The 56,248-nt window shown below is 73.1% G+C and carries 57 protein-coding genes and 1 tRNA gene (1 of these 58 cut by a window edge); 34 read left to right on the top strand and 24 right to left on the bottom strand.

What is annotated here, in order from left to right; all coding sequences use genetic code 11:
* The 4 genes from C892_RS0107925 to C892_RS0107910 form a co-directional block, all read right to left on the bottom strand.
* Window positions 1-53: the 5' end (the start) of a M16 family metallopeptidase gene (locus C892_RS0107925; RefSeq protein ID WP_017556770.1), read on the bottom strand. 1,252 nt of this gene lie to the left of the window's left edge; 53 of the gene's 1,305 nt are visible here — the first part of the coding sequence; the start codon lies at window positions 51-53; its stop codon lies off the left edge, out of view.
* 153 nt (window positions 54-206) lie between these two features.
* Window positions 207-848: a class I SAM-dependent methyltransferase gene (locus C892_RS0107920; RefSeq protein ID WP_017539949.1), complete on the bottom strand. Its 642-nt coding sequence runs from the start codon at window positions 846-848 to the stop codon at window positions 207-209.
* A 67-nt stretch (window positions 849-915) separates the two neighbouring features.
* Entirely contained in the window at window positions 916-2,064 is a 1,149-nt protein-coding gene (locus C892_RS0107915) for a pyridoxal phosphate-dependent aminotransferase (protein ID WP_239647310.1), read from the bottom strand.
* A gap of 135 nt (window positions 2,065-2,199) precedes the next feature.
* Window positions 2,200-2,583, bottom strand: a complete 384-nt coding sequence (locus C892_RS0107910; RefSeq protein WP_017556768.1) for a BlaI/MecI/CopY family transcriptional regulator — start codon at window positions 2,581-2,583, stop codon at window positions 2,200-2,202.
* A gap of 271 nt (window positions 2,584-2,854) precedes the next feature.
* Here C892_RS0107910 and C892_RS0107905 point away from each other — a divergent pair, with 271 nt between their 5' ends.
* From C892_RS0107905 to C892_RS30410, 7 genes are all read left to right on the top strand, one after another.
* Window positions 2,855-3,376 carry a TIGR03618 family F420-dependent PPOX class oxidoreductase gene (locus tag C892_RS0107905; RefSeq protein WP_017556767.1) on the top strand — a complete coding sequence of 174 codons (522 nt, stop codon included), beginning with the start codon at window positions 2,855-2,857 and terminating at the stop codon, window positions 3,374-3,376.
* A gap of 593 nt (window positions 3,377-3,969) precedes the next feature.
* Window positions 3,970-7,635 carry a multifunctional oxoglutarate decarboxylase/oxoglutarate dehydrogenase thiamine pyrophosphate-binding subunit/dihydrolipoyllysine-residue succinyltransferase subunit gene (locus tag C892_RS0107900; protein ID WP_040685332.1) on the top strand — a complete coding sequence of 1,222 codons (3,666 nt, stop codon included), beginning with the start codon at window positions 3,970-3,972 and terminating at the stop codon, window positions 7,633-7,635.
* 7 nt (window positions 7,636-7,642) lie between these two features.
* Complete coding sequence (locus C892_RS0107895; protein ID WP_017539944.1) at window positions 7,643-7,822, top strand: DUF6104 family protein; 180 nt, start codon at window positions 7,643-7,645, stop codon at window positions 7,820-7,822.
* Between the two features lie 201 nt (window positions 7,823-8,023).
* A complete protein-coding gene (locus C892_RS0107890; protein WP_017539943.1) occupies window positions 8,024-8,878 on the top strand; it encodes a DUF4097 family beta strand repeat-containing protein in 855 nt (284 codons plus the stop codon).
* Window positions 8,875-10,050, top strand: coding sequence for a PadR family transcriptional regulator (locus C892_RS0107885; protein WP_017556765.1), 1,176 nt, complete (start codon window positions 8,875-8,877; stop codon window positions 10,048-10,050). Before C892_RS0107890 ends, C892_RS0107885 begins: the two co-directional genes overlap by 4 nt.
* A gap of 109 nt (window positions 10,051-10,159) precedes the next feature.
* Window positions 10,160-10,369 (top strand): hypothetical protein, encoded by a 210-nt coding sequence (locus C892_RS0107880; RefSeq protein ID WP_017556764.1) that lies wholly within the window; start codon window positions 10,160-10,162, stop codon window positions 10,367-10,369.
* On the top strand, window positions 10,369-10,584 hold the full coding sequence (locus C892_RS30410; RefSeq protein ID WP_083934338.1) for a type II toxin-antitoxin system HicA family toxin: 216 nt from the start codon (window positions 10,369-10,371) through the stop codon (window positions 10,582-10,584). The genes C892_RS0107880 and C892_RS30410 overlap by 1 nt, the downstream gene beginning before the upstream one ends.
* 49 nt (window positions 10,585-10,633) lie before the next feature.
* Here the strand turns inward: C892_RS30410 and C892_RS0107875 are convergent, their stop codons facing one another.
* Both C892_RS0107875 and C892_RS0107870 read right to left on the bottom strand, forming a co-directional pair.
* Window positions 10,634-11,599 (bottom strand): zinc-binding dehydrogenase, encoded by a 966-nt coding sequence (locus C892_RS0107875; RefSeq protein WP_017556763.1) that lies wholly within the window; start codon window positions 11,597-11,599, stop codon window positions 10,634-10,636.
* Between the two features lie 9 nt (window positions 11,600-11,608).
* Window positions 11,609-12,121, bottom strand: a complete 513-nt coding sequence (locus C892_RS0107870; RefSeq protein ID WP_239647303.1) for an ATP-binding protein — start codon at window positions 12,119-12,121, stop codon at window positions 11,609-11,611.
* Between the two features lie 191 nt (window positions 12,122-12,312).
* Here C892_RS0107870 and C892_RS0107865 point away from each other — a divergent pair, with 191 nt between their 5' ends.
* Window positions 12,313-13,206: a helix-turn-helix domain-containing protein gene (locus C892_RS0107865; protein WP_083932686.1), complete on the top strand. Its 894-nt coding sequence runs from the start codon at window positions 12,313-12,315 to the stop codon at window positions 13,204-13,206.
* A gap of 23 nt (window positions 13,207-13,229) precedes the next feature.
* Window positions 13,230-13,439 (top strand): DUF397 domain-containing protein, encoded by a 210-nt coding sequence (locus C892_RS0107860; protein ID WP_017539937.1) that lies wholly within the window; start codon window positions 13,230-13,232, stop codon window positions 13,437-13,439.
* A gap of 176 nt (window positions 13,440-13,615) precedes the next feature.
* Here the strand turns inward: C892_RS0107860 and C892_RS0107855 are convergent, their stop codons facing one another.
* Window positions 13,616-14,806, bottom strand: a complete 1,191-nt coding sequence (locus tag C892_RS0107855) for an NAD(P)-dependent malic enzyme (protein WP_017539936.1) — start codon at window positions 14,804-14,806, stop codon at window positions 13,616-13,618.
* A gap of 396 nt (window positions 14,807-15,202) precedes the next feature.
* Here C892_RS0107855 and C892_RS0107850 point away from each other — a divergent pair, with 396 nt between their 5' ends.
* From C892_RS0107850 to C892_RS0107825, 6 genes are all read left to right on the top strand, one after another.
* Window positions 15,203-16,120, top strand: a complete 918-nt coding sequence (locus C892_RS0107850) for an ABC transporter substrate-binding protein (RefSeq protein ID WP_017556761.1) — start codon at window positions 15,203-15,205, stop codon at window positions 16,118-16,120.
* 8 nt (window positions 16,121-16,128) lie between these two features.
* On the top strand, window positions 16,129-17,082 hold the full coding sequence (locus C892_RS0107845; RefSeq protein WP_017556760.1) for an amino acid ABC transporter permease: 954 nt from the start codon (window positions 16,129-16,131) through the stop codon (window positions 17,080-17,082).
* An 83-nt stretch (window positions 17,083-17,165) separates the two neighbouring features.
* The gene (locus tag C892_RS0107840) at window positions 17,166-17,918 is read left to right on the top strand and encodes an amino acid ABC transporter ATP-binding protein (RefSeq protein WP_017539932.1); all 753 of its coding nucleotides are present in this window, start codon (window positions 17,166-17,168) and stop codon (window positions 17,916-17,918) included.
* A gap of 367 nt (window positions 17,919-18,285) precedes the next feature.
* Window positions 18,286-18,759, top strand: a complete 474-nt coding sequence (locus tag C892_RS0107835) for a GNAT family N-acetyltransferase (protein ID WP_017556758.1) — start codon at window positions 18,286-18,288, stop codon at window positions 18,757-18,759.
* 290 nt (window positions 18,760-19,049) lie between these two features.
* Entirely contained in the window at window positions 19,050-19,475 is a 426-nt protein-coding gene (locus C892_RS0107830) for an ATP-binding protein (protein ID WP_017539930.1), read from the top strand.
* Between the two features lie 41 nt (window positions 19,476-19,516).
* Window positions 19,517-20,275, top strand: coding sequence for an RNA polymerase sigma factor SigF (locus tag C892_RS0107825; protein WP_192826431.1), 759 nt, complete (start codon window positions 19,517-19,519; stop codon window positions 20,273-20,275).
* A 155-nt stretch (window positions 20,276-20,430) separates the two neighbouring features.
* Here the strand turns inward: C892_RS0107825 and C892_RS0107820 are convergent, their stop codons facing one another.
* Window positions 20,431-20,859 carry a hypothetical protein gene (locus tag C892_RS0107820; RefSeq protein ID WP_017539928.1) on the bottom strand — a complete coding sequence of 143 codons (429 nt, stop codon included), beginning with the start codon at window positions 20,857-20,859 and terminating at the stop codon, window positions 20,431-20,433.
* A gap of 161 nt (window positions 20,860-21,020) precedes the next feature.
* On the opposite strand from C892_RS0107820, the gene C892_RS0107815 reads away from it, so the two are divergent.
* Complete coding sequence (locus tag C892_RS0107815) at window positions 21,021-21,956, top strand: diacylglycerol/lipid kinase family protein (RefSeq protein ID WP_017556757.1); 936 nt, start codon at window positions 21,021-21,023, stop codon at window positions 21,954-21,956.
* 317 nt (window positions 21,957-22,273) lie between these two features.
* Window positions 22,274-22,528, top strand: a complete 255-nt coding sequence (locus C892_RS0107810) for a WhiB family transcriptional regulator (RefSeq protein ID WP_017539926.1) — start codon at window positions 22,274-22,276, stop codon at window positions 22,526-22,528.
* Window positions 22,529-22,805: 277 nt separating this feature from the next.
* On the opposite strand, the gene C892_RS0107805 is transcribed toward C892_RS0107810, so the two are convergent.
* Window positions 22,806-24,356, bottom strand: a complete 1,551-nt coding sequence (locus C892_RS0107805; protein ID WP_017539925.1) for a sensor histidine kinase — start codon at window positions 24,354-24,356, stop codon at window positions 22,806-22,808.
* A 106-nt stretch (window positions 24,357-24,462) separates the two neighbouring features.
* Between C892_RS0107805 and C892_RS0107800 the strand changes: the two genes are divergently transcribed.
* From C892_RS0107800 to C892_RS0107790, 3 genes are all read left to right on the top strand, one after another.
* The gene (locus tag C892_RS0107800; RefSeq protein WP_017556756.1) at window positions 24,463-25,206 is read left to right on the top strand and encodes a GntR family transcriptional regulator; all 744 of its coding nucleotides are present in this window, start codon (window positions 24,463-24,465) and stop codon (window positions 25,204-25,206) included.
* 110 nt (window positions 25,207-25,316) lie between these two features.
* Entirely contained in the window at window positions 25,317-26,978 is a 1,662-nt protein-coding gene (locus C892_RS0107795; protein WP_017556755.1) for an acetolactate synthase, read from the top strand.
* 301 nt (window positions 26,979-27,279) lie between these two features.
* Entirely contained in the window at window positions 27,280-27,705 is a 426-nt protein-coding gene (locus C892_RS0107790; protein ID WP_026124212.1) for a thioesterase family protein, read from the top strand.
* 906 nt (window positions 27,706-28,611) lie between these two features.
* On the opposite strand, the gene C892_RS0107785 is transcribed toward C892_RS0107790, so the two are convergent.
* From C892_RS0107785 to C892_RS0107765, 4 genes are all read right to left on the bottom strand, one after another.
* A complete protein-coding gene (locus C892_RS0107785; RefSeq protein ID WP_017556753.1) occupies window positions 28,612-29,913 on the bottom strand; it encodes an HD-GYP domain-containing protein in 1,302 nt (433 codons plus the stop codon).
* Window positions 29,910-31,247, bottom strand: coding sequence for an HD-GYP domain-containing protein (locus C892_RS0107780; protein WP_017539919.1), 1,338 nt, complete (start codon window positions 31,245-31,247; stop codon window positions 29,910-29,912). The genes C892_RS0107785 and C892_RS0107780 overlap by 4 nt, the downstream gene beginning before the upstream one ends.
* A gap of 1,520 nt (window positions 31,248-32,767) precedes the next feature.
* Complete coding sequence (gene rsrA, locus C892_RS0107770; protein ID WP_017539918.1) at window positions 32,768-33,055, bottom strand: mycothiol system anti-sigma-R factor; 288 nt, start codon at window positions 33,053-33,055, stop codon at window positions 32,768-32,770.
* Window positions 33,052-33,702, bottom strand: coding sequence for a sigma-70 family RNA polymerase sigma factor (locus tag C892_RS0107765; RefSeq protein WP_017539917.1), 651 nt, complete (start codon window positions 33,700-33,702; stop codon window positions 33,052-33,054). Before C892_RS0107765 ends, rsrA begins: the two co-directional genes overlap by 4 nt.
* A 460-nt stretch (window positions 33,703-34,162) precedes the next feature.
* Between C892_RS0107765 and C892_RS0107760 the strand changes: the two genes are divergently transcribed.
* Entirely contained in the window at window positions 34,163-35,032 is an 870-nt protein-coding gene (locus C892_RS0107760; protein ID WP_017556752.1) for a class I SAM-dependent methyltransferase, read from the top strand.
* A 355-nt stretch (window positions 35,033-35,387) separates the two neighbouring features.
* Here the strand turns inward: C892_RS0107760 and thiC are convergent, their stop codons facing one another.
* The 4 genes from thiC to C892_RS31585 form a co-directional block, all read right to left on the bottom strand.
* Window positions 35,388-37,052 carry a phosphomethylpyrimidine synthase ThiC gene (gene thiC / locus C892_RS0107755; RefSeq protein ID WP_017556751.1) on the bottom strand — a complete coding sequence of 555 codons (1,665 nt, stop codon included), beginning with the start codon at window positions 37,050-37,052 and terminating at the stop codon, window positions 35,388-35,390.
* 264 nt (window positions 37,053-37,316) lie between these two features.
* Window positions 37,317-38,180: an SOS response-associated peptidase gene (locus C892_RS0107750; RefSeq protein ID WP_017556750.1), complete on the bottom strand. Its 864-nt coding sequence runs from the start codon at window positions 38,178-38,180 to the stop codon at window positions 37,317-37,319.
* A gap of 67 nt (window positions 38,181-38,247) precedes the next feature.
* Entirely contained in the window at window positions 38,248-38,433 is a 186-nt protein-coding gene (locus tag C892_RS0107745; protein WP_026124211.1) for a DUF397 domain-containing protein, read from the bottom strand.
* Window positions 38,430-39,131, bottom strand: coding sequence for a DUF5753 domain-containing protein (locus tag C892_RS31585; RefSeq protein ID WP_161631982.1), 702 nt, complete (start codon window positions 39,129-39,131; stop codon window positions 38,430-38,432). Before C892_RS31585 ends, C892_RS0107745 begins: the two co-directional genes overlap by 4 nt.
* A gap of 48 nt (window positions 39,132-39,179) precedes the next feature.
* Between C892_RS31585 and C892_RS0107735 the strand changes: the two genes are divergently transcribed.
* The 4 genes from C892_RS0107735 (at window position 39,180) to C892_RS0107720 (ending at window position 42,110) form a co-directional block, all read left to right on the top strand.
* Complete coding sequence (locus C892_RS0107735) at window positions 39,180-39,512, top strand: hypothetical protein (RefSeq protein ID WP_017556747.1); 333 nt, start codon at window positions 39,180-39,182, stop codon at window positions 39,510-39,512.
* 292 nt (window positions 39,513-39,804) lie between these two features.
* Window positions 39,805-40,779, top strand: a complete 975-nt coding sequence (locus tag C892_RS0107730; RefSeq protein ID WP_017556746.1) for an ATP-binding cassette domain-containing protein — start codon at window positions 39,805-39,807, stop codon at window positions 40,777-40,779.
* A complete protein-coding gene (locus tag C892_RS0107725; RefSeq protein ID WP_017556745.1) occupies window positions 40,779-41,618 on the top strand; it encodes an ABC transporter permease in 840 nt (279 codons plus the stop codon). The genes C892_RS0107730 and C892_RS0107725 overlap by 1 nt, the downstream gene beginning before the upstream one ends.
* 75 nt (window positions 41,619-41,693) lie before the next feature.
* Window positions 41,694-42,110 (top strand): TIGR03668 family PPOX class F420-dependent oxidoreductase, encoded by a 417-nt coding sequence (locus tag C892_RS0107720; protein WP_017556744.1) that lies wholly within the window; start codon window positions 41,694-41,696, stop codon window positions 42,108-42,110.
* Between the two features lie 56 nt (window positions 42,111-42,166).
* Here C892_RS0107720 and C892_RS0107715 read toward each other — a convergent pair whose 3' ends face one another.
* A complete protein-coding gene (locus C892_RS0107715) occupies window positions 42,167-42,436 on the bottom strand; it encodes a GntR family transcriptional regulator (protein WP_026124210.1) in 270 nt (89 codons plus the stop codon).
* A gap of 206 nt (window positions 42,437-42,642) precedes the next feature.
* Here C892_RS0107715 and C892_RS0107710 point away from each other — a divergent pair, with 206 nt between their 5' ends.
* Both C892_RS0107710 and C892_RS0107705 read left to right on the top strand, forming a co-directional pair.
* Window positions 42,643-43,023, top strand: coding sequence for a hypothetical protein (locus tag C892_RS0107710; protein ID WP_017556742.1), 381 nt, complete (start codon window positions 42,643-42,645; stop codon window positions 43,021-43,023).
* A gap of 244 nt (window positions 43,024-43,267) precedes the next feature.
* The gene (locus C892_RS0107705) at window positions 43,268-44,032 is read left to right on the top strand and encodes a VOC family protein (protein ID WP_017556741.1); all 765 of its coding nucleotides are present in this window, start codon (window positions 43,268-43,270) and stop codon (window positions 44,030-44,032) included.
* Window positions 44,033-44,092: 60 nt separating this feature from the next.
* Here the strand turns inward: C892_RS0107705 and C892_RS0107700 are convergent, their stop codons facing one another.
* A complete protein-coding gene (locus tag C892_RS0107700; RefSeq protein ID WP_017556740.1) occupies window positions 44,093-44,449 on the bottom strand; it encodes a DUF1801 domain-containing protein in 357 nt (118 codons plus the stop codon).
* A 700-nt stretch (window positions 44,450-45,149) separates the two neighbouring features.
* The gene (locus C892_RS0107690) at window positions 45,150-45,647 is read right to left on the bottom strand and encodes an OsmC family protein (protein WP_193374752.1); all 498 of its coding nucleotides are present in this window, start codon (window positions 45,645-45,647) and stop codon (window positions 45,150-45,152) included.
* Window positions 45,648-45,753: 106 nt separating this feature from the next.
* On the opposite strand from C892_RS0107690, the gene aroA reads away from it, so the two are divergent.
* Window positions 45,754-47,028: a 3-phosphoshikimate 1-carboxyvinyltransferase gene (gene aroA / locus C892_RS0107685; protein ID WP_040685331.1), complete on the top strand. Its 1,275-nt coding sequence runs from the start codon at window positions 45,754-45,756 to the stop codon at window positions 47,026-47,028.
* Window positions 47,025-48,014, top strand: a complete 990-nt coding sequence (gene rsgA, locus C892_RS0107680; RefSeq protein ID WP_017556737.1) for a ribosome small subunit-dependent GTPase A — start codon at window positions 47,025-47,027, stop codon at window positions 48,012-48,014. Before aroA ends, rsgA begins: the two co-directional genes overlap by 4 nt.
* A gap of 137 nt (window positions 48,015-48,151) precedes the next feature.
* On the opposite strand, the gene C892_RS0107675 is transcribed toward rsgA, so the two are convergent.
* The 3 genes from C892_RS0107675 to C892_RS0107665 all read right to left on the bottom strand — a co-directional run bounded on the left by C892_RS0107675 (window position 48,152) and on the right by C892_RS0107665 (window position 50,282).
* Entirely contained in the window at window positions 48,152-48,700 is a 549-nt protein-coding gene (locus C892_RS0107675; protein WP_394296667.1) for a DUF2087 domain-containing protein, read from the bottom strand.
* Between the two features lie 65 nt (window positions 48,701-48,765).
* A complete protein-coding gene (locus tag C892_RS0107670) occupies window positions 48,766-49,506 on the bottom strand; it encodes an HAD family hydrolase (RefSeq protein WP_026124209.1) in 741 nt (246 codons plus the stop codon).
* 164 nt (window positions 49,507-49,670) lie between these two features.
* Window positions 49,671-50,282 carry a TetR/AcrR family transcriptional regulator gene (locus C892_RS0107665; protein WP_017556734.1) on the bottom strand — a complete coding sequence of 204 codons (612 nt, stop codon included), beginning with the start codon at window positions 50,280-50,282 and terminating at the stop codon, window positions 49,671-49,673.
* Between the two features lie 157 nt (window positions 50,283-50,439).
* Here C892_RS0107665 and hisN point away from each other — a divergent pair, with 157 nt between their 5' ends.
* From hisN to C892_RS0107640, 5 genes are all read left to right on the top strand, one after another.
* On the top strand, window positions 50,440-51,246 hold the full coding sequence (gene hisN, locus C892_RS0107660) for a histidinol-phosphatase (RefSeq protein WP_017539893.1): 807 nt from the start codon (window positions 50,440-50,442) through the stop codon (window positions 51,244-51,246).
* Window positions 51,247-51,494: 248 nt separating this feature from the next.
* On the top strand, window positions 51,495-52,073 hold the full coding sequence (locus C892_RS0107655; protein ID WP_083934337.1) for a hypothetical protein: 579 nt from the start codon (window positions 51,495-51,497) through the stop codon (window positions 52,071-52,073).
* A 643-nt stretch (window positions 52,074-52,716) separates the two neighbouring features.
* Window positions 52,717-53,946 carry an ABC transporter permease gene (locus C892_RS0107650; RefSeq protein ID WP_017556732.1) on the top strand — a complete coding sequence of 410 codons (1,230 nt, stop codon included), beginning with the start codon at window positions 52,717-52,719 and terminating at the stop codon, window positions 53,944-53,946.
* A 94-nt stretch (window positions 53,947-54,040) separates the two neighbouring features.
* Window positions 54,041-55,108 carry an efflux RND transporter periplasmic adaptor subunit gene (locus tag C892_RS0107645; protein WP_017556731.1) on the top strand — a complete coding sequence of 356 codons (1,068 nt, stop codon included), beginning with the start codon at window positions 54,041-54,043 and terminating at the stop codon, window positions 55,106-55,108.
* A complete protein-coding gene (locus tag C892_RS0107640; protein WP_017556730.1) occupies window positions 55,108-55,797 on the top strand; it encodes an ABC transporter ATP-binding protein in 690 nt (229 codons plus the stop codon). The genes C892_RS0107645 and C892_RS0107640 overlap by 1 nt, the downstream gene beginning before the upstream one ends.
* A 76-nt stretch (window positions 55,798-55,873) precedes the next feature.
* Here C892_RS0107640 and C892_RS0107635 read toward each other — a convergent pair.
* A tRNA-Met gene (locus tag C892_RS0107635) sits at window positions 55,874-55,950 on the bottom strand.
* Window positions 55,951-56,248: the final 298 nt, after the last annotated feature.

Below are 56,248 nucleotides of genomic sequence, written 5' to 3'. Positions count from 1 at the left end.
AGCCCGTTGTCGAGTGTGTACTGACCGACCTGTCCCGCAGCGTTGGTGGTCACGTGTGCCTGCACCCCTCGTTCGCGCCTCGTTCGTCGTCGTTTTCCCGCAACGAAGCCTATGCGTTCGGGGCTCTGCGTGCGCACGCCACACCGGTGCGCATCCACCGGCGGCGCCCGGGTGCGCCGGGCGCCGCCGGGGCGGGCGCGGGCGGCTCAGCCCAGGCGCCGCAGCACCCGCAGCGACCCCTGGGCCGCGACCTCGGTGAAGGCCCCGGAGTCCAGGGCGCGGCGGTAGACGTTGTAGGGCGGGCGCCCGCCGTCGGCCGGGTCGGGGAAGACGTCGTGGATGGCCAGCGCCCCGCCGGGGGCCACGTGCGGGCTCCACCCCTCGTAGTCGGCCTGGGCCGCCTCCTCGGTGTGGCCGCCGTCGATGAAGAGCAGGCCGAGGGGGCGCCCCCACAGCCGGGCCACGTCGGCCGAGCGGCCGAGCACCGCGACGACGGTGTCCTCCACCCCGGCCGCGGCCATGGTGCCGCGGAACTCCCCGACGGTGTCGAGGCGCCCGGTGCGCGGGTCGACCAGGGAGGGGTCGTGGTACTCCCAGCCCTGCTGGTGCTCCTCGGACCCGTGGTGGTGGTCGACGGTGACCACGGTCGCCCCGCGGGCCCGGGCCGCGGCGGCCAGGTAGACGGTGGACTTGCCGCAGTAGGTGCCGATCTCCAGGACGGGGCCGAGGGGGGCGTAGGCGTGGGCGGCCTCGTACAGCGCCAGCCCCTCCTCCTCGGGCATGAAGCCCTTGGCGGCCTCGGCGGCGGCGAGCAGGTCGGCGGGCATGGCGGGGGCGGGCGTGGTCATGGTCGCGTCTTTCGGCATCGGTGGACGGCGGGCGGGAGGCGGGGGTACGGCGGACGGGAGGCGCGCCTCAGGGGGCGAAGGCGCGCACGAGCCGGCCGGCGGCCTCGTCGAGCACCTCGTCGCGCTTGCAGAAGGCGAAGCGGACCAGGTGGCGGCCCTCCTCCACGCGGTCGTAGAGGACCTGGGCCGGAACGCAGGCCACCCCGGCGGTGCCGGGCAGGGCCCGGGCCAGCTCCAGGCCGTCCTTGTAGCCGAGCGGGCGCACGTCGGCCATGACGAAGTAGGTGCCCTGCGGCCGCAGGACGCCGAAACCGGCCCGCTCCAGGCCCTCCGACAGGCGGTCCCGCTTGGACTGCAGGGCCTCGCGCTGGGCGCGCACCCACGCGCGCTCGCCGGTCAAGGCGTCGGCGACGGCCAACTGGAGCGCGCCGTTGGCGGTGAAGGTGAGGAACTGGTTGACCGTCTGCACCGCGCGCACGAGCGGGGCCGGGCCCATCACCCAGCCGGTCTTCCAGGCGGTGACCGAGAAGGTCTTGCCCACCGAGGACACCGACAGGGTGCGCTCGCGCATCCCGGGCAGGCAGGCCAGGGGCACGTGCTCGGCGCCGTCGAAGACCAGGTGCTCGTAGACCTCGTCGGTGAGCGCGATCAGGTCGTGCTCCCGGCACACGGCGGCGATCTCCTCCAGCTCGCCGCGGGTGAACACGGTGCCGGTGGGGTTGTGCGGGGTGTTGACGACGACCATCCGGGTGCGCGGGCCCACGGCGGCTCGCAGCTCGGCCGCGTCGAAGGTGAAGCGCCCGTCGGGGCCGGGGCGCAGCGGCACGGGGCGGCGCACCCCGCCGGCCAGCGAGACCACGGCGGCGTAGGAGTCGTACATCGGCTCGAAGAGCACGACCTCGTCCCCGGGCTCGACGGTGCCCAGGACCGAGGCGGCGATGCCGGCGGTGGCGCCGACGGTGATGTAGACCTCCCCGTCGGGGGCGTACTCCAGGCCGAACCGCTCGGCGCGGTCGGCGGCCACGGCCGTGCGCAGCTCGGGGCGCCCGGGGCCGGGCGGGTACTGGTTGACCCCGCCGCGGATGTGGCCGACGGCGGCGTCGAGCAGCGAGCGGGGCCCGTCGGTGTCGGGGAAGCCCTGCCCGAGGTTGATCGCTCCGGTCTCGGCGGCCAGGCGGCTCATCTCCGCGAAGACGGTCTCGCCGTAGGCGCGCATGCGTTCCACAAGGGGTTCTTCCACAGGGGCAGCATAGACGCGCGGCCTCCGCGTGTGGTGGGCCGCCTGCGGGCGCGGCCCCGGACCGGACCGGTACCGGCGTTGTCTCAGCCGCCGTGTCTCAGTGGCCGCGCCTCAGCTCGCGACCCCCCGGTCGGCCGCGCGCGTGCGGCACTCGCTCAGGGCGTCGGCGAGGCGCAGGCGGTCCTCGGCGCTGATCTCCTCCACGAAGTGGAGGATGGTGGCGCGCGGGTCGCCGCACCCGCTGAAGACCTCGCCCATGATGCGGGCCGAGTACTCGGCGCGGCTCTGCGCCGGCCGGTAGAGCCAAGCACGACCGGCCTTCTCTCGGCACAGGAGTCCCTTGTGGAAAAGGATGGTGGTCACGGTCATCACGGTCGTGTACGCGACGTCGCGCCCGTAGTGCATGCGGGCACGGATCTCCCTCACGGGGAGGGGCCCGTCGGCGCTCCAGAGCGCGTCCATGATCGCTGCTTCTAGCTCCCCGAACTCCCTCACTGTTACGGACCTCCCTGGGTTCGTTCCGCCATGCTAAGAGCGGATGTCTCCCGGCGCCGGGGATTCGCCGAGAACGCACCGATCCGCACTTCCCGGCCCCTTGGGCGCGGGGATTCGGCCGCGCGTGCAGGGTTCTCTGCACGGAGCCCGCATGCGGTCCGGGCACCCCCGCCGGGAGGCGGAACAGTGGCCCCCGTCACAATGGGGCCGGCGAGGGGCGACGGATGAGGGGACGAGGGACCGCGGAGGAAGCGGCCGAGGAGGAGGCGACGTGGAGGATTCCGGGCGAACGGGCCCCAGCGGCGGGCAGGCCGGGCAGGCCGGGCAGGGCCGCGACCGCAGGGCGCAGATCACCATGACCCCCGAGGAGCGGGAGGCGTTCCTGACCGCCAACCGGAAGGTGCAGGTGGCGACCGTCGGCCCGGACGGGGCGCCGCACCTGTCCACGCTCTTCTACGCCCTGGTCGGCGGCCGCCTCGCCTTCTGGACCTACGCCGCCTCCCAGAAGGCGGTGAACCTGCGCCGCGATCCGCGCGTGACGTGCCTGGTCGAGGACGGCGAGGACTACGGCGAGCTGCGCGGGCTGATGATCCGGGGCACCGCGGAGACCACGGACGACCCCGAGGAGGTCCGCCGGGTGGGCACCGCCGTGACCGCCGCGATGACCGGCACCGCCGAAGAGGACCTGGAGGCGGCGGGCGCGCGCGGGGAGATCGAACGCGCAGGGCGCAAGAGGGTGGCGGTCTTCATCCGCGAGGAGCGGACTGCCAGCTGGGACCACGCCAAGCTCTGAGCACGGGCGCCGGGCGGGCGCCCGCCCTGAGCGGGGCGGCCGTGGCCGCGCGGCGCCGGGACGGCCGCCGCACGGGACGTCCGGGGAAGACGGGGCCCGCCCGCGGGAAGAGGTCGTGCGCGGCCGGACCCGCCCCCTCGTCCGGCGGAACCCCCGTGTCCCGCCGGCCTTGGGAACGGCCGTCCTGCCCGGCCGCGCACACCAGGTGTGACGCCGGGCATCCGTGTCAGGTTCCGAAGAAATTCTTCCGGGCGCCCCGGGTTGGACCGGGGCGCCGCCGGGCATGGTCTCCTGAGCCGCGGCGGAGCGCTCCAACCCCTGGAAGAGCGGGAGGTCGCGACGCCCGCGCCCCTCGCGCCGCGCTCGCACGGCGACCCGAGTTTGTGAATGATTGTTAGGTATCTCCCAGTCCACTGTCGGCCTGGGGGCGGCATCTTCGTGCCTGTACAGCTAGCCTGTTACCGAGATTGCTGGCCGGGCGAAGCGTCCACGCCGCCTGCGGATGCTGGCGCGCACCGAGCCCGCCCTGCGTAAGCGGCCATCTCCATATCCATACATTCACAAGCGAGCTGCGGAAGAGGGCGATCTCCGCCGTGTCGTCTGAGGCGTCTCAACCCCTGACAGATTTCGGCCCGAACGAGTGGTTGGTCGAGGAGCTCTATCAGAAGTACCTGAACGACCCGAACTCCGTTGACAAGGCGTGGTGGAACTTCTTCGCCGACTACAAGTCCGGCTCCGCCAAGCCCGGGTCCGCCGCGTCCGGCTCCTCGGGTGCACCGTCGGCCACGGGTGCACCCGCCAAGGGCAACGGAAAGGCGCCCGCCGCCCCGGCCTCCGGCGGCGGCAAGAAGCCCGCGGCGGGCTCCGAGTCCTCCTCCGCCCCCGCCGACGAGGCGCTGAAGGTCACCGAGGAGCGACTGCGCGGCGCACCGGCCCGTACCGCCACCAACATGGAGTCCAGCCTCGCGCTGCCGACCGCCACCTCCGTGCGGGCCGTGCCGGTGAAGCTGCTCTTCGACAACCGCATCGTCATCAACAACCACCTGCGCCGCGCGCGCGGGGGCAAGGTGTCGTTCACCCACATCATCGGCTACGCCATGGTCAAGGCCCTGGAGTCGATGCCGGAGATGAACCACTCCTACGTCGAGGTCGACGGCAAGCCCGGGGTGGCCAAGCCCGAGCACGTCAACTTCGGCCTCGCCATCGACCTGCAGAAGCCGGACGGCTCCCGGCAGCTGGTGGTCCCCTCGGTCAAGGCCGCGGACACCCTGGACTTCAAGGGGTTCTGGAGCGCCTACGAGGAGCTGGTCCGCAAGGCCCGCAACAACAAGCTCGGTGTCCCCGACTTCCAGGGCACCACGATCAGCCTGACCAACCCCGGCGGCATCGGCACCGTGCACTCGGTCCCGCGTCTGATGCCCGGCCAGGGCGCGATCATCGGCGTCGGGTCGATGGAGTACCCGGCCGAGTTCCAGGGCACCTCCCCTGAGACCCTGAACCGGCTGGCCATCAGCAAGGTCATGACCCTGACCTCGACCTACGACCACCGGATCATCCAGGGTGCGCAGTCGGGCGAGTTCCTCAAGCGGATCCACCAGCTGCTGCTGGGCGAGGAGGGCTTCTACGACGAGATCTTCGCCTCCCTGCGGATCCCCTACGAGCCGGTCCGCTGGACGCAGGACATCTCGGTCGACACCTCCCAGCAGCTGGACAAGACCAGCCGGGTGCAGGAGCTGATCCACGCCTACCGGGTCCGGGGCCACCTGATGGCCGACACCGACCCGCTGGAGTACAAGCAGCGCCGCCACCCGGACCTGGACGTGCTCCAGCACGGGCTGACGCTGTGGGACCTGGAGCGCGAGTTCCCCACCGGCGGGTTCGGCGGCAAGCCGGTCATGAAGCTCCGCGACGTCCTGGGCGTGCTGCGCGACACCTACTGCCGCACGGTGGGCATCGAGTACATGCACATCCAGTCCCCCGAGGAGCGGGAGTGGATCCAGTCGCACGTCGAGCGCGAGCACGAGAAGCTCGACCGCGATGAGCAGCTGCACATCCTGCGCCGCCTGAACAGCGCCGAGGCCTTCGAGACGTTCCTGCAGACCAAGTACGTCGGGCAGAAGCGCTTCTCCCTGGAGGGCGGCGAGTCCCTCATCCCGCTGCTGGACGGCGTCATCTCCCAGGCCGCCTCGTCCGCGATGGACGAGGTCGTCATCGGCATGGCCCACCGCGGCCGCCTGAACGTGCTGGCCAACATCTGCGGCAAGTCCTACGGCCAGATCTTCGGCGAGTTCGAGGGCAACCTGGACCCGCGCTCGGCGCACGGCTCCGGCGACGTCAAGTACCACCTGGGCACCGAGGGCACCTTCACCACGGCGGACGGCGAGAAGATCGCGATCTCGCTGGCGGCCAACCCCAGCCACCTGGAGACGGTCGACCCGGTCCTGGAGGGCATCGTCCGCGCCAAGCAGGACGTGCTCGACAAGGGCCCGCACGGGTTCACCGTGCTGCCGCTGCTCATCCACGGCGACGCCGCGTTCGCCGGCCAGGGCGTGGTGGCCGAGACGCTCAACCTGTCGCAGCTGCGGGGCTACCGCACCGGCGGCACGGTGCACGTCATCGTCAACAACCAGGTCGGCTTCACCACCTCCCCGGCCGACAGCCGCTCCAGCATCTACGCCACCGACGTGGCGCGGATGGTGCAGGCGCCGATCTTCCACGTCAACGGGGACGACCCGGAGGCCGTGGTGCGGGTGGCCCGGCTGGCCTTCGCCTACCGGCAGGCGTTCAACAAGGACGTCGTGGTCGACCTGGTGTGCTACCGCCGCCGCGGGCACAACGAGTCGGACAACCCGCACTTCACCCAGCCGCTGATGTACGAGCTGATCGACGCCAAGCGGTCCACCCGCAAGCTCTACACCGAGGCGCTGGTCGGGCGCGGCGACATCACCATGGAGGAGGCCGAGCAGGCGCTGCGCGAGTACCAGCAGGAGCTGGAGCGCGCCTTCGCCGAGACCCGCGAGGCCGACAAGAAGCCGATCGAGCCGGGCTCGGTGGTCAAGCCCGAGGTCTTCGACGAGGGCCGGCTCGACCACGCCCAGGTCTCCACGGCCATCTCCGAGCAGGCGGTCAAGGAGATCATCTCCACCCAGACCGACCTGCCCGAGGGGTTCACCGCCCACCCGCGCCTGCTGCCGCAGCTGCAGCGCCGCGCCAAGGTGGTCGAGGAGGACACCATCGACTGGGCCACCGGCGAGCTGCTCGCCTTCGGCTCACTGCTGATGGACGACCACCCGGTCCGCCTGGTGGGCCAGGACAGCCGCCGCGGCACCTTCGGCCAGCGGCACGCCTCGCTGGTGGACAAGGCCACCGGCCAGGTGCACACCCCGCTCAAGCGGTTCGACCGGGGCACCTCCAAGTTCTACGTGCACGACTCGCTGCTCAGCGAGTACGCGGCGCTGGGCTTCGAGTACGGCTACTCGGTGGAGCGCCCGGACGCGCTGGTGTGCTGGGAGGCCCAGTTCGGCGACTTCGTCAACGGCGCCCAGAGCATCATCGACGAGTACATCAGCTCCAGCGAGCAGAAGTGGGGCCAGCGCTCCAGCGTCACCCTGCTGCTGCCGCACGGCTACGAGGGCCAGGGCCCGGACCACTCCTCGGCCCGCGTCGAGCGCTTCCTGCAGCAGTGCGCGCAGGAGAACATGACCGTGGCGATGCCGACCACCCCGGCCAGCTACTTCCACCTGCTGCGGTGGCAGGCCAAGTCGGGCTACCGGCGGCCGATGGTGGTGTTCACGCCCAAGTGGATGCTGCGCGCCAAGCAGGCCACCTCGGCGGCGGCGGACTTCACCACCGGGTCGTTCGAGCCGGTCATCGACGACCCCAAGGTGGACCCGCAGAAGGTGCGCCGGGTGGTGCTGTGCTCCGGCAAGGTCTTCTACGACCTGGACGGTGCGCGCGACCGCACCGGCGACGAGCACACCGCCGTCCTGCGCGTGGAGCGGCTCTACCCGCTGCCGGTGGAGGAGATCCGGCGGCGCCTGGCGGCGTTCCCCAACGCCGGCGAGGTGCTGTGGGTGCAGGAGGAGCCGGCGAACATGGGCCCCTGGCCGTTCGTCGCGCTGGTCTTCTCCGAGCAGCTGGACCGGCCCTTCACCCGGGTGTCGCGCCCGGCCTCCTCCTCGCCGGCGGCCGGCTCGGCCAAGCGGCACGAGGCCGAGCAGCAGGCCGTGGTCAACACGGTCTTCCCGCCGGTGGACTAGGCGCGCCATGTACTACACCGACCGCGGGATCGAGGAGCTGGAGCGGCGCCGGGGCGAGGAGGAGGTCTCCTTCGCCTGGCTCTCCGACCAGCTGCGCACGTTCACCGATCTGAATCCGGAGTTCGAGACGGCCGTCGACCGGCTGGCCACCTGGCTGGCCCGGCTCGACGACGACGAGGACGACTGACCCGGGACGGGTCCGCGCTCTGCCGAGGGGACCCCCGACACCGTCGGGGGTCCCCTTCCGTTTCCGCTCCCCCGGCCGGAGCCCCGGGGGCGGGGTCGGGGTCGCCCCCGGCACTCCCCTGATCCTTCGCGACATATCTTGAATTGCCCTCTGACGCGACATATCGTGTTTGCAGAACTGTTCGAGTCGAAAGGTGTCGCGATGGCGCGTTGGACCATCGACCAGCCGACGACGCGGGTCCTCGACGGGATCGTGGCGCTGCGCGTCCGTGTCATCGGCGGTCACGTCAACATCCTGCCCACCGACGATCCGGCGACCTTCGAGGTCTCCGACATCAAGGGCGAGCCCGTGCTGGCCACGCACGAGGCCGGCATCCTCACCCTGACCTACGAGGACCTGACCGGCGGCGGCCTGCTGGACCGCCTCAAGCCCGTGCAGCTGTCCGGGTACAAGGACGTGGGGCGGCGCACGGCCGCGATCGACCTGCGGGTCCCCCGCGACTGCCCCGTGGAGGTGACCACCCTCTCCGCGCCCATCGTTGCGGCCGGGCTGGCGGGGCGGGTGCAGCTGCGGACCGCCTCGGGCGACGTCACCCTGGACGAGCTGTCCGGGGACGTGGAGGTCTCCACGGTCAGCGGCGACCTGGCCGCCCGCGGGCTGCAGGGCGGCCTGTCCTTCAACAGCGTCGGCGGCCAGGCCGCGGTGGCCGGGGGGCGGCTGTCCTCCTTCGCCGCCAAGACCGCCTCCGGCAAGGTGCTGGCCGACGTCGAGCCGGCCTCCTCGGCGCGGTTCCGGCTGGCCTCGATCTCCGGCGGGGTGGCGCTGCGGGTTCCCGCCGACACCTCCGCCGACGTGGACCTGCGCTCGGCCACCGGCGCCCTGGACGCGGAGTTCGGGCTGGAGCGGCGGACCCTGCGCGGGCGCACCCGCCTGAGCGGGACCATCGGCAGCGGCCCCGACCCGGCCGCGATCAGCACGACCACGGTGTCGGGGGCGGTCTCCCTGCTGCGCCGCGCCCCCGACGCCCCGGCCGCGATTCCGAGGGGGAACGCATGAGCACCATCTTCGGCCACGGTCGGCTCCGGCTCTACCTGCTCAAACTGCTGGACGAGAGCCCGAAGCACGGCTACGAGATCATCAGCCTGCTGCGCGACCGGTTCATGGGGGTGTACTCGCCCTCGCCGGGCACCATCTACCCGCGCCTGGCCCGCCTGGAGGAGGAGGGCCTGGTCACCCACGAGGAGGTCAACGGGCGCAAGGTCTACCGGCTGACCGACAAGGGGCGCGAGGAGCTGCGCAGCCGCAGCTCGGACCTGAACGACCTGGAGCGCGAGCTCACCGAGTCGGTGCGGGACGTGGCCCGCGCGGTCAAGGAGGACGTGCGCGACACCATCAGCTCGCTGCGCGAGGAGCTGAAGTACGCCGCCTCCGGCGGTCGGCGCTCCAAGGACTCCGCCCCCGGCGAGGGGGCGGCCGCCGAGGGCGGGAAGGGCCCGGAGGGCTCCGGCGAGGGCGCGGGCCGGGAGCGCTCCGCCACGGAGGACGCGGACCGCGGCCCGTGGTGGGGCCGCGACTGGGAGCGCCTGGCCAAGGACGTCGGCGGCTCCTGGAAGGGGGCCTGGGGAAGCGCCTGGGGCGGCTGGGGCTCCTGGGGGGAGCGCCGCTCCGAAGGCGGCGAGGGCCGCGAGGGCTCCGAAGGCGCCGGGAGCGCGGCCTCGGACCGGGACGGTGCCGGCGGGCGCGAGTTCGACCAGGCGCTGCACGACTTCGCCGACCGCGTCCGCGACATGGTCCGGGAGGCGGGCACCGTGGGCGAGACGGCGGTGCGCGACTTCCGGCGGATCCTGGACGACACCCTCGACGTGCTCCAGCGCGACATGGCCGGATGGGGTCCGGGGGGCAAGGAACGCACCGCCGAGGAGGAAGAGGAGGAGGGCGGCGGCACGACCGCCCGCGAGGCCTCTGACACAGCCGACACTGCCGGCGCCTCCGGCGGTGAGGGGCCGCGGTCCGGCCAGGAGCCGCCGAAGACCGAGGAGAAGAAGACCGAGGAGAAGGGGCCTTTCGCCCAGCCCCCGGCGGCCGAGGACGCCTCCGACCCGTGGTCCACCGCGATTCGCGAACAGGACCGCCCCGAGCAGAAGGCCCCCGAGGCGGAGGCCGAAGCCGAGGGAAGGGCCGACCCGACGGAGGACGGCAAGGGAGACGCCAGGCCCGGCACGTCCTGACGCCGCAGTCCACAAGTACGCGATCGCCCCGCATCACCAGGGGCGATCGCGTATCGTTATTGGCAATGAGGTCCTTCTTGAACAGCACTGCAGGAGGAAGGCGCCGACGATGAACCAGATCGTCCATGTGTCCTACACAGTCGAACAGGATGAAGACGACATGTGGTGTGCCCACGCCGTACTCCGCTCCGGTGTCGGCGCGGTCGGCGAAGGAACTACTCCTGAAGCTGCGGTCGAGGATCTCAGAGAAGCCGTCACCGGACTCATCGAAGAGTTCGGCCCCCCACAGGAGCTCACCTTGGAACTGAAGGTGGCCTAATGCCGCCTGTTCCGAGCATGCGAGGCGAGGACGTGGTCCGTGCGCTGAAGAAGCACGGGTTCACCGTTGCGAGGGTTCGCGGAAGTCACCACATCATGCGGCATACGGACGGACGCGGCACCACTGTCCCTGTTCATGCGGGCAGGGATGTATCCAAGGGGGCCCTGCGCGCCATTCTCCAGGACACTGGCCTTACCGTGTCCGACCTTCGTTAGGTGACGGGGCCGGCGCCTCGGTCGGCACCCGCCCCGCACGGCTCACGGCTCAGACCGTGAAGACGATCTTGCCGAACTGGTCGCCCGCCGCCATGGCCGCGAAGCCCTCCTTGGCCTGGGTCAGCGGCAGCACGCGGTCGATGGTGGGGCGCACGCCGGTGCGGGCCAGCATCTCGGTCAGGTGGGACAGCTCCTCGCGGCTGCCCATGGTGGAGCCGACCACCTGCAGCTGCAGGAAGAACATCCGGGTCAGCTCGGCCGACGGGGCGTCGCCGCTGGTGGCGCCGCAGGTGACGATCGTGCCGCCGGGCTTGAGCGCGCGCACCGAGTGGCCCCAGGTGGCCTGGCCGACCGAGTCGAAGACGACGTCGGCCTTCTCCGGCAGCCGCTCCCCCGTCGGAACGGCGGCGTAGGCGCCCAGCGCCAGGGCGCGGTCCCGCTTGGCCTCGCTGCGGCTGGTGGCGTAGACGCGGTGCCCCGCCCGGGCGGCCAGGGCGATGAGCGCCCCGGCCACGCCGCCTCCGGCGCCCTGGACCAGCAGGGTCGAGCCGGGGGCCGGGGCGGCCTTGCTGAAGAGCATGGAGTAGGCGGTCAGCCAGGCCGTGGGCAGGCAGGCCGCCTCCTCGAAGCTCAGCTCCGGCGGCTTGGGCACCAGGTTGCGGCGCGGAACCGCCACCTTCTCGGCCAGCGTGCCGTCGTGGACCTCCGACAGCAGCGAGCGGCGCGGGTCGAAGGTCTCCCCGCCGGGCACCGACGGGTCGCCGACGACGGCGTGCACGATCACCTCGTTGCCGTCCTCGTCGAGCCCGGCCGCGTCGCAGCCCAGCACCATGGGCAGGCGGTCGGCGCTCAGGCCGACGCCGCGCAGGCTCCACAGGTCGTGGTGGTTGAGGGAGGCGGCCTTGACGTCGACGACGGTCCAGCCGTCGCGGGGGGCGGGGTCGGGCCGCTCTGCGGCCTCCAGGCCGGAGACGGGGTCGTCGGGGGCGATGCGCGCGGCGGTGATAGCGAACATGCCCGAACCCTAGCGATCGGCGGAGGCGAAGGCGGGCGGGGCCCCGGGGTCGAGGGAGAAGGCGACCACGCGCCCCCCGGGCATCGGTTCGGTGTGCCAATCGCCGGCCAGCGCCTCCACCATCGCCAGCCCGCGGCCGCTCTCCTGGTCGGGGGAGAACCCGCCCACGGCCGGGCGGCCGCCGGGGGCGTCGGGGCGCGGCCCCTCGTCGTGCACGGCGACGGTGACCGCGCCGGGGCGGTGCACCACCTCGACGCCGAACCGCCCTCCGGGCTCACCGCTGCGGGTGTGCCGCACCGCGTTCGAGGCCACCTCGCTGACCAGCAGCGTCGCCGCCTCCACCAGGTCCTCCTCCAGGGCGGGGCACAGCGCGAGCGTGGAGCGGACGAAGCCGCGCGCCTCGCGCACGTACTGCTCCTCGCCGGGGAACCCGCACCGGGCCATGACCACGGCTCCGGCGCCCCGGGCCCGGGGGACCGCGGGGAACTCCCCGGCAGGCCGTCCCTGAAGTGTCGCGCTCATGGCTGGCTCCCCCCTGGGCGTGGTGGCGCTCCGGTCCGGTCCGGATGCGCGCCCGGATGAGACATCCTCCTCTCACGCCCCGCCCGCTGCAATTGCTTCCCTGATTTTTCCCTACCCGCGTTGGCCCCCTCTGATGTCCAGTAGCCTCGTTCCGTTCTCCTTTCGGCACTCCCCTCAGCCAGGAGGTCACCTTGCCCGCTTCCAACAGCCCCACGGCCCGGCGGCGCCGGCTGGGCGTTGAATTGCGCCGTCTGCGCGAGAACTCCGGAATGACCGGAGAAGAGGCGGCGGAACGCATGGCCTGGTCGGGCAGCAAGCTCTCCCGGATCGAGCGGGGACAGGTCGCCACCAACTCCGACGACGTGCGCGACCTGCTCGACCTCTACAAGGTCGAGGACTCGGCCCTGCGCACCACCCTGGTCACGCTGGCCCGGGAGTCGCGGCGGCGCGGCTGGTGGCACGTGTACGGCGACGTCATGCCCGAGCGCTTCGAGGTCTACCTGGGCCTGGAGCCGGAGGCGGCGGTGCTGCGCTTCTACCAGGCGCAGATCGTCCCGGGACTGTTCCAGACCGAGGACTACGCCCGCGCCCTGCTGGAGGCCCACCCCGCCTCGGTCGCCCCCGACGAGGTCGAACGCCGGGTGGAGCTGCGGATCCGGCGCCGGGAGCTGCTCTTCTCCGAGCACGCGGCACTGCCCCACGTGTGGGTGGTGCTGGACGAATCGGTGCTGCACCGCCCGGTCGGCGGGCCCGCGGTCATGGCCGACCAGATCGGCCATCTCCTGGAGGCCGGGCGCAGGAACCGGGTCACCGTTCAGGTCGTCCCCTTCGGAATAGGGGTGCATTCCGGACTCGACGGGGCATTCGACATCCTCGAGTTCCCCGAATCCGATATCCACACCCCCAAACTCGTCCATTTGGAGAACCTGACGAGCAGCCTCTATATAGAAAAGGCCAAGGAGGTGCACTTCTACACGGTGGCCTTCGAGCACCTGCGCACCGCCGCGCTGAACCCGGAAAGGACCCGCCGGGTCCTGGCGGAGATGGAGCGCACCATGCGGGCGCGGGCGCAGGACGACGAGTGAACCGCAAGACGAGGAGGCGCGGCATGCCCGCGATCGATCCACAGCTCCCCCCGCACGCCCGCTGGCGGACCAGCAGCCACAGCAGTACCGGCGGCGGCCAGTGCGTCGAGGTGGCGGACGCGCCGGCGGGTACGTGGCTGCGGGACTCCCGCGACCCGCAGGGGGCGGTGCTGGCCTTCGGCCACGCCGCCTGGGCGGCCTTCGTGGAGGCCGCGTCCGGAGGACGGCTGTAGCACGGGACTCCCCTGGAGTCCGCCCTGAGGGGCCGACAGGCCGGGGGCGCACCGCGCGGCCGCCCGCGGGCGGCACACCCCGCGGGGGCGGCGGGCACGGATCCGGGGCGGACGACCCCGCCCCGGATCCGTCACGCACGATGACCGGGCGACTACACCGCCCCCGGGCGCCGGCCTCAGGCGCCGGCCACCCCGTCCTTGCGGGCCTGGGCCGCCACCGCGGCCGAGACCGCGGGCACGACCCGCTCGTCGAAGGTGCTGGGGATGATGTAGTCGGCGCTCAGGTCGTCGCCGACCAGGTCCGCCAGGGCGTCGGCGGCCGCGAGCTTCATGCCCTCGGTGATGTCGGAGGCGCCCGCGTCCAGCGCGCCCCGGAAGACGCCCGGGAACGCCAGGACGTTGTTGATCTGGTTGGGGAAGTCGCTGCGCCCGGTGGCCACGACCGCGGCGTACTTGCGCGCCACGTCCGGGTGGACCTCCGGGTTGGGGTTGGCCATGGCGCAGATGATCGCCTGGGGCGCCATGGTGGCCACGACGTCCTCGGGCACCTCGCCCGCCGAGAGCCCGATGAACACGTCCGCCCCGGAGAGCGCGTTCTCGATCGACCCCTCGAGGCCGGCGCGGTTGCTGACCGCCGCCAGCTCCTCCTTGACCGGGGTCAGGCCCTCGCGGCCGGCGTAGATCATGCCCTTGCTGTCGGCCACGGCGATGTCGCCGATCCCGCCCTCCACGAGCATCTTGGTGACCGCCACACCGGCCGCCCCCGCGCCGGAGACCACGGCGCGCAGGTCGCCCAGGGTGCGCCCGGTCAGCCGGGCCGCGTTGCGCAGCGCGGCCACCGTGACGATGGCGGTGCCGTGCTGGTCGTCGTGGAAGACCGGGATGTCCAGCCGCTCCCGCAGCCGCCGCTCGACCTCGAAGCAGCGCGGAGCGGAGATGTCCTCCAGGTTGATCCCGCCGAAGGACGGCGCCATCCGGGCCACCGTCTCCACCAGGTCGTCGACGTCGGTGCAGTTGAGCGCGATCGGCACCGAGTCGACCCCGCCGAACTGCTTGAACAGCAGCGACTTGCCCTCCATGACCGGGAGCGAGGCCTCGGGGCCGATGTCGCCCAGGCCCAGCACGGCCGAGCCGTCGGTGACGACCGCGACGAGGTTGCTCTTCCAGGTGTAGGAATCGACGAGCTCGGGGGATTCGGCGATGCCGCTGCACACACGCGCCACGCCGGGGGTGTAGGCCAGGGACAGCCCGGCGTGGTCGCTCACGTCGACCGTGGACCGGACCTCCAGCTTGCCGCCCCGGTGCAGGGCGAAGGCCGGATCGGAATCGAACTCGCTATGCCGCTCGCGCGGCGAATCGGTGGTCAACTCTCAAACCCCTCAGTACATCGGAGCCCGCCGGTCGGCCATGACACGGGCGGGCGGGTGAGCAGGTGGACGGCGCGCGGAGGCCGTGGGTGCTAGGGGACGGCTCCGCCTCCGGCCGGCCAGGACCGGGGCGTTCGAGCCGGCCTCCGCTCGGCCGGTATGCAGGCCAAGCGCCGCCTCGTCCACGGGGGTGACCCGTTACCCAATCATCTCACAACGGTGACCGGAGCAACATGCCGGGTGGCGACGATGGTACGCCCCGCGCCCTCGGCCGGAGGGGAGGCCGGAGGACCCCGGCCGACGCCGCCAGGGCGCGGCCGGTAGCGCAGCCAAGTCCGGGCGCCCCGCGCCCCCGGCCCTAAGGAGACCCACGTGGCCTCGCCGACGAGCTCCCCCATGACCCCCTTCCGCGCCAGAGGCCTGCTCGCCGCGGGAGCCGCGGCCGCGACCCTGGCCGCCTCCGCCTGCGGGGGCGGCGCCCCGGAGGAGGAGGGCGACGCCGGCGGCGGCGCCCCCGAGGTCGAGGCGGACCAGGACGTGGCCGCCCTCGTCCCCGACGACGTCCGGGAGGAGGGCTCGCTGATCATCGGCGTCGACGCCAGCTACGCCCCGGGCGAGTTCCTGGACGCCGACGGCTCCACCGTGGTCGGCTTCAACGTCGACCTGTTCGACGCGGTCGCGGCCAAGATGGACCTGGACACCGCCTGGGAGTCCTCCACCTTCGGCACCATCGTCGAGGGTGTTGACAGCGGCAAGTACGACGTGGGCGTGTCCTCGTTCACCATCAACGCCGAGCGCCTCAAGCAGGTGAACATGGTGAGCTACTACACCGTGGGCACCCAGTGGTTCACCGCCGCGGGCAACCCGGAGGGCGTCGACCCCGACGACGCGTGCGGGCTGACCGTGGCCGTGCAGGCCAACACCGTCCAGGTCGAGGACATCCAGGAGCGCAGCGACGCCTGCGAGGAGGCCGGCGACCCGGCGATCACGATCGACCAGTACGAGCGCCAGGACCAGGCCACCCAGTCGATCGTGTCCGGCAAGAGCGACGCCGGCCTGGCCGACATGCCGGTGGCGGTCTACGCCGTGGAGCAGACCGACGGCCAGCTGGAGACGCTGGGCGAGCAGTACGAGGCGGCCCCCTACGGCGCGGTCGTCGACCGGGAGAACGAGGAGCTGGCCGAGGCGGTCCGGGCGGGCTACCAGGCGATCATCGACGACGGCACCTACGAGCAGGTGCTGGCCGACTGGGACCTGGACACCCAGGGCATGGTCGAGTCCGCAGAGGTCAACCCCGACGTCGACGACGAATAAGGCGCCGCGTGAACACACCGACCCCATCCGACCCGACCGAGGAGCGGACGGCGCCCGAGCCCATCAAGGCCGTGCCCGTCCGCCACCCCGGCCGCTGGATCGCCTCGGGCGTGCTCCTGGTCCTGGCGGCCATGTTCGTCCACATGCTGGTGACGAACGACAAGTTCAACTGGCCGTTCCTGCTGGAGAACATGTTCTCCACGCCGGTGCTCTACGGCGTGTGGACCACGCTGAAGCTCACCGTGCTGGCCATGGCGGTGGGCATCTCCATCGGCATCGCGGTGGCGGTGATGCGGCTGTCGGGCAACCCCGTCCTCGCGGGACTGGCCTGGCTGTACACGTGGTTCTTCCGCGCCGTGCCGCGCCTGGTGCTGTGCGTGCTCTTCGGCAACATGGGCATCCTGTACCAGAACCTGGAGCTGGGGCTGCCCTTCGACACCTACTGGATGCCGCTGCTGGGCCTGGACGGGGACGCCCGCTTCTACAGCGTCCCGATGAACGAGGTCCTGACCCCGTTCATGGCGGCGCTGCTGGCGCTGGCCCTGTCGCAGGGCGCCTACATGGCCGAGATCGTCCGGGCCGGGCTGCTGTCGGTGGACAAGGGCCAGACCGAGGCCGCCCAGGCGCTGGGCATGGGCCGCGGGCTGATCCTGCGGCGCGTCACCCTGCCCCAGGCGCTGCGGGTGATCGTGCCGCCCACCGGCAACGAGGTCACCGCGATGCTGAAGGACACCTCGCTGGTGTCGGCGATCCCGCTGACGACCGAGCTGTTCTTCCAGCTCCAGGCCATCGGCAACCGCACCTTCGACCTGTTCCCGATGCTGGTGGCCGCCTGCCTGTGGTACCTGGCCATCACCAGCCTGCTGATGGTGGGGCAGTACTACCTGGAGCGCTCCTTCAACCGGGGCGACCGGACCGCGCAGGCCGAAGTGACGACCATGCAGAGCAAGGCGGGACATTGAGCGCAAAGGTAGGCGGAGCGGACGGCGGCGCACCGGCCGCCGCGGGCGCCGGGGACCTGCCGCAGGCCCCCGGCGAGGACGTGATGGTCCTGGCCGAGGACGTGCACAAGAGCTTCGGGCGGCTGGAGGTGCTGCGCGGCATCGACCTGCAGGTGCGCCGCGGCGAGGTGATGTGCGTGGTCGGCCCCTCGGGTTCGGGCAAGTCGACCTTCCTGCGGTGCATCAACCACCTGGAGAAGATCAACGCCGGACGGCTGTGGGTGAACGGGCGCCTGATGGGCTACCGCCAGCACCGCGGCCGGCTGCACGAGCTGCGCGACTCCCAGGTGGCCGCGCAGCGCCGGGACATCGGCATGGTGTTCCAGGCCTTCAACCTGTTCCCGCACATGTCGGTGCTGGGCAACGTGGTCGAGGCCCCGCTCCGGGTCAAGCGCGAGCCGCGCGGGCGGGCCCGGGAGACGGCCATGGAGCTGCTGGACAAGGTGGGGCTGGCGGACAAGGCCGCCGCCTTCCCGCGCCAGCTCTCCGGCGGCCAGCAGCAGCGGGTGGCGATCGCCCGGGCCCTGGCCATGCGCCCGCGGCTGATGCTGTTCGACGAGCCGACCAGCGCCCTGGACCCGGAGCTGGTGGGCGAGGTGCTGGACGTGATGAAGGACCTCGCCCGCGAGGGCATGACCATGGTCGTGGTGACCCACGAGATGGGCTTCGCCCGCGAGGTCGGCGACAGCCTGGTGTTCATGGACGGCGGCGTGGTGGTGGAGTCGGGGGATCCCAGGGCGGTGCTCTCCGACCCGCAGCACGAGCGCACCCAGGCGTTCCTGTCCAAGGTGCTCTGAAGCGCCCGTACCCGGGCGCTCGGAACCGGGCGCCCGGGTACGGCGCGTTCAGGGGCGAGCATCCGGGACGGCCCCTGCAGGGGCCGTCCCCTCCCGTCCGGCGGCGATGGCGTCCGCCGGAGTCGTGGCCCCCTCGGCGGCCGTGGCCGCCGGCGGTGGGCGGCCTCCGGCCCCCTGCCGACGGTCAGGGCGCCGGTCAGGGTGCCGAAGGCGGCCCGGGCCCGGGTCACGGCCGTGGCTCTGGGGCGGATCCGGTCGGACGGCGGTCGCACCGCTCCAGCGGACGCGGCCGCGGCCGCGGCGAGCGGTCGGCCGCCCGGGTACCGGGCGGTAGCGTGGGTCCCCCTGCCTGCGACGAGGAGTGCCATTGATCCGCCCCGCGCGCCCGGACGACGTCCCGGTGATCCTGAAGCTGATCCGCGAGCTCGCCGAGTACGAGCGCGAGCCGGACGCCGTCGAGGCCACCGAGGCCGACATCGAGCGCGCGCTCTTCGGCGAGGGCGCGGCCGCCCACGCGCACATCGCCGAGGCGGACGGCGAGGCCGTCGGCTTCGCCCTGTGGTTCCTGAACTTCTCCACGTGGACCGGCAGGCACGGCATCTACCTGGAGGACCTGTACGTCCGCCCGGAGATGCGCGGCCGCGGCCTGGGCAAGGCGCTGCTGACCGAGCTGGCGCGGCTGTGCGTCGAGCGCGGGTACCGGCGCCTGGAGTGGTCGGTGCTGGACTGGAACACGCCCTCCATCGCGTTCTACCGCTCGCTGGGCGCCGAGCCCATGGACGGGTGGACGGTCCACCGGCTCGACGGCGAGGCGCTGGGGCGCCTGGGCGGCGGGGACTAGGACCGGCAGGGGTGCTCCCGTCCCCCCGGGGCGGGCGGCGGGGCTCCAGGGGCGCGCGGGGCGTCCCCGAGAGCGTTCCCGATTCCCCGTACCCGTCCGAATACGCAGCCGACCACCGCGTTCTCCGGGTCGAGCGGGATCCGGGCGCGCGGACACACCGCCGATCCGTCCGGTTCGCCCCGTTTCGACCGGCCCGTCCGGCGGACACGGCACCCGCCGTGTGCCGCCACCCCGGCGGGAAACACGATAGATTGCACTCAAGCGGCACACTCGCTTCCCGGAGGAGGGACGTGACCGAAGAAACCGCCGCGCCCGTCTCGGGCGCCATGGACGTACGCGACGCCGTCACGGTGAAGATGCCGGCCGACAGCGCCTACCTGTCCGTGCTGCGCACCGCGACGGCCGGCCTGGCCGCCCGCCTGGACTTCACCCTCGACGAGATCGAGGACCTGCGCATCGGGGTCGACGAGGCATGCGCGATGCTGCTCGCCCAGGCCCTCCCCGGCACCGATCTGACCTGCGAATTCGAACTCACCGGCGACGGCATGCGGATCAGCGTCTCGGTGCTGACCGCGGACGGCCGGCTCCCGGCCCGCGACACCTTCGCCTGGACGGTGCTCTCCGCCCTGGCCGGGGAGGTCGACACCGTGGCCGGGCCCGACGACCGCGTCTCCATCGTCCTGCACAAACGCCGCGGCGCGGTGGAGACGGCGTGAGCGAGAGGGGGCCCGCTCTGACGGCGAAGACGGAGCACGCGGTGCCGGACCGGGCCCGCGCACGAGAGTTGTTCGAGCGCCTGAGCGAGCTTCCCGAGGACTCCCCGGAGCGCCAGCGCATCCGCGACGAACTCGTGGAGCTGCACCTGCCGCTCGTCGAGTACCTCGCCCGGCGCTTCCGCAACCGCGGGGAGTGGCTCGACGACCTGACCCAGGTCGCCACCATCGGGCTGATCAAGTCGATCGACCGGTTCGACCTGGACCGCGGGGTGGAGTTCTCCACCTACGCCACCCCGACCATCGTCGGCGAGATCAAGCGCCACTTCCGCGACAAGGGCTGGGCCGTGCGCGTGCCCCGGCGCCTGCAGGAGCTCAAGCTCTCCCTGACCAAGGCGGTCAGCGACCTGTCGCAGCGGGAGGGCCGCGCGCCCACCGTGCACGAGCTGGCCGAGCACCTGGGGATGAGCGAGGAGGAGGTCCTGGAGGGCCTGGAGTCGGCCAACGCCTACTCCACGGTCTCCCTCGACGCGCCCGACAGCGGGGACGAGGACGCCCCGGCGGTCGCCGACTCGCTCGGCATCGTGGACGACTCCCTGGAGGGCGTGGAGTACCGCGAGTCGCTCAAGCCCCTGCTGGAGCAGCTGCCGCCGAGGGAGAAGCGCATCCTGCTGCTGCGGTTCTTCGGCAACATGACGCAGTCGCAGATCGCCCAGGAGCTGGGCATCTCCCAGATGCACGTCTCGCGCCTGCTGGCCCGCACGCTGGCCCAGCTGCGCCAGGCGCTGACCACCGACGAGTAGGGCCCCGCCCGCCGGGCGGACCGGCGGGAACATGGAAACGATGAGGAGCCCCGCGCCGCACGGCGCGGGGCTCCTCGCCTCCCGTCGCGCCCCGTGAACGTCGGCTCGGCCGCCGCGAGTTCTCCGGCTCGGCCGCACTGCTCGCTCCGGCCGAACTATCCGCTCCGACCGCTCCGGCCGCTCTGCGCGCCGTGCCCGTCCGTGTTCTCCCCGGGGAAGAGGACCGCGGTGGTCGCGGGTGCCAGCACCAGTCCTATGGCCGCGACCGCGACGGCCACCATGCCCACGCTGACGGACATCCGGTCGGCCTCGTACATGGAGTAGGCGACGATCAGCATGAAGATCTGGGTGAGGACCACCGGCGTGCGCGCCCACGGGCGCAGCATCACCAGCCCCCAGGCCACGAACCCGAGCACGCCTGCGACGACGAGCCCGAAGACGGCCAGCGGGTAGGCGAACGAGGGGTCGGCGACCTCGCCGGCGACCGTGCGCAGGACCAGGGTGCCGCTCTCGAAGACCACGAGCAGGGCGACGACGGCCTGCAGGGCGGCGGCGAGCAGAAGGGTGACCGGGCGGTTGTACACGTTCCACACTATCGGCCGCCCGGCGCACCCCGCCTCGGGGCGGCCTCGGGGGCGACCTCGGGGCACCGCCGCGCGGCCCTCCCCCGAAGCCCCCGCGCCCGCAGGTGCCCCGAGTGCGTCCCCGGACCCCCGGAGTCGCAGGGCCTCGCTACACTGGCCGCGTGCGAGCGCTCTTCATCGTCAACCCGCAGGCGACCACCACCACGCCGCGCTCGCGCGACGTCATCGTCGGGGCCATCGCCCGCCACGTCGAGCTGCACGTGGCCCAGACCGAGTACCGCGACCACGCCGGCGAGATGGCGCGCGACGCCGCCGGCGAGGGCTTCGACCTGGTGGTGAGCCTGGGCGGGGACGGAACCGTCAACGAGGTGGTCAACGGGCTGCTGCGCACCCCCGCCGACCTGCCCCGCCCGAGCTACGCCGCGCTGCCCGGCGGCAGCGCCAACGTCTTCATCCGCGCCCTGGGCATGCCCAACGACCCGGTGGAGGCCACCGGCGCGGTGCTGGAGGCGCTGCGCTCGGGCTCCTCCCGCGAGGTGGGGCTGGGCCGGATCTCCTCCGGGCGCGACGACCGCTACTTCACCTTCTGCGCCGGGTTCGGCTGGGACGCCGACGTGGTCCAGGAGGTCGAGCGGCGGCGCCGCCGCGGACGCCGCGCCTCGCCGGCGCTCTACGGCGGGGTGGCGCTGAACAAGTTCCTGCGGGGCGAGACCCGCGACCCCTCCCTGCGGGTGCGCGCGCCGGGCCGCCCGACGGTCTCCGGGCTGCACTTCGCGCTGGTCACCAATACCACGCCGTGGACGTTCGCGGGCGCGGTGCCGGTGCAGCCCACCCCGCGGTCGCGGTTCCGGCTGGGACTGGACGCCTTCGGGATGAGCGCGCTGAACCCGGCGGTCACGGCGCGGGTCCTGGGGCGGATGCTGTCCCCCTCGGGGGTGCCGGCCACGGGGCGCGGCTATACCACGTGGCACGACCTCGAATCGCTCACGATCTCCTCGGAGCACCCGCGTCCGTTCCAGATCGACGGGGAGTATCTCGGCACGCGGGATCGGATCGATTTCCACTCCGTACCGAAGGCATTACGAATCATCGTGTGAGGTCATTCGCGGTCATTCTGTGACGCACGCGACACCGCGGCCTGTGCCGATCGCCCTCGAGCACTCTTGCGCGGGTCCGACAACCCTGACAGGCTCAACATGTCGCCGCACGTTACGGGCGAGTAAAACGGACGGTTCCGTGGTCGGAACGGGCAGTAGTCCCACCCCGGCCGAGGGCCGTACCGGTGCACTGTCCCGTCGGGCGCGTGCCCTAAGGACCGGGGCGACAAGGGTGTGCCCCGCGCCCATCGCCGACATCGTGAACGCGTTCACGAACTGCACGCCCCCGCACGCCTCGCTGTGAGGAGTTGATCCGCATGGACTGGCGCCACCACGCCGCCTGCCGTGACGAAGATCCCGAACTGTTCTTCCCCATCGGTGACTCCGGCCCCGCGCTCATCCAGATCGAAGAGGCCAAGTCCGTGTGCGCCGCCTGCCCGGTGTCGAGCGCCTGCCTGCAGTGGGCGCTGGAGACCGGCCAGGACGGCGGCGTGTGGGGCGGGATGAGCGAGGAGGAGCGCCGTTCGCTCCGCCGTCGCCGGGTCCGCCCCGCCGTCCGCGCCGGGGTCTAGCCTCTCCTTCCGCCGCCGAGGCGCTCCCCCGGGCGCGCCCACGGCCCTGTCTCCGCTCCCCCGTACCTCCCCGGATCCGCCGCCCGTCCACCGGGCCGTTCGGACGCCGCGGGAATGCGCCGGGCCCTGCCGCCCGCCCGTGCGCCGGGGACGCGGACACCCGCCGCCCCCGCCGCTGCCACCCCGGCCGCCGTCGACGGCCGCGACCGCTGGGAGCCATCCTGGCACCCCGCCCCGCGCGCCCGCACGCGGGGTCCCCCCTACCGCCGGAGAACGTTCAGGACGCCTGTTCGGCGGTGGGGTCGATGGGCAGCTCGATGACCACGGCGGTGCCCCCGTCGTCGCGCGGCTTGATCTCCAGGTGCCCGCCGAGCTCGGCCACCACCAGCGTGCGCACGATCTGCAGCCCCAGGCTGTTGCTGCCCGCGATGTCGAAGTCGATCGGCAGCCCGCCGCCGTCGTCGGTGACCTCGATGATCAGCCGGCCGACCGCCTCCTCGGCCCCGGGAAGGGCGTCCTCGCGGCGCACCCGCACCTCTATCGCGCCGGGGCCGTAGCTCAGCCCGTGCTCCACCGCGTTCTGCACCAGCTCGGTGAGGACCATCGACAGCGGGGTGGCCACCAGCGCCGAGAGCAGTCCGAAGTGGCCCACCCGGCGCGGCGTCACGTGCGCCTCGGTGGAGGAGACCTCCGCCGCCATCTCGATCACCCGGTCGGCGATGTCGTCGAAGTCGACGATCTCGTCGGGGGTGTGCGAGAGCATCTCGTGCACGATCGCGATCGAGCCGACCCGGCGCACCGCCTCGTCCAGGGCGGCCTGCCCCTCGGTGCTGTCCAGGCGGCGGGACTGCAGCCGCAGCAGTGCCGCCACCGTCTGCAGGTTGTTCTTCACCCGGTGGTGGATCTCCCGGATGGTGGCGTCCTTGGTCATCAGCTCGCGCTCGCGGCGGCGCAGCTCGGTGACGTCGCGCACCATCACCAGGGCGCCGATCCGCACGCCCTCGGTGATCAGCGGGATGGAGCGCAGCTGCACGGTGGAGCCGCGCGCCTCCACCTCCGACTCCTGGGGCACGCGGCCGCCCGCGGTCCAGGTCAGCGACTCGTCCCGGGCGTCCCCGGCGGCGGCCAGGTCCAGGGTGGTGCGGGCCAGCCGGGCGCCCACCAGGTCGGCGGTCAGGCCCAGGCGGCGGTAGGCCGACAGCGCGTTGGGGCTGGCGTAGACGACCTCCCCGTCGCGGTCCAGGCGCAGCAGCCCGTCGCCGACCCGGGGGGAGCGCACCATCAGCGGCCCCTGGTCGCTGAAGGGGAAGGCGCCCTCGGCGATCATCTGCGCCAGGTCGCTGGCGCTCTGCAGGTAGGTCAGCTCCAGCCGGCTGGGCGTGCGGGCCGAGCTGAGGTTGGTGCTGCGCTGGATCACCCCGATGAGCTTGCCCTGCCGGCGGACCGGGATGGTCTCCTCGCGCACGGGCACCCCGCCCGACCAGTCCGGGTCGCCCTCGCGGCAGATCCGCTCCTCGTTCCAGGCGCGGTCGATCAGCGCCAGGCGCGCGGCCGTGCGGGTGCGCTCGCCCTCGTCGGCGCCGTCGTCCGCGGGGTCCGGGAGCACCGCCTCCACCAGGTCGTCCTGGAAGGCGGTGGGGCCGGTGGTGGGGCGCATCTGGGAGACGGCGACCCAGCCGGTGCCGTCCCGCAGCCGCACCCACAGCACCAGGTCGGCGAAGGACAGGTCGGCCAGCAGCTGCCAGTCCGAGACCAGGGAGTGCAGCCACTCCAGGTCCGCGGTCTTGAGCGACGTATAGCGTCGGATGAGGTCGCTGAGGTGAGGCACACACAGATCATCCCACGAGTACGGGCATACTCGATGGACGTACTCGACCAGTGGTCCACACCAGTAGGGCCAGGTGCACCGCGACGGCGGGTGGAGGAGAGCAGGCGTGACGGGTCAGCGAACGGTCCGGGAGGACCCCCGGGTCCCCAAGTACTACCAGGTCAAGAAACAGCTCCTGGAGCTGATCGAGACCATGCCGGCGGGCAACCCGGTGCCTCCCGAGCGCGCCCTGGCCGCGCAGTTCGGCACCTCCCGCACCACGGTGCGCCAGGCGCTGACCGAGATGGTGGTCGAGGGGCGGCTGCTGCGCATCCAGGGCAAGGGGACCTTCGTGGCCAAGCCCAAGGTCGCCCAGATGCTCCAGCTGCAGAGCTACACCCAGGAGATGCGCGCCCACGGCCTGCACCCGGCCACCCGCATCCTGGACGTGAGCTACATCAACGCCGACGAGCAGCTGGCCGAGCTGCTGGCGATCCGCTCCGGCGGGCGGGTGCTGCGCATCGAGCGGCTGCGGCTGGCCAACGGCGAGCCGATGGCGGTGGAGACCGCGCACCTGGCCGCCCGCCGCTTCCCCGGCCTGCGCCGCCAGCTGGACCGGTACGCCTCCCTGTACGAGGCCCTGGCCAGCGCCTACGACGTGCGGCTGGCCGAGGCCGAGGCGACCATCGAGACGGTGCTGGCCACCCCGGACGAGGCACGGCTGCTCGGCGTGGACGTGGGCCTGCCGCTGGTGCTGCACTGCCAGCACAGCTTCGACAACGAGGGCAACCCGGTGGAGTGGGTGCGCTCGCTGTACCGGGGGGACCGCTACAAGTTCGTCACCCGCCTGCGCCCGCCCGAGGAGCGGTAGCCGCCCGCCCCTTGTCCGAGTGCGACCCCGATCACTACGGTGCTATTTGACTCGCGAGTAGGTTTCGCGTTCTCCCGACCGAGTGAGCACCAGGACAGCGAGGCTCCCCAATGGAATCGGCCCCCTTCTCCGGCACCGTCGGCGGCCACGGCGGTGCGCACGCCGTCGCCGCCGCCCTCCACCACGGCGTCGACACGATGTTCACCCTCAGCGGCGGGCACGTGTTCCCCCTCTACGACGCGGCCGTCAAGCCCGAACCCGTGATGCGGCTGCTGGACGTGCGGCACGAGCAGACCGCGGTGTTCGCCGCCGAGGGGGTCGGCAAGCTCACCCGCCGCGCGGGGCTGGCCGTGGTCACCGCGGGCCCGGGGGTCACCAACGCGGTGAGCGGGGTGGCCACCGCCCGGTTCAGCGGCTCGCCGCTGGTGCTGATCGGCGGGCGCGCCCCGGACGCGCGCTGGGGCCAGGGGCTGCTCCAGGAGCTGGACCAGCCGCCGCTGTTCGCGACCATCACCAAGCAGGCGCGCACGGTCCACGAGACCGGGTCCATCGCCGCCGCCGTGGACGGCGCCTTCACCGCCGCCAACGGCGCCCACCGCGGCCCGGTCTTCCTCGACGTGCCCATGGACCGCCTCTACGACCAGGCCGAGGTGGAGCCGTCGGGCGGCGCCCCGGTCGCCGACCGATCCCCCGACCCCGGCGAGGTGTCGGCGGTGGCGCGGCTGCTGTCCGAGGCCGAGCGGCCGGTGCTGGTGCTCGGCGGGGACGTGTGGCTGGACGGCGCCGAGGCGGCCGCGCTGGAGGCCGCCGAGGAGCTGGGCGTCCCGGTGGTCACCAACGGGCAGGGGCGGGGGCTGCTGCCCGGCGGCCACCGGCTGCTGGCCAACCGGGCGCGCGGCGCCGCCTTCGGCGGGGCCGACCTGGTCGTGGTCGCGGGCACCCCGCTCGACTTCCGCCTGGGCCACGGCCTGTTCGGCGGCAAGGACGGGGCTCCCCCGGCCAAGGTCGCGCACCTGGCCGACGCCGCGGACCAGATCGCCGGCCACCTCGACCTCGCCGCCTCCGCCTCGGGCGACCTGGGCGCGCTGCTGCGCGGCATCGCCGCCGAGGCCAAGCCGCGGCCGGAGGCGCGGGAGTGGGCCGAGCGGATCTCCGGCACCGCGGCCCGCGCCGCAGCCTCCGACGCCGAGGCGCTCGCGAGCACCGCCGACCCGATCCACCCGGCGCGGATCTACGGCGAGCTGAACCGGGTACTGGACGACGATGCGGTGGTGATCGGCGACGGCGGGGACTTCGTGTCCTACGCCGGCAAGTACATCGAGCCCCGGCGCCCGGGCAACTGGATGGACCCGGGCCCTTACGGCTGCCTGGGCACCGGCATGGGCTACGCGATCGCGGCCCGTCTGTCGCGCCCCTCGTCCCAGGTGGTGACGCTTTTCGGGGACGGTGCGGCCGGGTTCTCGCTGATGGACGTGGACACCCTGGTCCGGCACCGGCTGCCGGTGGTGATGGTGTGCGGCAACAACGGCATCTGGGGCCTGGAGAAGGCGCCCATGCAGATGCTGTACGGCTACGACGTGGCCGCCGACCTGTCCCCGCAGACCCGCTACGACGAGGTGGTCCGCGCCCTGGGCGGCGGGGGCGAGCTGGTCACCGACCCCGAGGAGATCGCCCCGGCCCTGCGCCGCGCCTTCGACTCCGGGGTGCCGTACATGGTCAACATCGCCACCGACCCGGACAACGTGTACCCCCGCAAGACGATGGGCGTCTGACCCGGACGCCCCACCGGACCACCGGGCGCGGGACCGAACGTCCGGCCGGCCCCGCGCCCGGTGCGACGCACGGCCCCGGCGGCATCCCGACGCCCCGGACCGGCAGGAAGGTTTCCCCTTGTCAACGGGCAGGACGCCATCCCGTCCGCTCGACCGGTAGGGCGGCGCCCCGCTCCCTCGACGGGCAGGACGGCGCCCCACCCTCTCGACCGGTAGGGCGGCGCACCCCTCCGCCGGCCGGGACGGTCCACCCGGCGGCGGCCCGACGGGCTCCCGGCCCCACCCGATAGGTTCCGTTGCCATGAGCGACATCGCAGAACCGCGCCCTGGAGCGCGCGGCCGGGTGGGGACGACCGTCGCAACGGGCGACACCGCCGCCTCGCTGGGCAGCGGAGACGTGCCGGTGCTGGGCACGCCGCGGGTGCTGGCCCTGGCGGAAGAGGCCACGGTGGCGGCACTGGAGAACGGCCTGGAGGCGGGCCGTACCACGGTCGGCACCCGGATCGACCTGCGCCACACGGCACCGACCCCGACCGGGGCCCGCGTGCGGGCCGAGGCGGAGCTGACCGAGGTCGACGGCAAGCGCTTGGTCTTCGAGGTGAAAGTGGTCCAGCTGGACCGGAATCCGGCAGGCTCGGACGGCGCCGACGGCCGCATCGTCGCCATGGGCACCATCGAACGCGTCACCGTCGACCGCGCACGCTTCATCGCCTCGGCCGAGGGCTAGCTAGCGCCCTGAGAGGCGAAGAGGCGTGCCGTTTCCCCCGGTCTTGGCTGTCGGCCGCCCGGCCTCTCGCGGTCCGGGTGGAAGCGGCGGCGACGGCACGGCGGGTACCCCGCTCCGGGCTGCTTGCCGGGTGTCGGGCGGCCGGAGTGCCAGGTGGAGGGCGGCGACGAGGCGGGGGCGGTTCCCCTGTATTACCGGTCGGCCGCCGGGTCGCCGGTGGCCCAGGAACAGCGGCGGCGACGGGACGGCAGGTCCCCCGCTCCAGCCTGATTGCCGGGCGCCGGGCCCCTTTGGCGCCGGGGGAAGGCGGCGGCGAGGTCGTGTCCGCTGGCGTGGTGGAGCTCTCCGGGCCCCGGACGCCCCCGGGGGCACTGCCCGCCGCCCGTATCGACTCTCCCGAGATCAACGGCGAGTAGGGGGCGCGCAGCCGGGGCGGGGGCGCCGATCGCGCCGCAGCGGCCGCACCGCTCACACGGGCGCGGCCGAAGGCTCCACCACCCCAGCGGACACGACCTATGCCTGGAACGCGAAAAGGAAGGGCCCTCCAAGACGACAGGCCACCCGGCCCGTCCGAACACCGGCCCCGCCGCCGGCGAGCAGCCCTGCCCAGAGCGCCGGCCCTTCCGTCGCCGCCCGTCTTTCCTGCACCGAAAGGCCCCGCCGCCCGGCAAGCAGGCCGGAGCGGGGTACCCGCCGTCCCGTCGCCGCTGCTGTTCCGGGACCGCGAGGGGCCTGGCGGCCGACCGGCAGGGCCGGGGAACCGCCCAGCTTCGTCGTCGCTGCCCTCTCCCCTGTACCCCGGCGACCCGGCACCCGGCAAGCAGCCCGGAGCGGGGTACCCGCCGTGCCGTCGCCGCCGCCCAGGTGAGGGAACGGCCGACCACCTCTCGGCCGCCCGTGCCGTTCCTACCAGCGGGCCTCGGGACGGGTGAGGACGCGGGCGGCGGCCTCAACCACCTTCGGGTCGTACTCTTCGCCGGCGTCCATCCGCAGCCGCTCCAGCACCGCCTCGGTGCGGTCCGGGTCACCCGAATCGCCCACCAGGTCGTCGAAGGCGTTGGCGACCTTGATGATCCTGCTGCCCAGGGGCGGCGGCCCGTCCCCGCCGTCGCCGCGGCAGCCCTCGCACTGGCGGCGCACCAGCTCGGCCACCCCGTCCAGCACCCCGGTCTCGCGGATCACCGCCGAGCCCAGCTCGGCGATGCGCCGCTGCTCGCGCGGGGAGGCCAGCACGGTCGCGCCGCTGGCGATCGGGTCGCGCAGCGACAGCTGGCCGATGTCGTGCATCAGCGCCGCGTACTCCAGCTCGCGCAGCTCCGACTCGCGCATGCCCAGCTCGCAGCCGACCGCCGAGGCCAGGCGGCTCACCCGGCGCGAGTGGCCGGTCTCCACGTACCCGCCGACCTCGGTCACCCGGGACAGCGCGCGCACCGTCTGCAGGTAGGTCAGCCGGATGTCGGCGAAGCGGCGGAAGGCCACCTGGGTGACCAGCAGCGGCGCGGTGAACACCAGCAGCCCCACCAGGCCGGTCACGGTGGTGGCCAGGGCGATCAGGATGCCCGAGGCGCCGATCGCCATGCCGATGGCGAACTGGGCCCGCACCTCGTCGCGGAGCGCCACGGTGAACCGGGTGCGCAGCCGTTCGGCGCGGATCGCCGCCGCCAGCGCGGCGTCCACCGTCCAGGCCCCGATGACCAGTCCGGCCGTCACCCCCAGCACCACACCCCAGGCGCCCGGCGACGGGGCGAGCACGTCGGCGAAGGGCCGGAACGCCGCCCCCACCGCCATCGGCGCCAGGAAGCGCCGGGACAGGTCGCTCCAGCGCGGGCCGCGCCCCACCGCCAGGTGCGGCAGCTCGCCGACCGCCAGCCCCAGCGCCACCACCGCACCGACCTGTTCGGCCGAGTGGTGCACGGTGGCGCCGCCGACGTCGGTGAGCAGCGCGTACCCGATGGCGCCGGCCGAGGCGATCGGGGCCACCTCGCGGTGGCCGGGCAGGGTGATGCGGGCGATCTCGCCCACCGCGATGAGCACGCCGAAGGCCAGTGCGGCGTGCGGCTCGACGAACCCCTCGGCCAGGGTCCACACCACCGCGCCCGCGGCGCACACGCACGCCGCCGCGATGAGCCAGAACCGGGTGTGGTCGATGCGCGGCGGAACCGTCCCCCGCCCCGCGGACGGGGCCGCCGCCAGCCCGGTCGCCGTCACCGGTCCGCCTCCCCCGCCACGCGCAGCGGCACGCTCGGGTCGTCGTGGTCCTGCTTGGCGACCTCGGCGGCGTCGTCGTCGGGCGGCTCCACCGCGTCGGGCGCCTGCCAGCCGTCGCGGTCCACGGCGGTGATGAGCGCGTCGACCATCCGCGGGTCGAACTGGGGGCCGGCGCAGCGCCGCAGCTCGGCCACGGCCTCCTCGATGGAGCGCGCCTTGCGGTAGGAGCGGGTGGAGGTCATGCAGTCGAAGGCGTCGGCGACCGAGATGATCCGGGCGAACTCGGGGATCTCCTCGCCGCCCAGGCCCATGGGGTAGCCGCGGCCGTCCATCCGCTCGTGGTGGTGCATGATCCCGGCGAGGGCCTCGTCGAGGAAGCCGATCTCGCGGACGATCTCGTAGCCGCGCATGGGGTGCAGCTGGATGGCGGCGAACTCCTCCTCGGTCAGCTTCCCCGACTTCTGCAGCACCTTGGTGGGCACGCCGAGCTTGCCGACGTCGTGCAGCATCCCCGCGTAGCGGATGGTGTGCACCCGCTCGGCGTTGAGGCCCAGCTCGCAGGCGATCATCGCCGAGGCCTTGGAGACCCGCATGCAGTGGCCGCGCGTGTAGTAGTCCTTGGTCTCCACCGCCTGGGCGAGGGTGGCCAGGGTGGCGTCGTGCGCCCGCTGCTCGGCCATGTACTGGTCGAAGGCCCAGCGCGCGATGAACAGCGGGAGCAGCACCAGCAGCACCGCGAACGGCCCGACCAGGCCCCAGATGGCGGCGATGAGCAGTCCGAGCATGCCGTAGCCCAGCGACGACAGCTCGAGTGTGGCCATGGGGCGCCAGCGCAGGCGCTTAGGGCGCTGGATGTCCAGGACGCCGAGCGCGCGCATGAGCCCGACGATGAGCGCGCCGTTGACCGCGTTGTGCACCAGGATGGCGCCGACGTAGGGCAGCACGATCCAGGGGAAGTCGTCCCGGCCGGGCACCCCCATCCTGCCGCCGAGCAGGAGGAAGGCGTGTCCGGCCGCGTACCCGGCCAGGGCGAACTGGGCGCCGTTGAAGAGCCGCTTGACCAGGTTCTGCCGGCGGAAGACGACGAGCATGGAGCACAGCCCCACCACGGCCGCCCCGACCGGTCCGACGAGGACGACGGCGGCCAGGGAGGCGGACGAGCTGGGCGAGATGCCCGCCCGTCCGCCGTCCCCGCCGCTGTCGACCATGGTGCTGATCGACTCGGCGACCACGAACAGCACCGCCAGCAGGAGCAGCGTGGCCGGGTCGATCCCCCCGTAGGGTCCGGCGGCCAGTACCCCGAGGGCACCCAGGGCGACGAGGCAGACGTACAACCGCGCCGCAACCGGAAGCGACCGCAATTCCCGGTACCTCCCACCCCATTGCCGACCGAACCGTCATGATTTCATCGTTACCGTTCTACCACCAGGACCAGCCGTTGACATGGCCGAACAGCCACGTGGCCGCGAGCAGCACCTCGTGCGCGACGGCGAACAGACCCGCCATGGAAATCCCCCTCCTGCGTCGACCGCCCGCCGGCCCCATCGCCCGTCCCTCCCCGACCCCGGACACGGCACCGGCTAGCGAATTCAACCCCTTACGGTCGATATGGCGCCCAGTTTAACGGCCCCCACTCGCCCCCCGATTTCCCCAGACCGAACCGTGAGCCAACCGTAAGCATCCGACGCCCCGGCCATTTCAGAATGTGAAACTACGAATCCGATTCGGACAATCGGCGGCCACGGAAAGTAATTGCCTCCAGCAAGGAGGGAAGCCGCGAAAACCCCGCCCACCACACCGATGCCGCCCCCTCTGCGACCACCACCCACCTGCACTCACTACGGAGCGTCACGCAACCTCTCTCCACGTGGCGCAATAGGGTCGGACACACCCCTCCGACCCCTGGGAGAGAAAATCCGTTCCGCACTCGGGCGTGTCGACCACCGGCACCGACCATTCTGCCCGCGTTCTCCTCTTTTGCGAGGTTCGGGAGTCATGGCCGAAAATACGATTACCCCGCCCTCTTCGACCGTCTTGCCGTAGGGCGCGCGAATACACACTCATCGGCGCCGAAATCCCGCCCCCGCCGAGAGCGCGGCACCGGGCGCGACACCGGCCGCCGGACCGGACTCGGGGGCGGCACACGCAGACGCGGCGCACTGCGCTCCAGGGCCCTACGCTCCGCCGCTCCGCGGTCGTGTCCGCTGGAGTGGTGGAACCCTCGGCCGCGTCCTTGTGAGCGGTGCGGCCGCTGCGGCGCGATCGGCGGCCCCGCCCCGGGTGCGCGCCTCCTTGGCGTTGATCTCGGGAAAGTGGTGGTAGTACGGGCGAGTAGTACCCCGACTTCCCCGAGATCAACAAGGGCGTCGCTGCGGGCGGCAGGCAGTGCCCCCGGGGGGGGCGGCCGGGGCCCGGAGGGTCCCCCCCCGCCAGCGGACACGACCTTCTGCCCCGGGTGGACACGGCCCTCCCGCCCGGCCACCGGCGGCCCGCCACCCGGCAAGCAGCCGCGAGCGGGGCACCTGCTGACCCGTCGCCGCCTCCGGCCCGGACCGCGAGCGACCCGGCGGCCGACCAGCAGGAGCGGGGAACCGCCCGGCTTCGTCGTCGCCGCCCTCCCGCCTCGACCGGCGGCGGCCCGCCACCCGGCAAGCAGGCGCGAGCGGGGCGCCAGCTGCTCCGTCGCCGCCTGCGGCCGGGACCGCGAGCGACCCGGCGGGACACCATCCGCTCCGCACTCCGGGGCGCGGCGCCCCCGTACACCCCCGCCCATGCGCCCCGCGCACCCGCTCCCCACACGACGAAGGGCGGCGCCCCACCGGGCACCGCCCCACTCCATCCGCTCGGGGGCCGCCTACTCGGCGGCGCCCTCCCGGTACTGCATGTCCACGCGGGCCGCCTCGATCCGGGTCAGCACCTTGCCCCGCAGGTCGCCGGGGACGGGGTCGCACCCGCAGTGCTTGGCCACCAGCTTCTTGACGGCCTCCTCAAGGCCGTACTCCTCCAGGCACGGGCGGCACTCGTCCAGGTGCCGCCGGATCTCGTCGCAGCCGGCGTCGGCGAGCTCCCCGTCGATGTAGACGTACAGCCGCTCAAGGACCTCGCTGCACGGGGTCTCGTGCTCTCCACCGCAGCCGCTCATCGCCGTTCCTCCCGCGTCGCCCCGTCGTTGCGCGCCCCCGAGGCCACCGACTCGCGGCCCGGCTCCCCGCCGGAGAGGAAGCCCCGGTCGACGGCGTACTCCTCCAGAAGCGTTCTGAGCTGCCTGCGGCCCCGGTGGAGCCGCGACATGACCGTCCCGATGGGGGTGTCCATGATCTCGGCGACCTCCTTGTAGGCGAAGCCCTCCACATCGGCGAGGTACACCGCGATCCGGAAGTCCTCCGGCAGCTCCTGCAGCGCGCGCTTGACGTCGCTGTCGGGAAGGTGTTCGAGCGCCTCGGCCTCGGCGGACTTCAGCCCCGAGGAGGAGTGCGAGGCGGCCTGTGCGAGCTGCCAGTCCTCGACGTCCTCGGTACCGGCCTGCTTCGGCTCACGCTGCTTCTTGCGGTAGGAGTTGATGAAGGTGTTGGTGAGGATGCGATACAGCCACGCCTTGAGGTTCGTCCCCTCCTTGAACTGGTGGAACGACCCGAAGGCCTTGGCGAAGGTCTCCTGGACGAGGTCCTCGGCGTCCGAGGGGTTGCGGGTCATCCGCAGCGCGGCCGAGTACAGCTGGTCCAAATACGGGAGCACGTCCCGCTCGAACCGAGCCCCCCGCTCGTCGAGTGTCTCCTGGCCCTGACTCAAGCCCGCCTGCCTCCTTGTACCGGTCCGCCGTGGGGTGACCATCGTCGCCTCACGATACGACGCGGTGGGAGCAGGGCGCACGCTTGGGCCGGATGGCCGTGTGGCGGTCTCCCGTTCGAGGACGCCGCAGGTGCCCGTTGCCGCCATGGACGCTTCTGACCTCCCTCGTTGCCTCCGGACGCGTGGACGGGGGCGCTCCGCGCGCTCCGGGTCGGCGTTCGGGTCCGTGGTGCGGGTGCGTGATGGAGGTGCAAACAACGGCCGCCCCCCGCTGATTCCGCCGAACGGAATCGCATGCGATTCCGCGCACACCTTTCGCGCCGTCCCGGACCCGCTCCGCGGCCGACGGGCGTACGCTCGCCTCATGCGTGCAAAAGGCCCGCGCAGCACGCGCTCCCGCAGGTGATGCGGGCGCAGGCGCGGGTAGGAACCTGTGCAGACGACGTGGGAGAGGAGTGTCGTGCGCCCGTCCTCTGGTTTCGCGGCCCGAACCCCGGCGTCCTCATGGACCGGCGCCCCCGCCGACGCCCTTCCTGAGGAGCCGACGCGCTCCCCTGCGGAGCAGTTCGCCGGATCCGATCCGCTATCGGCGTATTGGCGCTTCTACTGGGCGGTCGCCGGGGCGCAGCTCGCCCGGTGGCTGCCCGCCGCGCCCTCGCGCCTGCTCGACCTGTCCGCCCCCGAGTTCCGCGGCGCACCCCGGGCCGTGGCCGCCGGGCACGACGTGGTCACCCTGCTGCCCAGCGCCGACCAGGCGCCCAAGCCCGCACTGTCGCTGGTCAACGGTCATGCACCGGCGCCGCGCCCGGGGCGCGCCCCGGGGCGGATGCGGCCGGTGGTGGGCGACCCGGCGGCGCTGCTGGGCTTCGCCTCCGAGGGCTTCGACGGGGTCATCGCCGACAACAGGGTGCTCTCCCGCCAGCTGGCCACAGAGGAGGCGCTGGGCGAGATCGCCCGGGTGCTGCGGCCCGGCGGCCGCGCGCTGCTGTGCGTGGACTCGGTGGTGCTGGGGATGGCGCTCCTCGCCGAGCAGGACTGCTGGCCCGAGTTGAGCTTCGCCCCCTCGGCCGATGTGCTGCTGGTGCCCTGGCCGGACGGGTCCATCACCCGCTGCTTCACCGCCGAGCAGCTCACCGAGATGCTGTCGGGGGCCGGGCTGGAGACCGAGTGGATCCGCCCGCGCACCGTGCTGTCGGCCTCGACGGTCGAGGTCATGATGGAGCGCGACCCGCGGGCGCTGGGACGGCTGGTCGAGATGGAGCTCCACGCCGAGGAGTCCGACGACTACGTCGGCGTGCACCTGCTGGCGAGCGCCCGCAAGCCGGAGTAGGGCCGCCCCTGCCGACGGGGATCGCATCCCGGGGATCGCACACCGTCGGGTCGCCCCTGGAAGGCTGTCCGGGAAGCGCGGGGACCGCCGGCGGCCCTTCTCCCGGCTGGGGCCGCGAACAGGGCATCGGCCGATCGTCGCCGCCCGTTCCGGTGGCCGCCCGCACGCCCCGTGCCCGGCAGTGCCGCCGGAAAGGCCGCGGACCTCACCTGTCGTCGTGCGTCGTCGCCCGGCCCCGGAGGCTCGCCCCGGTGGCCGGGCCCGGCGGGCGGCAAGGCGGCACCGTGCCCCGCGCGCCCGCCGTGTGCCGTTCACCCCGGTGCGGGGATGAGCCGTCCCCGCACCGGGGCGGCCGTCAGTCGGCCACCGGCAGGTAGACGCGCTTGCCCTGGTCGGCGAACTCGGCGGACTTGTCGGCCATGCCCTTCTCGATGGCCTCCACCGTGGACAGGCCGTTCTCCTCGGCGTAGCGGCGCACGTCCTGGGTGATCTTCATCGAGCAGAACTTCGGCCCGCACATGGAGCAGAAGTGCGCCGTCTTCGCGGGCTCGGCGGGCAGCGTCTCGTCGTGGTAGGCCTGCGCCGTCTCCGGGTCCAGGGCCAGGTGGAACTGGTCCTGCCAGCGGAACTCGAAGCGGGCCTGGGACAGGGCGTCGTCCCACTCCTGGGCCCTCGGGTGGCCCTTGGCCAGGTCGGCGGAGTGGGCGGCCAGCTTGTAGGTGATCACTCCGGTCTTGACGTCGTCCCGGTTGGGCAGGCCCAAGTGCTCCTTCGGGGTGACGTAGCACAGCATCGCGGTGCCGTGCCAGCCGATCTGGGCCGCCCCGATCGCCGAGGTGATGTGGTCGTAGCCGGGGGCGACGTCGGTGGCCAGCGGGCCCAGGGTGTAGAAGGGGGCCTCACCGCAGAGCTCCTCCTCCAGGCGCACGTTCTCGGCGATCTTGTGCATCGGCACGTGGCCGGGGCCCTCGATCATCACCTGCACGTCGTGGGCGCGGGCGATGTGCGTCAGCTCGCCGAGGGTGCGCAGCTCGGCGAACTGCGCCTCGTCATTGGCGTCGGCGATGGAGCCCGGGCGCAGGCCGTCGCCCAGCGAGAAGGTGATGTCGTAGGCCCGCAGGATCTCGCAGAGCTCTTCGTAGTGGGTGTAGAGGAAGCTCTCCTTGTGGTGGGCCAGGCACCAGGCGGCCATGATGGAGCCGCCGCGCGAGACGATGCCGGTGGTGCGGCGGGCGGTCAGCGGCACGTACCGCAGCAGCACGCCGGCGTGCACCGTCATGTAGTCCACGCCCTGCTCGGCCTGCTCGATGACGGTGTCGCGGTAGATCTCCCAGCTCAGCTTGGCCGGGTCGCCGTCGACCTTCTCCAGGGCCTGGTAGATGGGCACGGTGCCGATGGGCACCGGGGAGTTGCGCAGGATGCGCTCGCGGGTCTCGTGGATCCGCTTGCCGGTGGACAGGTCCATCACGGTGTCGGCGCCCCAGCGGGTGGCCCACACCATCTTCTCCACCTCCTCGGCGACCGAGGAGGTCACCGCGGAGTTGCCGATGTTGGCGTTGATCTTGACCAGGAAGTTCTTGCCGATGATCATCGGCTCGGACTCGGGGTGGCAGCGGTTGGCGGGGATCACCGCCCGGCCGATCGCCACCTCGGAGCGGACGAACTCGGGGTCCAGCCCCTCCCGGGCGGCGATGAAGCGCATCTCGGGGGTGATCGTCCCGGCCTTGGCGTAGGCCAGCTGGGTGACCGCCCCGTTGAGCGGCTCGCGCGCGGCGATCCAGTCGGCGCGCGCCGGGGCCAGGCCGGCGTGCACGTCGATGTCGGCGTCGTCGTCGGTGTAGGGGCCGGAGGTGTCGTACAGGTCGAAGTGGGTGCCGTTGCTGAGACCGACCCTGCGCTGGGGAACGCGCAGCACCGACCCGCCATCGGGGTCGGGGACCTCCTGGTAGACCTTCTTCGAGCCCTTGATGGGCCCGGTGGTCACGGAGTGTCGGACGTCACGGTCGTCGAGCGCCGTCAAGGCACGCCTCCCTACGTCGGAATTACCCGAACAGGTTCTGCGGTCGGCGACACCGCCGCCTTCTGGAGGCAGCCGCCCTCTCAGCCCGCCAAGGCGCGAGCTCCCGCGTGTTTGCGATTGTCCAATCACGCACCGTCGTCACGGTGCACCGCGCGTGAAGTAGCGCGGCGATCATATGACCGCAGCCACCTTAACCAGGCGGCGGCGCCCCGATCCACCCCCGGGGCCCGGCGGTGTCCCGGTCCGGCCCCGGCCCGGGAGCCGTCAGAAGAGCGTCTCCTCCTCGCCCGCGGCGTCGGAGGACGGCGGTTCCAGCAGCTCAGGGCCGTTGTTCTTGATGCTGTTGACGGCGGTGGAGACCTCGCGCACCGTGAAGTCGGCGACCGGGGTGGAGGCCATGACGCGCTGGACGTCGGCCAACCCGGCGGCCGGGTCGAGCCAGGAGGCCCACTCCCGGCGGGGGACGACGACCGGCATGCGCTCGTGGACCTCCTCCAGGCCGCCGACGGCCTGGGTGGTGACGACGGTGCAGCTCCAGACCCAGGCGGCGGGGTCCTCCTCGGGGACCTCGGGGTCGCGCCAGCGCTCGAAGAGGCCGGCCAGGGCCAGCGGCTCGCCGTCGGCGTAGGCCACGGAGAAGGGCCTCTTCTTCGAGGAGGACTTGCGGCGCTTGTGGCCGGGGTCGGTGGCGGGGGACGTGCCGGGCTCGAAGGTGCCGGGGGCGGCGTCGGGGAGCAGCTGCCACTCGTAGTAGGCGTCGGCGGGCAGCAGGCAGCGGCGCCGGGCGAGAGCGGAGCGGAAGGCGGGCTTGTCGGCCACGGTCTCGCTGCGGGCGTTGATCATCTTGAAGCCGACGTTGGCGTCCCTGGCCCAGGAGGGGACCAGGCCCCAGCGGAAGGAGGCCAGACTCCGCGGACCGGGCGGGACCCCTTGCGCGGCCTCGTTGGGCGGGGTGCCCAGGACGGCGTAGACGTGTTTGCCCGGGGAGATGTTGTAGTCCGGCTGAAGCTCTTCGAGGGGAGGCCGGGAACGGGGGTCGCTCGGTCCCGAGGGGTCGGGAGCCTCGGCGAAGTCGAAGGCGAGCTGGAGCTCGTGGGCGTTCCTGGCCCTGGCGAAACGTCCGCACATGAGGACAAGTCTGGCACTGCCCGGGAGGAATCCGCGCGGCCCCGGCCGAGACCGGGACCGCGGGGCGTCAGAGCTCCCCGCCGCAGACGCCGACCAGGAAGGCCACCCAGGCACCGGGCGTGTACTCGATGTGGCCGAGGTGCTTGTTCTGGGTGTCACGCACTCGGACGATCTCCGCTTCAGCCACCTCGACACAACTCCCCGACGAGCCACTGTAGCTGCTCTTGTGCCACGCGGCTTTGTCGCATGTCATTGGAACGCAATCCTCGCCTTCATTATCTGATCCAGCGCATCAGTGCTCGGAAGAGCAGCCGCCTGGAGAGCACCGAAGACTATCTCGCAGTGCCGAAGCTTCTCAGGTTCGGTGTCGTCGATGATCTTCTCACCGGTCATGTACTCCGCCGACGCGAGCGTCGTCCGGTCGGGAAAGCGATAAAGCCTGAAGGGGCCGTCCCTGCCAGGAGCGGCAGGCGCGTCCGCGGGGAGTACCTGGAGGTAGATCTTCTCGTCTTCGACCAGCGCCGAGAGCCGATCGAGCTGTTCGATCATGCACTCCCTCGGCCCCACTGGGCTGGTGAGCACACTGGAACTGAGCACGAACCACAGAAGGGGGCGATCGTCATCCTCCAGCAGGCCCCAACGGACGACGCGCGCCTCGATCATTCGCTCTAGTTCAGCCGACCGAGCCCACGGTCTTGAGGCGCGGAACAGCGACCGAGCATAAGCCCTGTTCTGGAGAAGTCCAGGGATGAGAAGCGGCTGGAACTCTCGGATCTCCGAAGCCTCACGTTCCAATTCAGGGACCCGATAGAACCAATCCGGCAGCCTGTCCGGACTGTTCATCCGAGTCCATATGCGGACCACCTCGTTCCCGGCTTCCAGGAACTCGTCAAGATTCACCGCGTGTTCCCGCAGGCAGAACCGCTTCCCTCGCTCAATCGAGGAGTACATGGCCCGCGACCTGCACCGGGTCCTGGCCGCCCTCCGAGGAGGCCTGCTGTGACCGGCGAGCGCGACCCCCTCCTGGACCTCCTGCGCGCCCACTACGGCCACCGCTGCGCCATCCGCCGCACCGACACCCTCTGGATCGCCACCGCCCGCGACCGCGACGCCGACCACGCCCCCACCCTCGTCCAGCCCGACATCGGCCGCTTCCTGACCGAACTCGACGACCCGCCCCCGCGCGCCGGCCGCCCCTACCGGTCCCTCCTCGACACCGACCACTTCACCCGCCGCGCCCACGACCTCGCCGACGGCGTCCACCTCTACGACGACCACGGACCTGAAACCGCCCCCGGCGACGATGAGGAGCCCCCGAACACGCGGCGGTGACCGCACTCGGCTCCGGGCCTTCTGCGAATCAGCGGATTCCCCGGTTCCCGTGGCCATTCCCACCTGCCGGAAGTCCGCCATGGAAACTTCCACGAAGACACGTTCGCGTTTCCGCATTTCCGCAGGTCAGAGCGAACGTGAGACGTGTGTTCGCGTTTGCCTTCCGCCCTTTCCCGGGTCAGAATCAAGACCCTTCCGAGCCGAGCACCCCCGAACGGGGGCCCATCGCCGTGCCGAGAAGCGGGCACGGGCCTGCTCCCATCCGAACCGAGCCACCCCTTGAGGAGGGGCCATGATCCATGCCCGAAAACTGACGAGGACCTTCGCGCAGAAGCGCGGAAGGCCGGGGGTCGAGGCCGTCCGCGGCCTCGACCTGGACGTGGAGGCCGGAACGCTGCTGGCCTTCCTCGGGCCGAACGGCGCGGGCAAGTCCACCACGCTGCGCATGCTCACCACCCTGCTCCCGCCGACGTCGGGGACGGCGACCGTCGCCGGATGCGACATCGCGGACGACCCGGCGGGTGTGCGCCGGCGCATCGGCTACGTGAGCCAGAAGAACGCCGCCTCCGACCACCACCGGGTCCGCGACGAACTGGTGGCGCAGGGCAAGGCGTACGGAATGACCCGGGCACGGGCCAAGGAGCGCGCCGACGAGCTGCTGGACCGCCTGGAGCTCCGGGAGTTCGCGGACCGCACCCCCACGACGCTCTCCGGCGGGCAGCGGCGGCGGGTGGACGTCGCGCTGGGGCTGGTGCACGAGCCCGAGCTGCTGTTCCTGGACGAGCCCTCCACCGGGCTGGACCCGCACAGCCGGGCCGAGGTCTGGGGGTTCGTCCTGCGCCTGCGCGAGGAGAGCGGGATGACGCTCTTCCTGACCACGCACTACCTGGAGGAGGCCGACAGCATGGCCGAGCGGGTGGTGATCGTCGACCGGGGCCGGACCATCGCCGACGGCACCGCCGACGGCCTCAAGGCGGACATGGCCGGCGACCGGATCGAACTGACGCTGCGGGAGGCGGCCGACGCCGCCCGCGCGGCCGAGATCGCCGCCCGGTTCGCCGGCTCCGCCGCCCCCTCCCCCTCCGGCCCCGCCGGCACCGGTCTGGCCGTCACGGTCCCGAACGCGGACGCGGCGATGCCGGAACTGCTCGGCGCCCTGGACGTGGCGGGGGTGAAGATCGCCGCCGCGCGAGGGGTGCGGCCGACGCTGGACGACGTGTTCCTGGCCCTGACCGGCCGGAGCCTGAACGAAGAGGAGACCGCCTGATGGCCGCACCGTCCCTGTCCGCCACGACCGCCGCCGGCTCCGGGCCCGCCCGCCCTGCCGCCGCCTCCTTCGTCCGGGACGTGGCGACCGTCTACACCCGGGAGGTCACGCCGTCGGTGCGGGACCCGCTCGGGATGCTGTTCACGATGGGGCAGCCGCTGCTGCTGCTCTTCTTCTTCGGCCCGCTGCTGGGAGGCGTCGGCGCGGGAGGAGGCTCGGCCGAGGGCGCGGCCGGGGGCTCGTGGCAGTGGTTCGTCCCCGGGGTGCTGGTGATGCTGTGCCTGTTCGGGCCGATGATGGCCGGCTACAACCTGCTCGTGGAACTGCTGGGCGGCGCGATGGAGCGCATGCTGGTGAGCCCGCTGAACCGCACGGCGATGCTGATCGGAAGGGCGCTCAAGGAGTTCTCGGTGCTGCTGGTGCAGGCGGTGCTGATCGTCCTGCTGGCGATCCCGCTGGGCTTCGAGCTGTACCCGCTGGGCGTGCTGGCGGGACTGCTGCTGCTCGCGGTGTTCGGGGTGGGGCTGGGGGCGCTGTCGTTCCTGCTGGCGATGGTGTCGGCCCCGAGCGGTGAGCTGTTCTACGGGGTGACGCAGCTGGCGGTGTTCCCGCTGATGCTGCTGTCGGGGGTGCTGCTGCCGATGGACTTCGGCCCGCAGTGGCTCCAGACGGTGGCCGCGGTCAACCCGGTCACCCACATCGCCGAAGCGATGCGGACCCTGTTCGCGGGGTCGTTCACCGACCCGGCGATCGCCTGGGGCGCCCTGTCGGCGGCCGCCGTCGCGGCACTGGGCCTGACCTTCGGCACCCGCGCCATGCGACGAGGCGTCGGGGTCTGACCGGCTCACCCCTGAACGCGGCCCCGGACACGCTCCTCCTGGAACCGGGGCCGCTCCCCGTGCGATGGTCGGCGGGTGCGATGGACATCCGAACGGGCCCGCACGGCGTTCATCGAGAGCCGGGTGGCGCGGCTGGCCACGGTCTCGGCCGACGGACAGCCGCACTGCGTCCCCGTGACGTTCGCGGTCGAGGGGGACACCGCGGCGATCGCGATCGACCACAAGCCCAAGTCGACGATGCGTTTGAAGCGCCTGGCCAACATCGAACAGAACCCCAAGGTCTGCTTGCTGGCCGACGAGTACTCGGACGAGTGGAGCCGGCTCTGGTGGGCGAGGGCGGACGGGACGGCGAATGTCGTCCACGAGGGCGAACCGAGGGACCGCGCTCTGGCACAGCTGCTCGACCGCTACCGCGAGTACCGGGCCGCCCCTCCGACCGGCCCCGTGATCCTGATCGAGGTCTTCCGCTGGTCCGGCTGGAGCGCGACGTGAGTCCGCAATGAGGGCGCCTTCACCGCCGCACTCTGCCCGTGGCCGTCCGCTGACGGTCAGTCGTCATGCCCGGCGCTCGTCTCCGCGACGAACCTGCCCTTGCCCCTCACCGTCACGGTGAGCCCTTGGTCGCTCAAGAGCTTCACCGCCGCCCTCACCGTCGGCCGGGAGACGGAGAACTCCTCGCACAGCGCTGCCTCCGAGGGGATCCTGCGCCGGGGTTCGTAGGTCCGATCGGCGATGCGGACCGCCACGACGGCCGCGATCTGTTCGTACAGCGGCTCCCGCCCCCTCGAGATCGATCTCCATGGGACGACGTTATTCACCCCCGGACGGCCATTAACGGGATATGACGTCAGACGACAGGTACCGACAAGTGGGCGAGGTTGAGGGACGCCCCCCCCGGGCCGGCGGCAGAGCCCGGGAGACGTCGCACCCGACGGTTCTCCACAGCCCCGCACGAGGGCGCCCCCTCCTTCAGCATCACGGCTAACCTGTGACCACCTGCTTCCCTCCGGAAGGGGAAACCCCGATGCCCAGCCTCGAACAGCGGCTCACCAACCTCGAAGCCGCTTTCATCGAACGCTCCGTGGACAAGCGGAGCATTCAGGCACAGCAGCTCAACACCGACCACCGGATCAACTCCCTCGCGGACGCCTTCATGGAGCACCGCCGCGAGACCCGCGAGGGGTTCCGCCAGATCGGCCTCCGGTTCGACGCGGTCGAAGGCCGCCTCGACAGCCTCGAATCCGGACAGGCCGAACTCCAGAGTGAGGTGCACACTCTGAAGGGCGACGTGGCCACCCTCAAGACCGACGTGAGCGCTCTGAAGGACGACGTCAGCACCCTCAAGACCGGGATGTCCCATCTACAGGACCTGGTCACGCGTATCGCCGGCAAGCTCGACGCCTGACCGCGCACCGACGGCCCCGCCCACCCCCGGGCGGGGCCGTTCACGTGTCCGCGCACTAAGGGTCCGTATTGCAAACTCCCACGGGCGACGAAGAGGCACTGGGAGCAGCTGGACCGGCTGCGGGAGCGGGCCGAGGAGGGGTTCTGACCCCGGCGGACTGCTCCCGGCGCGCCTCCCGGGGGAATGTCGCCCCCGCGGCCTAGCATCCGGGCACGAGTCCACCGCTGACGGAGGAGAACCTGCCATGACGACGGAACCCATGGTCAACGGGCCGTGCTGGGTCGAGCTGGGAGCGCAGGACACCGCTCGGGAAGGGGACTTCTACGCGCAGGTGTTCGGGTGGGACCTGGCCACCGACCCCCGCCCCGAGGCCGGCGGGTACACGATCGCCTCGCTCCGCGGGCGCCGCGTCGCCGCCGTCACCCCGCTGTACGGGGAAGACCAGCCGGTCGCCTGGAACGTCTCCTTCCGGGTGGCCGACGTCGACGCGAGCCTGGAGACCGTCCGGGACGCCGGCGGGTCGGTCCTGTTCGGCCCCCTCGACGTCTTCGACGAGGGCCGCTTCGCCGTCGCCGTGGACCCCACCGGCGCCGCCTTCCAGCTCTGGCAGCCCAGGGACTTCACCGGGGCCGAGGCCATGGGCGATCCCGGCACGCTCTGCTGGGTCGACCTGCACACCCGCGACGTCGACGCCGCCTCCGCCTTCTACTCCCGCCTCTTCGGCTGGGACCTCGCCGAGGGCTCGGGCTACCGGGTCCTCAGCCTGGACGGCACCGGGTTCGGCGGCGTCTTCGACCAAGGAGGCGACGAGGGCTACCCGCAGGACATCCCTCCCCACTGGATCCCCTACTTCGCCACCACGGACGTGGAGGGGGCCGTCGCCGCCGCGAACAAGGCGGGCGGCACGACCGTCATGGGCCCGATGGTCCTCGGGGGGTTCACCATCGCCGCCATCGTCGACCCCGAAGGGGCCGGCTTCCAGCTCCTCGAAGTGCCGGACGGTTCCTGAGCGAGGCGGGCGGCGGCCGGGGCACCGAGAGAACGCCGAGTGCACGGGCGCGCCCGCCGGTCACCGTCGAGCGCCGCGCAGCTCCTCGTGACGCGCGATGAAGTCGTCGACCGGCCAGCGGGCGACGACGTCCAGCGGCACGCCGTCCAGCCCCGTGAAGCGCACGCACGCCTTGCCCATGTCCAGGCGCTTGCCCGTCGCCGGCCGCTTCTCGCGGAACTCCTCCTGCTCGAGCCCGTAGACCCCCATCAGGTACAGCGCGTTGCGGTTCTTCTGGGCGGCCAGTCCCGCGTAGCCCAGCGGACGGCCGTTGTAGGTCTTCGGGTAGCGCTCCAAGGGGACGTGGTAGCCGATCATCCCGAAGTCCATGCCCTCCTCGTACCCCTCGGGCAGGTTGTCGAGGACGGTGCGCCGCACTTCGGTCGTGTCCGCTGGAGTGGTGGAACCTTCGGCCTCGCCCGTGTGAGCGGTGCGGCCGCTGCGGCGTGATCGGCGGCCCCGCCCCGGCTGCGCGCCCCCTTCCTTGTCGTTGATCTCGGGGAAGTCGGCGTAATACTCGCCGGTATTACCCCGACTTCCCCGAGATCAACGGGGGTGTCGGTGCGGGTGGCGGGCAGTGCTCCCGGGGGCGGCCGGGGCCCGGCGCCCGGCCGAAGGGACGCGCGGACGCCGGGGCCCGGTGGCGTGGCGGCCGGGTCGGCCGGGTCGGCCGGGTCGGCCGACCCGGACACCGCGCCAGGGGAGGTTGGTCCACTGGTGGGAGGAGATGTTGTTGTTGAGCGCCTGCCCGGAGCCCGCGCCCGTGTTGGCGTCGAAGTCCCACTTGTTCAGGTTGTTCAGGACGACGCCGTTGTAGACGCCCCGGCGCGCGCCGGAGTGGTTGAGGCCCCAGTAGACCCAGACGTCGTCGTAGCTGCCCGGGTAGCCGTTGTTCCACAGCGACGAGACGCGGTTGCGGCAGTCGCCCCAGTTCTTGGCGTTGCCCGCCCACGCGTCGCACCAGCCGGTCCGGTTGTAGCCGGTGTAGACGTGCAGCTTGCCGTCGGCCTACGCCTCGGCCTGGGCCGGCGCGGCCTGGGGCACCGCCTCCTCCGTCCGAAGCGGCGGGGCGCGCCGCCTACCCCTCCTGCACCCGGATCTCCGGCTCGTTGCGGACCGGGAAGTTCACCGACCTGGCGATGAAGCACGCCCGGTGCGCCTTGTCGTGCAGCTCCCGCGCCCGCTCCACCATCGCCGCGTCGGCCACCGTCACCACCGGGTGCAGCACGACCTCGGTGAACTCGCCGCTGGAGTCCGCGTGGGTGACCATGGTCCCCGTCGCCCGGTCCTCATAGGCCACCACGTTCACACCGGCGCCCACCGCCAGGGCGAAGTAGGAGAGCATGTGGCACTCGCTCAGCGCCGCCACCAGCATGTCCTCCGGGTTCCAGCGCTCGGGGTCGCCCCGGAACGCCTTGTCGGCCGACCCCTTGAGCAGCGGCCGCCCCTCGGCCTCGACGTCGTGGTCGCGCCCGAAGGCCCGGTACGAGGCCGTGCCCTCGCCCCGGTTGCCCGTCCACCGGACGCGCACCTCGTAGCCGTGCTCCTTGTCCCTGTGACGCGCTCCTGCCGCCATCACCGGCCTCCCGTCGCCGTGACCGTGTCCCCCGGGCGGCCAGCTTCGCACGCCGCGACCTGACGAACCCGGCAGGCCCCCCGCACCCGGCGGCTAGGCTGGTGTCATGCCTGCATCCGCACCGCACTGGCCCGCGCCCACCGCCGAACGCCCCGTGGACGCCGAGGTCGCGCTGCCCGGGTCCAAGTCCATGACCAACCGCGCCCTGGTCCTGGCCGCGCTCTCCGACACGCCCGCCACCGTGCGCCGCCCCCTGCGCAGCCGGGACACCGAGCTGATGGCGGACGCCCTGCGCTCCCTCGGCGCCCGGGTGCGCGAGGACGGCGACGACTGGGCCCTCACCCCGGCCACGCTGCGCGGCCCGGTGCGCCTCGACGTGGGCAACGCCGGCACCGTGATGCGGTTCGTCCCCCCGCTGGCCGCGCTCGCCGACGGCGACGTGCACTTCGACGGCGACCCGCGGGCGCGCGAGCGGCCGGTGGGCCCGCTGCTGCAGGCCCTGCGCGCGCTGGGCGCCGACATCGACGACGGCGGCCGCGGCGCGCTGCCGATGACCGTGCGCGGCACCGGCGCGCTGCGCGGCGGCCGCGTGGAGCTGGACGCCTCCGGCTCCTCCCAGTTCATCTCCGCCCTTCTGCTCAGCGGCGCCCGGTTCAAGGAGGGTGTGCAGGTGCGCCACTCCGGGCCGCCCGTGCCCTCCCAGCCCCACCTGGACATGACGGTGGAGATGCTGCGCGAGGCCGGCGTCCCGGTCGACACCTCCGAGCCCGACGTGTGGACGGTCGCCCCCGGCACGATCAGCACCACCGCCGTCACCGTCGAGCCCGACCTGTCCAACGCCGCCCCGTTCCTGGCCGCGGCCCTGGTCACCGGCGGGCGCGTCACCGTGCGGGACTGGCCCCGCAGCACCACCCAGCCCGGCGACGCGCTGCGCGAGATGTTCACCCGGATGGGCGGCGAGGCGGCCTTCACCGAGGCGGGCCTGGAGTTCCGCGGCACCGGCGCGGTGCACGGCATCACCGCCGACCTGCGCGCCGTCGGCGAGCTCACCCCCACCGTCGCCGCGGTGGCCGCGCTGGCCGACTCCCCCTCACGGCTGACCGGCATCGCCCACCTGCGCCGCCACGAGACCGACCGGATCGCCGCCCTGGTGCGCGAGGTCAACCGCCTGGGCGGGGACGCCGAGGAGCTGCCCGACGGGCTGGTCGTCCGCCCCCGGCCGCTGCACGGCGGGCTGTTCCACAGCTACGAGGACCACCGCATGGCCACCTCAGGCGCCGTCATCGGCCTGGCCGTCCCCGGTGTGGAGGTGGAGGACATCGCCACGACCGGCAAGACCCTGCCCGACTTCCCCGGGCTGTGGGCGGAGGTCCTGGCGTGAGGGGCGGCGGTCGCCACCTGGACGAGGACGACGTCCGTGTTCGCGCGCGCGGGGGCTCGCGCCCCCGCACCCGCAAGCGCCCCAAGCACGAGGACGCCAGTACCGGGATGGTCACCGCCGTGGACCGGGGCCGCTACCGCTGCCTGGTCGAGGGCCGCGAGGTCACCGCGATGAAGGCCCGGGAGCTGGGGCGCGGCAGCATCGTGGTGGGCGACCGGGTGGCGCTGGTGGGCGACCTGACCGGCACCCCCGACACCCTGGCCCGCATCGTGCGGGTGGAGGGCCGCGCCTCGGTGCTGCGCCGCACCGCCGACGACACCGATCCGGTGGAGCGGGTGATCGTCGCCAACGCCGACCGGCTCGTCATCGTGTGCGCGCTCGCCGACCCCGACCCGCAGCCGCGGCTGATCGACCGCTGCCTGGTCGCCGCCTACGACGCCGGCCTCGACCCGGTGCTGTGCCTGACCAAGGCCGACCTGGCCCGCCCGGACACCCTGCTGGAGGAGTACGCCTCGCTGGACCTGCGCCACGTGGTCACCGGCCACGACGGCGACACGGCGGAGCTGGAGGACCTGCTGGCCGACCGGACCAGCGTGCTCGTGGGCTCCTCCGGGGTGGGTAAGTCGACGCTGGTCAACCGGCTGGTTCCGGAGGCCGCGCGGGCGGTGGGGCACGTCAACCCGGTGACCGGCCGGGGGCGGCACACCTCCACGTCGGCCGTGGCGCTGCCCTACCGGGGCGGCTGGATCATCGACACCCCGGGGGTGCGCAGCTTCGGCCTGGCGCACATCGACCCCGACGACGTGGTGGCGGGCTTCCCGGACCTGGAGGAGGCCGTCGCCGAGTGCCCGCCGGGCTGCCCGCACACCGCCGACGCCGAGGGCTGCGCCCTGGACGCGTGGGCGTCCGACGGGAGGCTGGCCCCGACCCGGGTCGCCTCCCTGCGCCGCCTGCTCGCCAGCCGCACGGGCGAAGAGACCGCCTGAGCCGCGCGGGCCCCGGGCACCGACCGGCGGCGGGCCCCTCCTGACTCCCGGTGCCGGACTCCGCCCCCGCCCCCGCCCACGGGGCCGGGAACCGCAGCCCCTCGTGAGAGGGGGTCCCGGGCGGACCGGCGTGCGGCTCACAGGTCCACGGTGCCGCCGCAGCGCCAGTAGCGGGTGCTGTCGCGGTCCAGGAACCCCTCGTCGACCAGGGCCCGGCGCAGTGCGGCGTGGTCGGAGTGGAACGCGCGCAGGACCGCTTTGACCTCGGGCTCGCGGTAGCGCACCCCGGGCTCGAAGGCGCGGGCGACGTGGTCGAGGACGAGCAGCCGCTTGGACCGCTGCACCGGGAGCGCAGTGATGCGCCCCTCACGCAGGAACGAGCGCAGCACCGCGGCCTCCTCCGCCCCGGTCCCCTCCGGGACCGGCTCCTCGGCGCGGGCCGCCGACGCCCGGGACACCGCCTCGCGCAGGGTCTCCGGCCGGGGCCGCCACCGCCCCTCCTCGCGCACGGCGACGCCCCCGCGCTCCAGCCGCTCCAGCGCCTGGAGCGCCTCCTTGCCCGTCATGCCCGTCCGGGCGGCGACCTCCTCGCCGGTGGCCGCCCCCAGCACCAGCGCCGAGAGCGCGCGGAGCCGGTCGGGGGCGCTGAGCAGTCCCAGCAGGCGGAGCGCGTCAGGGTCGGACATGGCCCCCATGCAAGCAGAGGCCGCCCGGGCCGTCACCCGGTTTTCCGGCCGCCCTCCGCCGCCGGTCACACCGGGTCGTCCCCCGCGTCGTAGCCCGCGTCGTCCCCCGAGCGCACGCCCAGCTCGTCGAGCCGGTCCAGCAGGTCGGCCGGGTCGGTGTAGACCCGGTAGGCCCCGGTGCGCTCCAGCTCGTCGCGGCCGTACCCGCCGGAGAGCAGCCCCACCCCGAGCGCCCCGGCGCGGCGGGCCGCCAGCAGGTCCCACACGCTGTCGCCGACGACCATGGTCTGGCGCGGGTCGGCGCCCAGCCGGTCGGCGGCGGCCAGGAACAGGTCCGGGTCGGGCTTGGCGAACCGCACCTGGTCGCGGGTGACCATGAGGGTGTCCTCGGGCAGCCCGAGCAGCTCCAGGGCGTGGCCGGCGGTGCGGCGCTGCCCGCTGGTGGCGATCGCCCAGGGGATGCCCCGGCCGGTCAGGGTGCGCAGCAGCTCCACGGCGCCGGGCAGCGGCACCACCGAGGCCCGCTGCTTGAGGTACTCCTCGGCGTGCGCCCGCTGGATCGCCTCGACCTGCTCGGCGGTGAGCTTGCGCCCGGTCTCGCGCACCAGGGCGTTGACGAACAGCCCGCCGCTCATCCCGATGCGCCGGTGGATCCGCCACACGGCCAGGTCGATACCGGCCTCGGCCAGGGCGTTCCGCCAGGCGATGACGTGCTGGTAGACGCTGTCGATCAGCGTCCCGTCGAGGTCGAAGAGGAGTGCGGGCGCCGCGGCCCGGGCCACCGCCCCGCTCGTCGTTCCACTCACACTGCCAGTCTCACGGCGAAGCGGAGAAAAGGGAATCCGCCGCACCGCCCCGGGCGCCCCGACCACCCCGGGGAGAGGGCGTTCCGCGCCTTCCGGCCTTCCCCGCTCCCGGAGCCGGCCGCGACCGCGCGGGGCCGCCGCCGCGGGATCCCTCAGGGAGCGCTTCAGACGTTCTCGCGCACCGGCCCGGTCAGGGCCCGGGCGACCGCCTCGACCCGGGAGGCCGCCCGCTCGGGGTCGGTCGGCGCCAGGACGTAGGAGACCATCAGCCGGACCGAGACCTCCACCAGCACCTCGCCCCGCTCCCCCAGCCGCGGGTGGTGGCGGCGCAGGTAGGCGTTCATCCGCTCCTGCAGGGCCAGGTGCAGGGGGCGCGAGCGGGTGGTCAGCACCGGAAGCAGCTCCTCCTCACCGGTGATCACCGCCCGCACCAGCGGGTTCTCGGCCGAGGCGCGCAGCGTCCACAGCGCCGCCTCGCGCACCGCCTCGGCCGCGTCCCCCGGGTGGCCGGAGACGATCGCCTCGGTGCGGTCCAGGAAGCGGTCGGCCTCCCGGATGACCACCGCCTGCAGCAGCCCCTCCTTGGTGCCGAACTCGTTGTAGAGCGTCTGCCGGGAGACCCCCGCGCCGGCCGCGATGTCGGCCATCCGCATGCGCGACCAGCCCCCCGCGACCACGGCGGCGTAGGCGGAGTCGAGCAGCCGCTCCCGGACGTCGCCCGGGCGCGGGGCGTCCGCGGGCGAAGGAGCGGCGGCGGAGGATGCTTCGGTGGCCATAGGGCCATGGTGCCATCCCGGCGCCCGCCGCTCAGGGGCCCAGGTCGTGGGCCCGCCGGAGCGCTCCCGCCCGCCCCGGTCGATCCGCGCCACGATCCGGTCACGCGGGGGTGCCGGACTGCCGTGGGGCGCACCGGGGACGGTAGCGTTACCGGCCATGGCGTCCTTTGACGATGATCTGCGTCTGGCCCACGTCCTGGCGGACGCGGCCGACGACATCTCCCTACAGCACTTCCGCTCGCTGGACCTGCGGGTGGAGACCAAGCCGGACCTGACCCCCGTGACCGAGGCCGACCGCGCGGTGGAGGAGACGGTGCGCAGCGTCCTGTCCCGCGCGCGCCCCCGCGACGCCGTGGTGGGCGAGGAGTACGGCAAGACCGGCAACAGCCACCGCGTGTGGGTGATCGACCCCATCGACGGCACCAAGAACTACGTCCGCGGCGTGCCCGTGTGGGCCACCATGATCGCGCTGCTGGAGCACGACCGCCCGGTCGTGGGCCTGGTCTCGGCGCCGGCCCTGTTCCGCCGGTGGTGGGCCACGCCCGGCGGCGGCACCTGGAGCGGACGCAGCCTGACCAAGGCCACCCGCTGCTGGGTGTCGAAGGTCGCCGAGCTGGAGGACGCCTCGCTGTCCTTCTCCGACATGGACGAGTGGGAGCAGCAGGGGCGCCTGGAGGCGTTCCTGGGCCTGACCCGCTCGGTGTGGCGGACCCGCGCCTACGGCGACTTCTGGTCGCACGTGATGGTGGCCGAGGGCGCGGTGGACGTCGCCGCGGAACCGGAGCTGTCGCTGTGGGACGCCGCGCCGCTGCCGGTCCTGCTGGAGGAGGCCGGGGGCCGCGCCACCGACCTGCGCGGCCAGACCTTCACCGACGGGGGCGCCCTGGTGTGCACCAACGGCGCCTTGCACGACCGCGTCCTGACCTGGCTGAACGGAGGCCCCACCCCGGTCCGCCCGGTCTGAGCGCCCGGGGCCGGAGCCTCCCGAGGGAGTGGTGGGCACGTGCGCGGCCGGCGCCGCGGAGGGCGATGAAGGACGCCGCATCGTCCCGGCGGTGGTAGGCGGCGGTCCCGCCGCTCATGGAACCCGGCTCTGGGCCCTTCGGGGCCGGGGCCGGTGCTCTCCGGGCGCGGCTCCGGGAGGCGGTCCCACCGCCCCCTGTTTCCCACTCTCCGAGCACAGTTGACAACGCTCCGTAGTATTCTTCGGTCGTGCCCGCAGACCACCGCGCCACCCGACGACCCCGCCGGTCCCGGTGCCCCCGCCGTTTCCCCCGGCCCGCCGCCGCGGCCGCACTGGTCGCCGTGTGCCTGGCGGCCGCCCCGGCGTGCGGCGGGACCGGCTCCGGCCCCGACACCGCCGAGCTGGAGGCCCGGATCGCCGCCGAGCACGCCGCCCAGGCCTCGGCCTCCCCCGAGCCCGCCCCCTCGCAGATGCGGTTCGCCCCCAAGGCCGCCGCATGCGAGCCACGGGCGGTCACGGCGGTGCCCGGCGAATGGGAGACCTCGGCCCCGCGCCGGAAGGTGTCCGAGGCGCCGGCCGCGATCGGGCTGCGCGACGCCTCCGGCGGTTCCGACCTCACGGTGCGCGCCGAGGTGACGGGGCCGGACGGCCCCGCGGGCACCGCCGAGGCCCGGGCCGACGGCGACGGCTGGGCCGAACTCGAGTTCCCCGGCGACTTCGCCGCCTCCGCCCCGGACACCGGGCCGGGCAAGGGCACCTACACCGTGGTCTGGTCCTCCGCCGACGACGGCGCGTTCATCTCCTGCGACGGGTTCCGGATCACGTAGGGGGCGCCCCGGGCCCTCCAGCGATGGGGCCCGCTGCGAAGGGGCCCACTGCGAAGGGGCCGCGCCGAGCGGTGTGACGCTGTGGTCTCGCACGGAGTCGCAGGACGGGCCCCGGCCCCGAGGCGGCTCCCCCGCGGCTTCCGAACGCCCGACGAGGAACCGTCCGGCGGTACCGCGGGGCCCCTTCGCCCTGCCCGCCCTGCCCGCCCTGCGAGCGGGCGACGGGGATCGGGACCGGCGGTCGGTGGCGGTGGTTCCCGCACCGGCGCCACACGCACGGGCGCCGCCCCCGGAGGACCCGGCGTGATCGCGGACACCCGGCCCCCTGCGACCGGATCCGGCCACCCGGGGCCTGCCTCGACGACGGCGCGGACGGCGGGCACCGCCGCGCCTCCGTCCGCTCATGTCCGGCGTCGGCGCAGTTCGGGTGGGCGCACCTTCCGGCTCCGGGCCGCTCCGCTCCGTCAAGGCGGACATTCCAGAAGTCGCTCACAATCACCCTGGAACCCGACTCCGCGGCTCCCGCCGTGTCCGAAATCCCCCGCATCACGGGGAACCGCCCTTCCCTTCGGCCGCGATGATGTCCTCAGGCCCCATCGGGCCCTCCCCGTCCCCCGACCCCGCCGAGGAAAGGGCCGTCGGCTTGCTGCGCTCCATCACCTCGGGCCTCGTCCTGGCCTTCGCCGGTTCCCGGGCCAACGTCTCGCGGACCATCCTGTCCTGCGCCGGCATCGTCGTCGGTATCGGCGCCTTGATCACCGTGGTCACCGCCGGGCACGTCGGCGAGCGGTACGCGGTGGCCTACTCCGAGGCCAACTGGGGCGTGGCGGCGACCTACGCCGTCTCCCTCCCCTCGGTCGAGGACACCGGGGCGCTCAAGGAGGATCTGCTGCGCGCCGGCGGCCAGGCCGTCTCATTGGACTTCAGGGCCGAGAGCGACATCCGGATGCGCCAGGGCGACCGGGAGATCGCGGAGGTCGGTTTCACCGTCGCCGAACCGGGCCTGGAGGACATCCGCCGGATGAACCTCACCCAGGGCCGCTGGTTCACCGAAGGCGACACCGAATCACTGGCCCCCGTACTGGTGGTCACCGACACGCTGGCCGCCCGACTGGAGTCCTCCGACGGGTTCGAGGGCCTGCAGATCGGCAGCCGCACCTGGCAGGACGTGCGGGTGGTCGGGGTCGTGGAGGCCACGGCGATGGACGGCATGACGGGCGAGGGCGGCACCGCCTACCTGCTCAACGCCCCCGCCTCGCAGGAGATCGCCTTCCCCGAGGGGACCGAGGGCGCCGCCGGCATGGGGGGAGGCTTGGAGTACTCGGTGCGGGTCCCGTCCGAGGGGGCCGACCCGGAGGCCTTCAAGGAGCGCTTGATCGGCTCGGCCTGGCGCTGGGCTCCCGACATCGACCCGAACGCCGTCCACGTCTACCGGATGGACGACGCCGAGCAGATCAGCGAGGTCCTCGGCTACCTGTCGCTGGGCCTGCTGGGGATCGCGGCGATCACGCTCACCACGGGCCTGCTCGGGGTGCTCAACGTGGGCCTGGTGACGGTCCGCGAACGCCGGCGCGAGCTGGCGGTCTACCGCGCGCTGGGCGCCGACCGGCTGTCCATGTTCGTGGTGGTGGTCGCCGAGGCCGTGGTGGTGGCCCTGGTGGCCGGGGTGATCGCGCTGGCGCTGTGCTACGGCGGGGCCGGCGCCGCCCACCTGCTGCTGGCCGACCTCCTGCCGGACGGCGTGGTGGTGACCGTCCCGGTCTCCGGCGTGCTCGTGGGCCTGGGCAGCGCGGCCGGTGTGGGCCTGCTGGCCGGCGTCATCCCCGCCTGGCGGGCGCTGCGCACCTCCGTCGTCGCCGGACTGCGCGACTAGGGCCCGATCCGAGGAACACCCCCGAGGTCCGGACACCGACAGGCGGGCCGAAGGAGCGGCCGGGCGAACGGCCGCGTGAAGAGGAGCGGATCACGTGAGGAAATGGATCATCGCCGCCGCGGCGGCCGTCGTGCTGGTCGGCGGCGCGGGCACGGCCTGGGTCGTGTGGGGCCGCGGCGGGTCCGCCGCCGAACCCGCGGGCCCCGGCGGCGGGCCCGCCCAGGAGTCCTCCGCGGTGCCGGTCGAGGTCGGTGACATCACCGACACCCTGGTGCTGGACGCCGTCGTGCGGGAGGACCCGGCCAAGGAGGTCGTGTCCAAGCGCGGGGGGACCGTGACCCGGGTGTGGGTCGGCGACGGCCAGGAGGTGGACCAGGGCGCCCCCGTCGCGACCGTGCGCGTCCAGGACGGCGCCCCCGCCACGGGCGGGCAGGGCGCCGGAGGGGAGGACGCCGGGGACACGGTCCCGCAGACCCGGGAGGTGAAGCTCACCGCCCCCGTCTCCGGGAAGGTGGCGGACCTGAACGGCCTGGCCGAAGGCGACCCGGTGGACCCCGGGGCCGCCGTCGCCTCGATCAGCGGGGGCCGCTACCGGGCCGTGGCGGAGATCCCGCCCAACGACCTGTACCGCTTCTACGACGACCCCGAGGAGATCACCCTCAAGATCGACAAGGGGCCGCCCGCCGAGCAGTGCGACCTGATGGCGCTCGGCGAGAAGGACGCCTCCTCCGACACCGGGGGCTCCGGTGACTCCGCGGAGGAGGACGGCGGCATGCCCGGGATGGGCGTGCCGGGGGCCGACTCCGGCGGTGGGGACGCCACCGCCCAGCTCACCTGCCGGGTCCCCGACGACATGGAGGTCTTCTCCGGGGTCACCGGCAAGATCTCGGTCACCACCGGCTCGTCCACCGGGGCGCTGCTGGTGCCGGTCACCGCGGTGCGCGGCGGCACCGAGGCCGGACAGGTCACGGTGGTGGGCGACGGCGGCACCGAGGAGGTCCGCGACGTCGAACTCGGCATCACCGACGGCGAGGTGATCGAGGTCACCTCGGGCCTGGAGGAGGGCGAGCAGGTCATGGACCCCGTTCCGCTGGACGGCGACTTCGACGTGCCCGGGGCCGGCGACGACGCGGACGCCGGGGCCGGGACGGAGGGCTACTGATGCGGGGCGCAGAGCCGCTGCTGCGCGTCGGCGGCCTGCACAAGTCCTTCACCGTCGACGGCCGGCACCTGCCGGTGCTCACCGACTGCTCGCTGGAGGTCGGGCGCGGCGAGGTGGTGGCGATCGTGGGCCGCTCCGGCTCCGGAAAGTCCACGCTGCTGAACATGATCGGACTGCTGGACGCCGCCGACGGGGGCGAGCACGTCTTCGACGGCGTCGACGTGACCCGTCTGGGCGAGGGCGGCCGGGCCCGGCTGCGCAACGCCGGAATCGGGTTCGTCTTCCAGACCTTCCACCTGCTGGAGCGGCGGACGGCGCTGGCCAACGTGTGCGTGCCGATGGTGCTCGGCGGGGTGCCGGCGTCCCGGCGCCGCGCGCACGGCCGCCGCCTCCTGGAGTCGGTGGGCCTGCGGGACCGGATCACGTCCCGTCCGCACCAGCTCTCCGGCGGTGAGCAGCAGCGTGTGGCGCTGGCGCGGGCGCTGAGCATGGAACCCGCCATGGTGCTCGCCGACGAGCCCACGGGCGCCCTGGACGGCACCACGAGCGATCAGATCATCGAGCAGCTGCTGGCGCAGGCCCGCACCCGGGGCACGGCGGTCGTCATCGTCACCCACGAGCCTTCGGTGGCCGCGGCCGCCGACCGCAGGATCGCCATCGAGGAGGGGCGCACCCGCCCGGTCGGCTGAGGTCCGGCCCGGGGGCGGGAAAAGGTCCGACACGAAAGGGGCCCGGTACTCGATCGAGTACCGGGCCCCTTCGTTTTGGTAGCGGGGACAGGATTTGAACCTGCGACCTCTGGGTTATGAGCCCAGCGAGCTACCGAACTGCTCCACCCCGCGTCGGTGTGTCTTCACAGTAGCGCGAATCCGAACCGCACACCAAATCGTTTCCCGCGAAGGTGTCCGAGGCCACCCGGACAGGGGGGAGGGCCGCACCGGAGCACGGACCCCGGCACCGGAATTCCGGAGGGCCGCCCCGCCGCCCCCGCTCCGGGCCGCGGCCGACCTGCGGGCCGGGCGCCCCGGCGGGCGCCGGAGGTCCCGCGGCGCGCCGGGCCGGCCGGAAAAAGAAACCGGGACACGAAAGGGGCCCGGTACTCGGACGAGTACCGGGCCCCTTCGTTTTGGTAGCGGGGAC

Origin of the sequence: Nocardiopsis baichengensis YIM 90130 (genome assembly GCF_000341205.1) — a bacterium.
Lineage (GTDB): Bacteria > Actinomycetota > Actinomycetes > Streptosporangiales > Streptosporangiaceae > Nocardiopsis_A > Nocardiopsis_A halophila.
Note: the sequence above shows the minus strand (reverse complement) of the source record. Positions and strands in the feature narration are given on the sequence as shown.

Excerpts from the sequence above, each read along its gene's own strand:
- C892_RS0107920 (WP_017539949.1), bottom strand. The coding sequence starts at position 848 with ATGACCACGCCCGCCCCCGCCATGCCCGCCGACCTGCTCGCCGCCGCC.
- C892_RS0107915 (WP_239647310.1), bottom strand. The coding sequence starts at position 2,064 with ATGCGCGCCTACGGCGAGACCGTCTTCGCGGAGATGAGCCGCCTGGCC.
- C892_RS0107895 (WP_017539944.1), top strand. The coding sequence starts at position 7,643 with ATGTACTACACCGACCGCGGGATCGAGGAGCTGGAGCGGCGCCGGGGC.
- C892_RS0107890 (WP_017539943.1), top strand. The coding sequence starts at position 8,024 with ATGGCGCGTTGGACCATCGACCAGCCGACGACGCGGGTCCTCGACGGG.
- C892_RS0107885 (WP_017556765.1), top strand. The coding sequence starts at position 8,875 with ATGAGCACCATCTTCGGCCACGGTCGGCTCCGGCTCTACCTGCTCAAA.
- C892_RS0107880 (WP_017556764.1), top strand. The coding sequence starts at position 10,160 with ATGAACCAGATCGTCCATGTGTCCTACACAGTCGAACAGGATGAAGAC.
- C892_RS30410 (WP_083934338.1), top strand. The coding sequence starts at position 10,369 with ATGCCGCCTGTTCCGAGCATGCGAGGCGAGGACGTGGTCCGTGCGCTG.
- C892_RS0107875 (WP_017556763.1), bottom strand. The coding sequence starts at position 11,599 with ATGTTCGCTATCACCGCCGCGCGCATCGCCCCCGACGACCCCGTCTCC.
- C892_RS0107870 (WP_239647303.1), bottom strand. The coding sequence starts at position 12,121 with ATGAGCGCGACACTTCAGGGACGGCCTGCCGGGGAGTTCCCCGCGGTC.
- C892_RS0107860 (WP_017539937.1), top strand. The coding sequence starts at position 13,230 with ATGCCCGCGATCGATCCACAGCTCCCCCCGCACGCCCGCTGGCGGACC.
- C892_RS0107850 (WP_017556761.1), top strand. The coding sequence starts at position 15,203 with ATGACCCCCTTCCGCGCCAGAGGCCTGCTCGCCGCGGGAGCCGCGGCC.
- C892_RS0107840 (WP_017539932.1), top strand. The coding sequence starts at position 17,166 with ATGGTCCTGGCCGAGGACGTGCACAAGAGCTTCGGGCGGCTGGAGGTG.
- C892_RS0107810 (WP_017539926.1), top strand. The coding sequence starts at position 22,274 with ATGGACTGGCGCCACCACGCCGCCTGCCGTGACGAAGATCCCGAACTG.
- C892_RS0107795 (WP_017556755.1), top strand. The coding sequence starts at position 25,317 with ATGGAATCGGCCCCCTTCTCCGGCACCGTCGGCGGCCACGGCGGTGCG.
- C892_RS0107790 (WP_026124212.1), top strand. The coding sequence starts at position 27,280 with ATGAGCGACATCGCAGAACCGCGCCCTGGAGCGCGCGGCCGGGTGGGG.
- rsrA (WP_017539918.1), bottom strand. The coding sequence starts at position 33,055 with ATGAGCGGCTGCGGTGGAGAGCACGAGACCCCGTGCAGCGAGGTCCTT.
- C892_RS0107750 (WP_017556750.1), bottom strand. The coding sequence starts at position 38,180 with ATGTGCGGACGTTTCGCCAGGGCCAGGAACGCCCACGAGCTCCAGCTC.
- C892_RS0107745 (WP_026124211.1), bottom strand. The coding sequence starts at position 38,433 with ATGACATGCGACAAAGCCGCGTGGCACAAGAGCAGCTACAGTGGCTCG.
- C892_RS31585 (WP_161631982.1), bottom strand. The coding sequence starts at position 39,131 with ATGTACTCCTCGATTGAGCGAGGGAAGCGGTTCTGCCTGCGGGAACAC.
- C892_RS0107730 (WP_017556746.1), top strand. The coding sequence starts at position 39,805 with ATGATCCATGCCCGAAAACTGACGAGGACCTTCGCGCAGAAGCGCGGA.
- C892_RS0107725 (WP_017556745.1), top strand. The coding sequence starts at position 40,779 with ATGGCCGCACCGTCCCTGTCCGCCACGACCGCCGCCGGCTCCGGGCCC.
- C892_RS0107710 (WP_017556742.1), top strand. The coding sequence starts at position 42,643 with ATGCCCAGCCTCGAACAGCGGCTCACCAACCTCGAAGCCGCTTTCATC.
- C892_RS0107705 (WP_017556741.1), top strand. The coding sequence starts at position 43,268 with ATGACGACGGAACCCATGGTCAACGGGCCGTGCTGGGTCGAGCTGGGA.
- C892_RS0107690 (WP_193374752.1), bottom strand. The coding sequence starts at position 45,647 with ATGGCGGCAGGAGCGCGTCACAGGGACAAGGAGCACGGCTACGAGGTG.
- aroA (WP_040685331.1), top strand. The coding sequence starts at position 45,754 with ATGCCTGCATCCGCACCGCACTGGCCCGCGCCCACCGCCGAACGCCCC.
- C892_RS0107675 (WP_394296667.1), bottom strand. The coding sequence starts at position 48,700 with ATGTCCGACCCTGACGCGCTCCGCCTGCTGGGACTGCTCAGCGCCCCC.
- C892_RS0107665 (WP_017556734.1), bottom strand. The coding sequence starts at position 50,282 with ATGGCCACCGAAGCATCCTCCGCCGCCGCTCCTTCGCCCGCGGACGCC.
- hisN (WP_017539893.1), top strand. The coding sequence starts at position 50,440 with ATGGCGTCCTTTGACGATGATCTGCGTCTGGCCCACGTCCTGGCGGAC.
- C892_RS0107640 (WP_017556730.1), top strand. The coding sequence starts at position 55,108 with ATGCGGGGCGCAGAGCCGCTGCTGCGCGTCGGCGGCCTGCACAAGTCC.